The organism is Mesorhizobium sp. M1342, assembly GCF_040317955.1.
Taxonomy (GTDB): Bacteria; Pseudomonadota; Alphaproteobacteria; order Rhizobiales; family Rhizobiaceae; genus Mesorhizobium.
In genome coordinates this window covers 54,268-109,432 of the sequence record NZ_JAMYLI010000011.1, presented here as the reverse complement: position 1 = coordinate 109,432, position 55,165 = coordinate 54,268, and the positions used below count along the sequence as shown (strand labels likewise).

Here is a 55,165-nt window from a genome sequence, read left to right as displayed (position 1 = left end):
GTGGAGGTGACGCTTCGGTACCGCGATTTCCATCGGCTCGCAAATGACCGAACTCGATGAATGCAGCGCCGGCGCCATGTAGGCGAGCTTGTGGAAATTGTTGAGGTCGGCCAGCGTGCCGTAGCGCCTGTTGTTGTCGAGATCGCGAACATAAGGCGCGCCATACATCGGCACGAAGATGGTATTGTTGCCGCCCACCCGCACCGTACGCTGCGGATTCCTCGCATTGAGCGTGAACTCCGACGGGACCTTCGATACCAGCTCCATCAGCAGGGCCCGGTCGATCCGCACACGAGTTTCCGAGACATCCGCGCCCGCCGCCTTCCACAGCGCGATAGCCTCGTCGTCGCGGAATTCGCATCCCACCTCTTCGAGGATCAGGAGCGACTCCTCGTGGATCAGCTCGACCGCCTCATCGGGGACCATCTGGTAGACGGGGATCTGGCGGACCAGGGTCGGGAACGACGTTACGGGGGCTCCGCGCAGCGCCTTGCGCCCCAGGCGGCCGCCACTGCGGCGGTTGGCATGTTCGGTCACTTCAGGGGCCGGTGCGTTCATGGCAACTCCATTCCACTCATGAAGGAGCCTAGCGCGACAAAATGGTGATGTGACGCTGGAAAATCCTGATCTCTTGTATAAGCTCAGCTTATGCGAAGCCTGCGCCACCTCCTGCCCTCGGCCGGCAGCCTGATCGTCTTCGAGGCGGCCGGGCGGCTTTCGAGCTTCACCGCCGCCGGCCGCGAGCTCGGCATGACGCAGGCCGCCGTCTCCTATGCCGTGCGCGGGCTGGAAGAGCAGCTTGGCGCCAAGCTGTTCCAGCGCCGCCACCGCCAGGTTCTCCTGACCGAGGCCGGCGAGCGCTTCCATGCCGATGTCTCGCTTGGGCTTTCGCATATCCGCAAATCGGCGGAGGATCTACGCCTGCAGGCGACCGGCGGTCATGTCACGCTGGCCGCCTCGACCGCGTTCGGTTCGTTCTGGATGATGCCGCGCCTGCAGCAGTTCCGCGACGAACTGCCGGGCATCGACCTGCGTATCCAGACCGCCGACCGCGACCTCGACATCATCGCCGAAGGCATTCCGCTCGGCGTGCGCGGCGGCGCGCCGCGGGACTGGCCGGACTATCACTCGTTGCCGCTGGCGGACGAGGAGATATTTCCCGTCGCCGGCACCAGCTATGCGGCAAAGTTCGGCCTGCCCAAATCCGCTGCCGAACTGGCCACGCACCGCCTCATCCATCTGGAGGAGCCGTATCGCGAGGCGGCCAGCTGGGACGAATGGTTCCAGTCGGCGGGCGCCAATCTCAGCGATACCGCGCGCGGCCTGCGCATCAACGATTACGGCCTGGTGATTCAGGGCGTCATGGAAGGCCAAGGCATCGCGCTCGGCTGGCGGCACCTCGCCGAGCGGTTGCTGGCGTCGGGCTTGCTGGTGCCGGTGACGGATCATGTGCTGAAGACCGGCAAGGCGTTCTATGTCGTCTGGCCGAAGAACCGGGAACTCAGCGACAACGCCCGCAAGGTGCGAGACTGGCTGGCGGCTCAGGCGTGAGGGGCAGTGCCTCCCTGTCCCTTGGAAGTCGGCGGGACAGCACCCCCCTCTGTCCTGCCGGACATCTCCCCCGCAAGTGGGGAGATTGGCAGTTCCAGCCTCGCCACCCTTCCTGCAGCGCTGCAGATTGGCGAAAGCCGTGGCGACATCCGATCTCCCTCCTTGCGGGGGAGATGGCCGGCAGGCCAGAGGGGGGTGCTGTCCTGCCAGCATCATCGCTATTCCGCCGACATCGAATGCTTTCTCATCGGCGTCGAATCCGCCTATAGTGGCGCCATGCCCATCCGCCAGCTTTCCGAAACGATGATCAACCAGATCGCCGCCGGCGAAGTCATCGAGCGTCCGGCGAGCGTGGTCAAGGAACTGGTCGAGAATGCGCTCGATGCCGGTGCTTCGCGCGTCGAGATCGTCACAGCCGGCGGTGGGCTGAACCTGATCCGCGTCACCGATGACGGCTCCGGCATTCCCGAACGGGAGCTGGCGCTGGCGATCGCACGACACTGCACCTCCAAGCTCACCGAGGATATCAACGACATCCGCTCGCTGGGCTTCCGCGGCGAAGCGCTGCCGTCGATCGGCTCGGTGTCGCGACTTTCGATCCGCTCGCGCACGGCAGCAAGTGACAGCGCCGCCGAGATCGGCATCGAGGGTGGCCGCGTCCTGCCTGTCAGGCCGGCGGCGGCCAATCGCGGCACCACGGTCGAGGTGCGCGACCTGTTCTTCGCAACGCCGGCCCGATTAAAGTTCATGAAGGGCGAGCGCGCCGAAAGCTCGGCCACCAGCGATGTGGTCAAGCGCATCGCCATCGCCTTCCCCGCCGTGCGCTTCACGCTGGCCGGCTCGGACCGCTCGACGCTGGAATTGCCGGCGGCGGATGACAGCGCGGAAGGCAGCCTGCGCCGTGTCGCCCAGGTGATGGGCGCCGACTTTCCGGACAATTCTATTGCCCTCGACGCGATGCGCGAAGGCGTGCATCTGACCGGCCACGTGTCGATCCCGTCCTTCACCCGCGCCAACGCGCTGCAGCAATATGCCTATGTGAACGGCCGCCCGGTGCGCGACAAACTGATCGCCGGCGCCATACGCGGTGCCTACGCCGACGTCCTGCCGCGCGACCGCCATGCGGTGACGGTGCTGTTCCTGACGCTCGACCCGGCCATCGTCGACGTCAATGTTCATCCAGCCAAGGCCGATGTGCGCTTCCGCGATCCCGGCCTTGTGCGCGGACTGATCGTCGGGGCAATCCGACAGGCACTGGCCGATGCCGGCGTCCGCGCCGCCACCACGGGGGCCGCCGGCATGATGGCGGCGTTCCGGCCAGGGGCCGCATCCTACGGCCACGGTGGAGCGGCAAACGGCCACCGCAGCTACGACGCGGCCTACCGCGCCTCGGGTCCGTCCGGCTTCGATCCCGCCCGGTCGTCGCAGCGGCCGCTCGATATGGGTTTCGAGGGTGCGGGCTTCCAGCAGCGCGGCTTGCATGAAAACGAGCAAGCGGCTTTCGATGCCGGTCCGCAGCATAGCGCCGATGCACGCGCAGGGCAGGATGAAGCGGCCGAGACGCTGCTCGGCGCGGTGCTGGGCGCGGCGCGCGCCCAGGTGCATGAGAACTACATCGTCGCCCAGACCAGGGATTCGCTCATCATCGTCGACCAGCATGCGGCGCATGAACGGCTGGTCTACGAGGCGCTGAAGAATGCGCTGCACTCGCGCCCGGTGCCCTCGCAGATGCTGCTTCTGCCCGAGATCATCGACCTGCCGGAGGAGGATGCCGAGCGGCTTGCGCTGCATTCGGAAACGCTGGCCCGCTTCGGTCTCGGCATCGAGCGCTTCGGCCCCGGCGCCGTCGCGGTGCGCGAGACGCCGTCGATGCTGGGCGAGACCAATGTCGGGCAATTGGTGCGCGACCTCGCCGACGAGATCGCCGACAACGACACGGTCGACACGCTGAAGGAGCGGCTGGACAAAATAGCCGCGACCATGGCCTGCCACGGCTCTGTGCGCTCCGGCCGCCTGCTCAAGGCCGAGGAGATGAATGCCCTGCTGCGGCAGATGGAGGCGACGCCCGGCTCGGGCACCTGCAATCACGGTCGCCCGACCTACATCGAACTTAAGCTGGCGGATATCGAACGGCTTTTCGGGCGGCGATAGCTGCGGACGGATTGCGGGCCATCGCTTCACCACTTGAGACCGGCAAGCCAAGGAGATCGGCCGACAATGCGGTCACCCGCGATTTTCGCCTGGCGGCCCGAGCAGCGCGATCGCAGCCGCCGCCAGCAGGAGGATCGCACCGGCGATTTCAGCCCAGCCGACCGCCTCGCCGAAGAGCCAGGCTCCGGCCGCTAAAGCGACGATCGGCGAAACGAAGGCGTAGAGCCCGGCACGGACGGTGCCCCAATCACGCATCAGCACGAGATAGAGCGTATAGGCGACGATCGTGCCAAACAGCGACAGGAACAGCAGACTGCCGATGGCGGCCGGCGTGTGCAGCGCCTCGAGCGTCTCACCCGAGATCGGCTCCAGCACGAGCGACAGCGCAAGCAGTGCAACACCGCCGATCGCAGCCTGGACCATTGTCAGCGCCAGTGGTTTGACCGCGCCCACCAGCGGGCGCGAAACCACGCTGCCGAAGCAATAACAGGCGGTCGCAACGACGATCGCAGCGAGCCCGATGCCGCTCGAACCGCTTCCCGCGCCAAGCCGCGTCCAGAACAGCCCAACCAGCCCGATGCTGCCGATAGCGAGCGCGGAAGCGTGGCGCCAGGTCGGTCGCTCCTCGCCGGTGAATGCGGCAATCGCGAACAGCAGGATCGGGATCAGCGCCAGGTTGACCAGCCCCGACAATCCCGAGGGCACGTGCTGCATTCCCCAGAAAAGCAGACCGTAGGTGCCGGTATTGACCAGCAATGCCGAGACCACCGTCCGCCCCGTTCGCCCGTGGGCGAATGCCGCGCCGGCTCCACGCACCGCTGTTGCCAGAAGCGCGGCGGTCAGCAAATAGCGCGCCGCCGCCAGCAGTAGCGGAGGCACGTCATTGAGACCGAGCTTGATCGCCGCCCAGGTCAGCCCCCAGATCAGCGACATCACCGCGAAGAAGGCGAGATTGCGAACCACCAGATTCGCCGCTCAGCGCAGTCCCTGACGATCGACAAGTATCCGGTGGATGTCGATCCGCTCCGGCAGCTCGATCAGGAACTCGGCATCGCGGTCCAGATGATGGACTTTGGTCGGTTCGCCTCTGGTAAAGGCCGTCATCGCTTGCATGTCGGCCCAATACGAGATGGTTGTGAACCACGTCTCGGCATCGCGGTCTTCGCGCAGCAATTGGACGCCAAGCGCCGTCTTCTCGAGGGGCGGAATACCCTCGGCACGCAGGTATGGCTCATAGGCGTCGGCGACGTCGCGGCGGGTGCGACCGCGCCAGATGCGCGCGATGGTCGGTTTGGTCGGCATGAGGTTCTCCTTCAGACAGGGGACAACAACTGAGCGCAGCAAGCGACGCCGGGTGAGATCAGCCGTGAACACGAGCCAGGAAATCGCGGACCAGCGGCAGCGCGTCGTCGAAATGTGTCTCGAGCAGCCAGTGACCCGCCCCCTCGATCAGATGCAGTTCCGCATCGGGCAGATCGCGATTATAGGCCTGCGCCGACGCCGCGGGCATATAGCCGTCCTCTGGCCCCCAAACGATCAGCGTGGGCGGGTGGTGTTCACGCAAATAAGCCTGGTAACGCGGAAACCAATTGAGATTGGCTTCCAGCTTCTCCATCAGACCGACGGCGATCTGCCGACGAACCGGCGTGTTCATCAATGGCCAGTGAAGGCTCCAGAGATCGGGCGGCACGCGGATTGCAACGTCGTCAGCCACTTCCCCGATGAACTCGCCCCGGAACCCGTCCTCGCTCACGGCGGCCTCGAGCGGACGGTGCTTGTCGGGCGACTTGTCGGTCCACCAAGCCTTGATCGTGGCGTATTTGGGTCCAAGCACGTCTTCGTAGATGTCGCCGTTCTGGATGATCAGGGCGCTGATCCGCTCCGGGTGCGAGATCGCATGCCGGAGTCCTATCTGCGAGCCATAATCATGCAGCCACAAGGCGTAGCGTTCGAGACCGAATTCACCGGCAAGTTTGGAAAGCACGTCGGAATAGGCGTCGAAATCATAGCCAAAGGCGGCCGGATCTGGTGTGCCACTGTATCCGAAGCCCGGCCAGTCGAATGCAATCGTTCGCCAGCGGTCGGCGAGCGCCGGCATCAGTCGGCGGAATTGGAACGAAGAGCAGGGATAGCCGTGCGGCAAGAGCAAGACAGGTGCTTCTGGCGGCCCTGCCTCGCGATAGAAAATGGATAGATCATCCAGTTGGATGCGTCGGTGCGTCGTTGCACCCGGCATTCGGACCTCCGTCGAATAAACACCGGCTAAACGCCTTTGACCGAGGGATCGTTCCGAATGAGGGAAGCGGACGGACGGCAATATTCATCTCTTCAAATTCACCACGATGACACCGCCCAGGGCCAGCGCGCCCCCGATTATGCCGAGCAGCGTGGGGACTTCGCCCAGCCAGAAGAAGCCGATCAGCGCGGACATCGGCGAGACCAGATAGAGGAAGTTGGAGGCACGTGCGGCGGGCAGACGCGACAGCGCGGTCGCCCAGGCGGCATAGGCGATGAGGCTGGGCACGATGCCGAGAAAGATGACGGCGCCGAGGCCTGCCGTGTCGGCAACCGCCGCCTGCGAAAAGGCCGACGGCAGGAAGGGCGCCAGGCATAGTGCGCCGAGCACCATGTTCGAAGCCGAAATGGTCAACGGATGATGGCGGGCAAACAGCGGCTTCTGGACGATGGTGTTGACGGCCGAGCACAAGGCCGAGCCAAGCACCAGAAGAGCACCGGTGTTAAATGACAGGCCATGCCCGTCGGCCATGGCGATGACGCCTATGCCGGCGAAGGAAATCACCGTGCCGGCCCAGGCCATGCCCGAAAAGCGCTCGCCCAGCAGGACCATCGCCATGATGGCGGTGAAGATCGGGCTGACATTGATGATGAAGCCGGCGGCACCGGCCGAGACGGTCAGTTCGCCGAAATTGAGCATGACGGTGTAGAGCGCGACGAAGATGGCGCCGCCGAAGACCAAGCGCCACACTTCGTCGAGCCTGGGCAGCGCCGGGCGCTTGACGGCCAGGAAGATCGCCGCCGGCACCGCGGCGATGGCAAAGCGCAATGCACCCAATTCCAGCGGCCCGAAGGCGGCGAGACCGGCTCGGATGGCGGGAAAGGCAGAAGCCCAGCCGACCACCGTCAGCGCGACAGCAATGGCTGCCGTGGTGTCCATCCGCTGTGTCGAATTCAACGTGCCCGTCATCGCGCTCATCTCACTGCCCTCGCATTCTTCGGTCCTGAGAGGCAGAAAACGCCATTTCAGGCCGGTTGACAAACGACCAAATCGAGGATCACCTGTGACTATGGATCACAGCTCGGACACAATGGTGCCGCTCGAGACGCTCCGCGCCTTCGATGCGGCGGCGCGGACAGGCAGCTTTTCGGCGGCCGCCGAAAAGCTCAACATCACCCATGGCGCCGTCAGCCGGCAGATCGCCAAGCTCGAGGACTGGCTGGGATTGAAAGTCTTCGACCGTGGTGCGCGCGGCGTCTCGCTGACGATCGAGGGGAACCGGCTGCATCTGCGCACGGCGGAAGCCTTTGCGCTGATATCGACCCATTCCGACCGCTGGGTCGAGCCGCGTGGCACCGCCGTGGTGCGACTGACCTCGATCCCCTCGGTCAGCGGACTGTGGCTGATGCCGCGCATGGCGGCTCTGGAGAACAATCCCTCGAAGCTGCGCATCGTGCTCGATGTCGACATCCGCCAGGCCGACCTTGCCGATGAGGGCATCGATCTCTCCATCCGCTGTGGACGCGGCGGCATTCCGGGCCGCGTCTCGGTGCAGCTTTTCGAGGAACATGTCTTCCCCGTCGCGTCACCCGGGCTTGCCCGCGAGATCGGCCGCGGCGACCCGGCCCGGCTGCTCAAATATCCGCTGATCAACGATTCCGACGCGTCTGCCTGGCGCGCCTGGTTTGCCGCGCAAGGCATGGATTATCGCCCGCGCCCGCAGGACCGCCGCTTCGAGGACTACAATCTGGTGCTCGACGCCGCCGCCTATGGGCTGGGCATCGCGCTGGCACGCCCACCCCTGACCGGGCATCAATTGCAATCGGGCCGCATCACTCCCGTCGATGAGCGCACCGCGCTCAATCCGGTGTCCTACTGGCTTGACCGGCCGATCGGGCGGCCGCGTGCCGCAGCCGCCGACCTCGCCCGCCGCATCGCGGCAGAGGCCGGGCTGGCTCCGGACAAGATCGAGGCGTTCATCGAAGCCGAGCGATAGGCCTCTCGGACATATATCGAGAACCGGCCGATTCGAAGCTCAGCGAAGCAACAACAGAACGAACCCGAGGATCACGGCTCCCAGAAAACCGGCCATTATCGAAACAAAGCCAATTTTCACCAGCAACTGCTCAGGGTTCGGCACCGCACCATGGGATTGATTGGCCGGCCTGTGCCTGCCCGCCAATGTACCCAGGGCGGCAGCGTTGCGCGGGACTGGAGCCTGCGGCGGGATAAGCGACAGCAATGACAGCCCCGCAACCTTGGCAGGGGCATTGTCATTGGCCGTTGTCGAAGGCGGCAAGAAGGCTCGCAGCGTTTCGGCTTCGGGTTCTGCCTTTCTCGCCGCGATCGTTGCCAACGCCGCCTCTTCGCCCGTCTCAAGTTGGGCAAGATAGGCATCGACGATGCCAGCCGATGCGATCTGCTGCGATTTGACGGCCATCGGCGCGGCCGGCAAAGTCAACAGCGCTGGCGCTGTCTGTTGTGCGAGCAGAGACGGCGCCGGCGGCTGGACCAGCGCCTTGACCAGTGCCGTCATGACTGGATCAGCCTGCCCCGAGGGCACTACCTGCGGCGTCATCACTTCCCTGAGCAAGGCGGGAAGACGAGTGGAGGAAATGTCCATTGCGGCCTGCCAACACCATTTTTCCGCCTCACAATAAGCGTTCAGCATTGTCTCAGGCTTGTCGCATGCTTGACCTCGCCGGGAATTTATGGCGATGAAATCCTCATGAACCCTGGCGTCCCCGCATGATGAACCGTTTCGAAGGCCCCGGCGGCAAGGAAGCCCGCATCCGCTATCTGGATGGCGACTTCCAGGTTACCAGTCCCGGCGCGTTCGTGCGTTGCGCGGTGACAGGCGAAAGCATTCCGCTCGACGAGTTGAAATACTGGAGCGTCGCCAGGCAGGAGCCCTACATCAGCGCCACCGCCTCGCTGCGCCGCGAAATCGAGATGCATCCGGAGCTGCGTAAGCGCGGTTAGAGCAGTTCCCCGTTTCACGGAACGGCGAACCGCTCCAGCTCTTTGTTTGACGCAATTCCCAAGGGAAAGCGCTATGCGCTTTTTCCCAGGAAAACCGTTTCACACTTTTCCTGGAATTGCTTTAGCCCTTCAGCTTGCGCTGGCGCCAGGCATCGAGCGTCTCGTCGATGATGCGCTCGGGAACGTGGTCGAGTTCGAAGACCGTGTCGATCTCGAGCACCTCGAGCCGGTCGAGGAAGTCCTGTGAGGCGCCGTGGCGCAGCCGGGCGGCGTCCTTGGCGGTGGTGATGAGCACCAGCCCTTCGGCGTGCGCGGTCGCCGCCAACTCGGCAAGTTCGTCCTCGGCATAGAAATGATGGTCCGGAAACGGCCGCGTCAACGCCAGTTCGCCGCCGGCTTCGCGCACCGTGTCGAAGAATTTCTCGGGATGGCCTATACCGGCGAAGGCGAGGAACCGCTTGCCGGCAAGCCCTGCCTTGCTGCTTGGCTCTGTATGGGCCTCGAAGATTGGCCGGCCGGCGCGTGCCGCCTGGCGGACCACGCTGTCGGCGGCGATGCCCTCGCCCATTTTCAACAGCCCGCTGGTGAAGACCAGCTGGTCGACGATTTTGGCCCTGAGCGGACCGCCCGGAATGACGCGGCCATTGCCGATCCCATAGCGCGCATCGACGACGACCAGCGCATAGTCGATGTGGATGCGGGCGCTCTGGAAGCCATCATCCATGATCAGGAAATCGCAGCCATTCCGTTCCAGCAGCAGCCGGGCGCCGGCGGCACGATTCGGCGTCACCGCCACCGGCGCGTGTTCGGCCAACAGGAGCGGCTCGTCGCCGACATGCCTGGCGCTGTCGTGATGGATATCGACGACATGCGGCTCGGCGAAGGAGCCGCCATGGCCGCGCGACAGAAAACCGGGTTTCAGATGCATGCGCTTGGCCTTTTCGGCGAGCGCGATGGCCACCGGTGTCTTGCCGGTGCCGCCAACCGTGAAATTGCCGATGCACAGAACGGGTGCTTCGATCTTCTCGCGCTTGGCCCGCCGCATGCCGCGACCGGCGGCGGCGGCATAGATGGCCGATAGCGGCGACAGCGCCAAGACCCGCCAGTCCGGCTCTTCCCACCAGAATGGTGGTGCTTCGGAGGCCACGCTAGCGCCCGTTCGCGCCCTTCAGGCGCGACTTGACGACCAGCGGCTGGATGTAGGGCTCAAGCGATTTCAGCGTGCGCGCCAGCGCGCCGCGCATCTCGTCGACGGTCGCTACACCCGCCGCCATCATCTCGTGGCGCGCCACTTCGTTGGTCAGGAGGAAATTGACGGCGCCGGCCAGCATGTCGCGATCGCGCACCAGCTTGGCGCCGCCGCTGTCGAGGAGACGCTGGTAGGCCTCGCGAAAATTCTGAACATTGCGCCCGGCGAGAACCGCCGTGTCGAGCATGGCCGGCTCCAGCGGGTTCTGGCCACCCTCGGAGGTCAGCGAGCGGCCGACGAAGGCGATTTCGGTCAGCCGGAGATAGAGCCCCATCTCGCCGATCGTGTCGCCGAGCAATATATCCGTGTCGGCGGCGATCCTGTCGCCCTTGCTGCGCCGCGCGACCTTCAGGCCCATGCCGGAAATCTGCGCCGCAAGCGCCTCGCCGCGATCGGGATGACGCGGAACGACGATCGTCAGGAGACCATGGTGGCGCTTGTGCAGCGTCGCGTGGACTTCAGCCGCGACCACTTCCTCGCCGTCATGGGTCGAGATCGCCGCCCAGGTCGGGCGCGTGCCTACCTGCCGCCGCAGCGTCGCCAGCGCCCGTTCGTCGACGGGCGGCGGCGAGGTATCGACCTTGAGATTGCCCGACACGGTGACCGGCCGCGCGCCTAGCGCCAGAAACCGCTCGCCATCGACATCCGACTGCGCCACGACGTGAGCCAGGTTCTCGAACAACGCCTCGGCGATGTTGGCCCGTTTCTTCCACGACTTGAACGAGCGGTCGGACAGCCTGCCATTGACCAGCACCTGCGGCACGCGGCGCGCGCCAAGCTCGAGGATGGTCATCGGCCAGATCTCGGATTCGGCGATGATCGCCAGGTCCGGCTGCCAGTGATCGAGGAACCGGCTGACCGCCGGCTTGAGATCGAGCGGTACGTATTGGTGGATGATCCGATCACCGAGACGCTCGTCGGCGACCTGCGCCGAGGTGACCGTGCCGGTCGTCAGCACGATGTTGACGCCGTAGTCGAGAATGCTTTCGACCAGCGGCACGACGGCTATGGTCTCGCCGACGCTCGCCGCGTGGATCCAGATCACCGGCCCGTCGGGGCGCGCGCGGCCGGCGACGCCATAGCGCTCGCGGCGGCGGTAGCGGTCTTCCTTGCCGCGCGAGGTGCGCCAGGCAACATAGGGCCCGACCAGCGGATAGGCTGCCGCACCCGCGAACCGGTAAGCCGACAGCATGGCCCGTGCCCAGCGGCCGCTCATCGCGGAGCATCCACGAGACGGTAGGCCTCGGCGGTCGCGGCATTGAGCGCGGTCGTCACTTCCTGGCGCTTGCGCTCCATTTCGGCGTCATCGGCGCCGGCCGCCACGAAGATCGGCTGGCCAATGACGATCGACGAACGGCCAAACGGCAGGTTGATGGTGGTCTTGTCCCAGCTCTTCTCCAGCACCTTGCGGCGGCTGGTGGTGATGGCGACGGGCACAAGCGGCCGGCCCGAGAGGCGGGCCAGGAGAACGATGCCAAGCCCTGCGTCTCTCGGCGTGCCGTGCGGAATATCTGCGATCATGGCGACGTTCTTGCCGACGGCGAGCGACTTTTTCAGGGCGATAAGCGCTTTTGCCCCACCTTTGTCGAGGTGCCTGGCATTTTCCCGCCCGCCGGAGCCGCGCACCGCCTCGATGCCGAATTTTTCCAGCATCAAGGCGTTGAGCTCGGCATCGGCGCTGCGCGAAACCATGGCGACCAGCGGCTTGCGCTTGGGATAATAGGCCGGCGTCAGCAGATGCTGGCCGTGCCACAAGGCGATGATGCCAGGCTCGAACTCGGTATAGGCCCCGCCCGAAAACCGCGCCGATCCCTCGACGACGCGATTGGTGAGGCGCACGAAGCGGACGAACTGGGCGAGAAGGCTGGCGATGGCGTTCTTGACGAATCGCGACTGCGCCAGCGGTTGGCGAATCTTGCGCCAGAAGGCCTTGGTCGTGCGGCTGCGTCCCCTGCCCGTGGGCGCGGCATCGCTTGCTGGCCCTTTCGCCAGGTCATGCTCCATCGAAGTCAACCGGCAGCCTTGTTGTCGGGGTCCAGCAGCCGGTGCAGATGAACGACGAAATAACGCATGTGGGCGTTGTCCACGCTGGCTTGCGCCTTGGCTTTCCATGCCGTGTGCGCGGATTGATAGTCGGGATAGATGCCGACGATGTCGAGCCCGTCGAGATCGCGGAAATCGGTGCCGCCAAGCTTCTTCAGTTCGCCACCGAACACCAGATGCAAAAGCTGTTTCTTTCCGTCTTCCGCGGCCATGTCGGTCCTTCACATATCGTGAGTTTGTGACAGGTCTAGACCAAAGCCGCCGACTTTGGAACCTTTAGGGCGAGATGAATTCATCTCGCCCGGGAAAACGCTTTCACGCGTCCAGACCGGCGATGACGCCGGCGAGCACGGCCAGCAATTCACCGCTGCCGGCAGCAAGTGCGCCGTGACGAGTCACCTCGCCGGCATAGAGCGGAGCGTGGCCATGCTGGTCGAGCAGCTGGCCGCCGGCCTCGCGCAGGATGAGGTCGGCCGCCGCAATATCCCAGTCATGCGCATTCGGCTTGACGAAAGTCGCATCCAGCGAGCCATTGGCGATCATGGCCAGCCGATAGGCGAGCGAAGGGCTGTAGGGCGCCCGCTTCAGGCGCGCCTGCCATTCGGCCGGCATCAGGTCGGTCAACTGCTTCAACCCGGAGATCTCGGCCGTGTCCGGCAGCTTGCGAACCGCAATGCGCTTGCCGTTGCGGAAGGCGCCCTGGCCGGGCAGCGCCCAATAGGTCTCCTCCATCGCCGGGCATTCCAGCACGCCGGCCAGCGTACGGCCACGCTCGACGACGGCGACGCTGACGCACCAGGTGCGCTGGCCTTCCAGAAAACCGCGTGTGCCGTCGATCGGGTCGACGACGAAGGTGCGGCGTGCCGAAAGCCGGACCGGATCGTCAACTGTTTCTTCCGACAGCCAACCATAATCCGGCCGCGCCGCCAGCAATGTTTCGCGCAGATAGGCGTCGGCGGCATGGTCGGCCTCGCTGACCGGCGATGTGCCGCCCTTCATCCAGACTTGTGGGCTGTTGCCGAAGTAGCGCATGGCGATGACCCCCGCCTCGCGGGCGGCATCGCGCAGCAGCGGCAAGTCCCCAGAGGCGCCGGAGATGGCCCCGGCTATGGTCAGGTCATGCTCCGGCAAGGGTCATGCCTTCGATCAGGAGCGTCGGCGCGGCGGTGCCGAAATTGCGGTCGAGGTCATCGGCCGGCACCATGTTGAGGAACATCGTCTTCAGGTTCGAGGCGATGGTGACCTCGGCGACCGGATAGGCAAGCTCGCCATTCTCGATCCAAAAACCGGAAGCGCCACGGCTGTATTCGCCAGTGATCATGTCGACGCCCTGGCCGAACACTTCGGTGACGTAGAAGCCGGTCTTGAGCGATTTGATCAGCTCTTCCGGCGACCGCTCGCCCGGTTCGATGGCGAGATTGGTGGAGGATGGTGTCACGGAAGAGCCGCCGCGCGCGCCGCGGCCGTTGGTGACGAGGCCCAGTTCCCTTGCAGCCGAGGTCGACAGGAACCAGTGGTTGAGCACGCCCTTCTCGACCATCAACAGCTTTTCGCCCTCGACGCCTTCACCGTCGAACGGCCGCGAGGCCTGGCCACGCAGCCGGAGCGGCTCGTCGGTGACGGTGATGGCGGAGGCGGCCACCTGCTTGCCCATCATGTCGCGCAGGAAGGACGTCTTGCGCGCCACCGAGGCGCCGTTGATGGCGCCGGCCAGATGGCCGGCTATGCCGCGCGCGACGCGCGGGTCGAATACCACGTCGACCGGCCCGGTCGCCGCCTTGCGCGCGCCGATGCGGCGCACGGCGCGTTCGCCGGCCTTGCGGCCGATGTCCTCGGGCGCATCGAGATCGGCAAAATGCTGGCGCGAGGAGAATTCATAGTCGCGCTCCATGCCGGTGCCCTCGCCGGCGATGACGCTGGCCGAGCGCGAGAACCGCGAGCCGACATAGTGGCCGAGGAAGCCGTGCGAGGTGGCCAGCACCAGACCACCCAGCCCCGCACCGGCGCTGGCGCCGGCCGAATTGGTCACGCCCTTGACGGCAAGCGCTGCCGCTTCCGCCGCCAATGCGGCTTCCTTCAACTGGTCTGCCGACACTTCGGTGGCGTCGAACAGATCGAGATCGCGCGTCTGTTTGGCCAGCAATGCCGGGTCGGCTAGCCCCTGATAAGGATCCTGCGGCGACACTTTCGCCATCGCCACAGCGCGCTCGGCCAGTGTTTTCGGGTCGGACGCCGCGGTCGCCGAGACACTCGCCACGCGGCCGCCGACGAAAACGCGCAGCGCGACATCCTCGCTCTCGGAGGCTTCGGTAGCCTCGACCTTGCCGAGACGCACCGACACCCCAGTCGAGCGGCCGCGCACGGCCACCGCGTCGGCGGCATCGGCGCCGGCCTTTTTGGCAGCCTCGACCAGGGCCGCGACGCGGTCGGTCAATTTTGCTGCGTCTGATATATCGGTCATGCCTGAAATCCTGCTGATGCGGCCGGTGTGCGGCCGTTGCCCACCCATCTATTGTTCCGGTCCGGCTTGTGCAATGGCATAGGCTTCAATCAAAATGCAGGGTGGACGGTTCAAATCGCCAACCCTGTGACGCAAAATCGGTTCGCAGCCTGCACGGAGCATTTCGATGACGCCATTCCATCTCGCCTTTCCGGTCCGTGATCTCGATGAAACCCGCGTTTTCTATGGCGAGGTGCTGGGCTGCGCCATCGGCCGCTCGTCAGCGACCTGGGTCGATTTCGACCTTTACGGCCACCAGATGTCTGCGCATCTGCGGCCGCAGGCCGCACAAGCTCCCAGTGACGGCAAGGTCGACGGCATTGTCGTGCCGATCCCGCATTTCGGCGCTGTGCTTCTGATGGACGACTGGCAGCGCCTGGCGACGCGGCTGGAGGCGCGCGACGACATCGACTGGCTGGAACGGCCGATGGTCCGCTTCAAGGGCGAGCCCGGCGAACAGGCAACGCTGTTCATCCGGGACCCCTCGGGCAATGCCTTGGAATTCAAGGGCTTTCGCTCTTTGGAGCAGGTTTTCGCGCATTAGCTCAGGATCGAGGGCATCGGTCGATCAACGGCCGAAACGGCCCGCCGCGAAGGGTGCGAGCCGAGCCGGATCTTCGCGTCCAGCGATCAAGTCGGCGACCAGCCGCGCCGTGATCGGGGCGAGCGTCAGGCCGAGATGGCCATGACCGAAAGCATGGATCACCCGGGAACTGGCGTGTGAAGGGCCGATGACCGGCCTGGAATCCGGCAGGGACGGCCGGAAGCCGAGCCATTGCGAGGCAGGCGAGCCGAGCCCGGGAAAAATTTGCCTGGCGCCACGGTCAAGCAGCGCCAGCCGGCGCGGATTTGGCGGCGCGACCAGGCCGCCGAGTTCGACGGTGCCGGCGACCCGCAAGCGGCCAGCCATCGGCGTCAGGTAGAAACCAAGATCGACGGGACACACAGGCCGGTTGAGCAGCGGCGCGTCGGTCTGGAATTCCAGATGATAGCCGCGCTCGGTCTCGAGCGGAATCCTGTCGCCGGCCTGCGCGGCCAGTGCGCGCGACCGTGCACCGGCGGCGATCACCACCGTGCCAGCCTTGATGCGAACGCCGGGGCCGCTGAGCTGGACACCGCCAGCCTCGACCTGCAGCCCGGTGATCTCAGCCTGCTTTACCGATGCACCACGGGCGCTCACCGCGCCCAGCAACCGCCGCATCACCATTGCCGGATCGGTGACATTGATCGAGTCGGGAAAATACACGCCATGCGCTACTGTCGCAGGCAGGCCCGGCTCAAGTGCCGCCACCTCTTCCGGGGTCAGCACCTCTTGGTGGATGCCAAACCCAGCGCGCATTGCCCGGCCGCCGGCGCCAGCGGCAAAATCGCTCTCGCGGCGATAGAGGTAAAGACAGCCATTGCGGCGCAGCAGGTCCTCCAGCCCGGCCTCCCCAGCCGTTTCCTCCCAGGCCGGGAGGGCGTCGGCCAGCAGTCCGGCGAGCGCCAGCGCATTGGCCCGGGTGGCCGCCGGCAGCGACTGCCGCATGAACCGAACGAGCCATGGCGCCAGCTGCAGCAGCGCCGGCCAGCGCAGCGAAAACGGGCTGTCGGGATCAAGCAGCAGCTTTGGCAACGCCCGCAGCACCGCAGGAGTGCCGACCGGCATGCAGGCATATTCGGCGATCGTCCCGGCATTGCCGAACGACGCGCCGGAGCCCGGCTCGTTCGGATCGATGAGCAGAACTTCGCGGCCGTCCGCGACAAGGCGAAGTGCCGTCGCCAGCCCGACAACTCCGGCGCCGACAATGGCGATTTCGACCGTTTCAGAAGCAGCCACTGTGGATCTTCCCGATTGACCTTGAAATCCCGTACCGATCATGTGGTCTCTTGGTTCGGGGTCACGGTCCAGTCTTGATCCCTGGAATCGAATAGGCCAGATCTTTCCGCGCCTCAGGCGACCGGCGTCCAGATCACGTCCTCGATCTTTTGCGCGCCGGTTGCCAGCATCGCCAGCCGGTCGAAGCCGAGCGCGATTCCGCTGGCCGGCGGCATGATGGCAAGGGCGGCAAGAAAATCCTCGTCCAGCGGATAGCGCTCGCCATAGATGCGCTCTTTCTCATCCATCTCGAGGATGAAACGCCGGCGCTGCTCGTCGGCGTCCGTCAGTTCGCCAAACCCGTTGGCGAGTTCGACGCCGCAGCAATAGAGTTCGAAGCGCTCGGCGACGCGCGGGTCGCTCGGGCTCGGCCGCGCCAATGCCGCCTCGGCCAGTGGATATTCGCACAGGATGGTCGCCCGCCCCTGCCCGAGCAACGGCTCGATCTTTTCCACCATCACACGGCTGAACAAATCTGCCCAACTATCGTCGGGCGCAGTGCGCAGGCCGGCCTGGGTCAACGCCGCATACAGCGCGTCGCGATCGGTGCTGCCGTCGGCGGCGACCGTTGCCAGCAGATCGATGCCGGCGTAGCGAGTGAAGGCCTCCGCCACCGTCAGCCGTTCCGGCTCGGCAAACGGATCGCAGTCGCGGCCCCGAAACGAGAAAAGAGTAGCCCCTGCCCTTGTCGCGGCCAGCGCCAGGAAGGCCGCGCAATCCTGCATCAGGCTCTCATAGGCCTCGCCCACCCGGTACCATTCGAGCATGGTGAATTCGGGATGGTGCAAAGGCCCGCGCTCACGGTTGCGGTAGACCGGACCGAAGCTGAAAATCCTGACTTCACCGGCGGCGAGCAGCTTCTTGCAGGCGAATTCCGGAGAGGTGTGGAGATAGAGCGGCGCCCTTGCACCGTCCGGCCCGACCGCTTCCGTGGCGAAGGCCGTCAGATGCGCCTCGTTGCCGGGCGAGACCTGCAGCGCTGCCGTCTGCACCTCGACGAAATCATGGGCGGCGAACCAGTCGCGCAGGCTGGCGGCGATGCCGTTGCGCAGCATCAGCCGCGGGCGGCGGTCGGCGTGGACATGCGGCGTCCACCAGGGCGAAGCTTCGGTCATGCGGCTCGGAACATGGTGGAAGGGGGCTGGCGGCGGCGGCCAAGATGCGGTAGGCCCCCATCCAGCGCCGCACAAGCCGGCAAACGCCAGTCAACTCTTCTTGCAGGATATAAAACCGTGGTGAAAGTCATCGCCAGTTCGCTCCGCAAAGGCAACGTCGTCGAAAAGGACGGCAAGCTTTATGTGATCCTCTTTGCCGAAAACATCCACCCAGGCAAGGGCACGCCGGTGACGCAGCTCGATATGCGCCGCATCGGCGACGGGGTAAAGGTTTCGGAGCGCTACCGCACCACCGAACAGGTTGAGCGCGCCTATGTGGAAGAGCGCGAGCACACCTTCCTCTACCGTGACGGCGAAGGCTTTCATTTCATGAACCCGGAAAGCTACGACCAGGTCGCGGTGTCGGAAGCCGTGGTCGGCGACATGGCGCCTTACCTGCTGGAAGGCATGGCCGTGCAGGTGTCGCAGTTCAACGGCATCGCCATCTCCCTGGTGCTGCCGCAGCGCGCCACCTTCGAAGTGGTGGAAACCGAGCCGACCACCAAGGGCCAGACGGCCTCGTCCTCCTACAAGCCGGCCGTGCTGTCCAACGGCGTGCGCACCCTGGTGCCACCCCACATCGCGCCAGGCACCCGCGTGGTCGTGATGACGGCGGACGGGGCTTATGTGGAGCGCGCGAAGGACTGAGGGGGCTGGCTTTTAGCTTCAGGGTGAAGGCGGTTATTCCTCAGCGAGCGACCCTTAGAGACGAGGCATCGAAGGCCCGCAATCAGACCGACGGCTTTCGGCGCCCGTGCGCCGGAAGCTGACGTTGAGGTCATAGGCGGCGACGTGATGGCGGTTCCGCTATCAGATCATGTTTGACATACCGAGCGCAGTAAGCAGGTTGTTTTGAATAGGAGCGACGGCCTGATTCAGTCCCTCCACCCCGAAGTCCATGCCCTCTGGCATGACGACGGTGCGCAATGGGCGCCGTTCCGTAGCCTCGACTAGCCGTGCGATGGCGTCAGCCACCAACTGAGGGCGGGGTGGATTCGCAGGATCAAGTCCCTGATCGGAGTTGTTTTTGATTTGGCCTGGGACCAACGCAACTGCGCCATATGTCGCCAAGACCTGCTCGTCCGAGGGCGCTGGGCTAGATGGAAGCAGATTGCTCGGAAATGGCCCGGGTTCCACGATCACCGAGTCTACGCCGAAGCTGGACAGTTCATATCGATATGCCTCGGCAAGCGCTTCAAGCGCGAACTTGCTCGCGGAATAGACACCAAAGAACGGAAAGATGACACGCCCCATCAACGAGGTGACATGGATCAGCACGCCGCTGCCCGCAGCACGCATATGGGGTAGGACGGCGCGGTCGGCCCTTACGGCCCCAAAAAAGTTCACCGCAAATTGCTGCTCGATGTCTGCCACCGTGTAGGCTTCGGTCACGCCGACGAACATCGTGCCCGCGTTGTTGATGAGCGCATCAATCCTGCCGTGTTGCTCGACGACCCGATCGATCGCAGCGTTGACCGACGCTTCGTCCGTCACATCCATCTCAATGACCTGGAGCTCATGCCCTTCGGCTTTTGCAGCGTTGATTAGCTCACTGCCCGTCTGGCTGTTTTTGCCTTCGATGTCGCGCATGGTCGCGACCACTACGTGCCCGCGCCTGGCGAGCTCCAAGGCGGTGAGCTTTCCAAAACCGCTGCTCGCGCCGGTACCAACTACAACCTTGCTGCACATTTTCTCGATCCTCTCGCTTGCCCACCTAACGGGGCAAGCAGGAATATACAGACCTGTATGTCCGTTGCAAAGAGAAAATAGACAGACTATTCTGTTTCTACACCGAACGCGCACCCGGCAGGCGAGAATGAAAACTTTGGATGTGAGTGAGTACCTCGACCTGGAATCGCGGTCGTTGCACGCCTTGGCTCCGCGAGAGCGAATTCTGAAAACAGCGTCTGAACTATTTTACCGAAACAGCATCCATACGGTGGGAATAGATCGCATCATCGCCGAGAGCGGCGTCGCAAAGATGACGTTCTATAAGCACTTCCCCTCGAAGGCCAATCTTGCCGCTACCTATCTGCGCCACAAAAGCGCGCTGTGGTTCGACATGCTGGCGACTGCGACAGAACAAGCCGGACCGGTGCCGCTGGATCGCGTGCTGGCTATTTTCGACACACTGAACGCGTCCTTTCAGGAGCCTACTTTCCGCGGCTGTCCTTTCGTTCGAGGGCTGGCCGAGTTCGGACCGGACGCGGAAACGCCAGAGGTGCAGGCAACGCTCGCAGCATATTTCCATAACTTACATGAGTTTGTCGTGTCGCTCATCCAGCCCTTGAAGTTGAAAAATCAAGAGAGCGTGGTCGTCCAGATCCTAGCGCTCATCCAGGGCTCGCTCGTGAACGCACAAGCCATGAGGGGGGGCGTTGAACCTCTTGCAACGCGCGACGCGGCCAAGATGCTGCTCAAGGCTGCGGTTGAGCCGGCTGATCGAAACTTCGACGTCTGCAGCGCCTGATGGTCAGCTCAGACGAAAAACGCGGCCGCAGGCCGAGCGCCAGAATTTGGCGGCGAATGGAGCAAATTCGGCCTCCGCTCGATGAAGAAAAAGTAAGCGCAACATCAATGAGGACGATCGATGCATATTCCAGCTAGCAAATCGAAAGAATAACGGCGAAATTGTCGTTGACGACAAGACGCCCTGGGCCACGGTTTCGTGAGGCATCAACCCTTCCAGAAATTTTCAGGGCATGTGGAGAGCGAGGGTCCATGGCGATGGCCCTAGTGAAAGAGGCGCCCCAGTAAGTTGGCGAAGGCTGCGTGCCGCCCGCTTATCGCGGGCGGCCGCAATCTAAATCAGGCAGAGAGAGATCGATTGGTTGCGACTGCGCCAGCTCGGGTGAACTCTGCATCCGGCTTGGAGAACGATGCCATGATGGCGTCGCGGTTCGAAGGAGCGCGTTTCCTGTCAGCGGCGGTGAGCGCAGTCTTGAGTTCGTGGGCGGTCAACTCAGTGCAATAGGCGGGAGTGCCCGGCTGCAGTCGCCAGGACTCCTCAAGAGTACCCGCATCCACCGCATCGAAGCCAGTGACGCTGATGAGATCGGATACAAGTGCTTTGGCCGCGGCGTCGTCACCCGAAATCGGGATGGCAATGCGACCTGGAGCACCGGCCTCCAAACCGGCCTCTGCCAATGTCTGCGTTAGCAGTGCGTTCCAAGCCTTAACAAGGGGGCGCCCCACCTGCTCGCTGGCCCAAACGGTCTCCGGCTTGCCGCTATCAACCTCGAAGATTTTGCTGTCACGGGTTGGATAGTAGTTGGAGGTGTCCACCACGATTGCGCCAGCAGGGGCGCCGGCAAGAATCGTTGCCAGGTCTGGGTTCTTGGCAAAGGGCACTGACAGGATGACCACATCGGCATCCAGTACTGCCGCCTCTCTCCCAACGGCCTGGATGCCGGTGCCGGCAACTGTGTCCGCAAGACTTTCGGGGCCACGCGAGTTCGCCAGTTTCACCTGGTGGCCAGCGGCGTCCAGCTTCTTTGCAACCAGCGAGCCGATGTTGCCGGCCCCAATGATTCCGATTTTCATTTTACATCCTTTGGTTTTCAAATTTTAGCAGGGTGAGCGAAGTCATGAAGAGTGTCTCGCAGCGCTATGATCTCGTCCTCGGACATTTGACAGGCACTCTTGATCTTGCCGGAGATGCTCCAGACCTCGTCTTTGATGCTGTGAGCGGCAGGTGTGAGATCGACAAGGACCCGGCGTTCGTCCTCGGGATCTCGCATTCGCGTCACCATCCCGCAGGTATCGAGCCGCTTGAGCAATGGGGTGATCGTGCCGGTGTCCATGCCCAAAGCGTTTCCAAGATCACCTACGGACCGGGGCGCGGACGCATAGAGCTCCAGCATCACAAGGTACTGTGGAAAGGTCAGGCCCAGTGGATCGAGGAACGGCTTGTGCATGCGTGCCATCCGGCCCGCCGCCCCGTACAGGGCGAACGAGATTTGCATTCGAACCAAACGTGACGCGCTTTTTTGAGGTGCCATACCATAGCCCAAAGAGACAAGCCGACTTCACTGGCGAACTAGTATCTAGTGCACTAGATAATGTTACTGTGGAGGAATGCAACCCTCCAGCTGCACTTGGAGTCAAACCGCATGCCGCGCCTCCAGCACCTTCTCCATCTGCCGCTTCAGCTCGCCATTGATGTCAGACGTCTCGTTCATCAAGGCGTCGATCTTCAGGAATCAAGCACGCGATATTTCGACACTGCCGGGCGAACCAGGATGTCAGGGCGGCATTGTTTCAGCTTGTTGGCGATGATCGACTGCACATCAATTGCGTGGCGCCGTCAGGCCAGTGAGGTCAATGCGTGTCTATGGCGTTGACCGAAAACGACAAGGCGCCGTGCTATTTTTCATGAAACGTGTCGCAAAAGGCCTGCGCATTCCGTCCTTTGACCAAAGAAGGAGCGCGCCATGCGAAAACTTATCGTCACCGAATTCATCAGCGTCGATGGCATTGCCGAGGTCGAGAAGCTGCCCAGGGTGATCTGGAACGACGAGATGAACAGGTTCAAGGAGGAGGAGCTTGCCGACAGCGGCGCCATGCTTTTGGGGCGCACGACCTATGAGATCTTTGCCGGGTCCTGGCCCACGGAAATCGGAGATTTTGCCGACCGGTTCAACGCGCTGCCGAAATATGTCGCCTCGACCAGCCTGAAGGCGCTCGACTGGAAGCCGGCGCAATTGCTGAAGGGCTCCCTGCCGGAAGCGGTCAGGACGCTGAAGCAAGACAGCGGCGGCAACATCTATGTGCATGGCAGCCTGAGCGTCGCGCAGGAATTGCTGCGCCACGGCCTGGTCGACCGCGTCAGGCTGCTCAGCTATCCCGGCGCCGTCGGCCAGGGCAAGCCGCTGTTCCCAGCCGGCGAGCCGGTGTCGCTCGAATTGATTTCGGCAAAACCATTTAGCAACGGCGTGGTGGCGCTAGAGTATGCAACGGTGATGGCTAAGTCGTAAGACGGTTGGGCTCTCTCCTCTCAGGTGAAGGAAAGATGCACCTCACCCGACCTGTTTCCCCCGCCTCCCTTTAACGGCGGCGCTATTCCTCGCCTCCAGCACCTTCTCCACCTGCCGCTTCAGCTCGTCCTTGATATCCACCGTCTCGTTCATCAAGGCGTCGATCTTCAGGAAATCGAGCACGCGGTATCTCGACACCGCCGGGCGGACCAGGATGTCGGGGCGGCATTGTTTTAGCTTGTTGGCGATGATCGACTGCATCATCAGCTGCGTGGCGCCGAACATCAGGTCGACGGAGGTCGGGTGCTTGCGGTCGACTTCCTCCGGCGCGCCGACCACGTCGACGCCGATGATGATGTCGGCATCGTTCTCGATCAGGTCGAACGGCACGGGGTTGTAGATGCCGCCGTCGATCAGCAGCCTGCCGTCGCGCATCACCGGGCGGAACACGGCGGGAATGGCAGCTGACGCCGCCAGCGCCGAGTGCAGGTCGCCGTCTTCGAAGACAGCGAGCTTGTGGCCGAAATAGTCGGTCGCCGTCACCTTGAGCGGGATTTTCAGCTCGGCGAAGGTTTCGGGAATGGCCTCGGGCAGAAAGGCTTTCAGGATGCGCTCGACGTTGAACTGGCTGACGCGGACCTGCATGGCTTCGGCGATGGTGCCCGGCCGCGCCCGCCACATGCGGCTCGCCACTTGGGCGCGGCGGCCGAGGATCGAGCGGGCATAGTCGTGGATGTCCTTGCCGGTCATGCCCGATGCCATGCCGGCGCCCATGATGGCGCCGATCGACGAGCCGGCAATCGCCACCGGCTTGATGCCCAACTCGTCCAGCGCCTCGATGACATGGATATGCGCCAGCCCGCGCGCGCCGCCGCCGCCGAAGGCGATGCCGAAGGTCGGGCTCATCCCTTGCCGGCTCCGGCCAGTTTCGGGCCGATGACCATGATGGTCGGCTCGGCGGTCAGCAGCTTCTTCGCCGCCGCCTCGACCTGGTCGAGCGTCACCGCGTTGATGTAGCCGGCGCGGCGTTGCATGTAGTCGATGCCGAGATCGTCGAGCTGCAGTTCGACCAGCGTCGAGGCGATGGCGCTGGAGGAGTCCAGATTGTTGATGGCGTAGGCGCCGATCATGTATTTCTTGGTCGCCGCCAGTTCCGCCTCGGTCGGGCCTTGTTCGGCCAGTCGCTTGACCACATCGCGGATGATGCCCAGCGTCTCGGCCGCACGGTCGGAGCGGGTGCCGGTGCTGACAATCAGCGCGTTGGCGTGGTCCTGGTTGATGAGCGAGGAGTTGACGCTGTAGGCCAGCCCGCGCTTCTCGCGCACTTCCTGGAACAGGCGCGAGGTGAAGGTGCCGCCGCCGAGGATCTCGTTCATCAGAACGGCGGGGAAGAAATCCGCCGCTTTGCGCTTCACGCCGGGAAAAGCGAGCTGAAGCGAGGTCTGTGGCAGGTCGTAATCGACCTCGATATGCTGCGCCAGCTTCGGGTCGATATCGGCCACCGGCCTCAGCGCCTGGTTTTGCGGCAGGTCGCCGAACACCATGTCGAGCTTCTTCTTCAGCGTCTCCGCGTCGATGGCGCCGACCACGGCGACACGCAGGCCGCCGCGGGCGAACACCGCTTTGTGCAGGGCTTTGAGATCATCGGGCGTGATGGTGGCGATGCTTTCCTTGGTGCCCTGATCGGAGCGGGAATAGGGATGATCGCCATAGAGGGCACGCGCCCATTTGTTCTGCGCCACCGTGTCGGGATCATTCTCGCCGGCAATGATGCCGGAAAGGATCTGGGCGCGGATGCGGTCGATCGGCAGCTGGTCGAAGCGCGGCTCGTTGACCGCCAGCCGCAACAGGTCGAAGGCCTGGTCGCGCTGCTCGGCCAGCATGCGCATCGAGCCGTAGATGCCGTCGCGGCTCTCGTCGAAGCTCATCTCGGCGCCGGCATCGTCGAGCTTGATCTGGAAGTCTTCGCTGTCGAGCGGTCCGGCGCCTTCGTCGAACAGGCCGGTCATCAGATTGGCCAGTCCCTCCTTGCCGACCGGATCCTGCGTCGAGCCGCCGCCGAAAACAAAGCGGATGGCAACGACCGGCACGGAATAGTCCTCGACCAGCCAGGCGGTGATGCCCTTCGGCGAGGTGACGGACTGGATGTCCATGGCCCGCGCGGTGAGTGCCGGCAGGATGAGGAAGAGGATGGAGAGGAAAAGGGTGGTGAGGGGTGCGCGTACCGCGTTCGTGCTCGTCATCAAATCAATTCCCCGCCTGTTGCTGCGGCAAGAGATAGCCGGTGGTCGACCGTGCGAGCACGAGATAGCGCGCGGCGACGGCCTTGACCTCGTCTGTCGTGACCTTGCGGATGCGGTCCGTCCACTGCTGGACGTCCTGCACATTGCCGCCGGTGGCCAGCGTCGAGCCGTAGATGTTGGCCATGGAATCCTGCTTGTCGCGGGCAAAGATCATCGACCTGACATAGCGGTCCTTGGCCTTTTCCAGCTCCGATGGCGTGACGCCATCCTTGACGATGCGCACCACTTCGGCATCGACCGCCGCTTCGACGTCGGAAATCCTGGCATCGCCGCGCGGCGCGCCATAGACAGTGAAGTTGGTGTCGTCGAGCATGGTGCCCTGGAAAAAGGCGCCGGCGCTGGATGCGATACCTTGCTGGACGACGAGCGCCTGGTAGAGCCGGCTGCGATTGCCGCCGCCAAGGATCTCCGCCAAGAGGTCGAGCGCTTCCGCCTCGCCCGGCTTGCCGGTGTGATAGGACGGCACCACCCATTGCGTGGAAAAGCTCGGCACGCTGACGCGGGCATCGGCGAGCGTCACCGTGCGCTTGGTGTTCTGCTCCGGCTCGACCGGACGGATGCGCGGCGGCAGATCGGGGCCGCGCGCCACCTTGCCATAGGTCTTTTCGGCCAGCGCCCGCACCGTGTCCGGTTCGACATCGCCGGCAACGATCAGCACCGCGTTGTTGGGCCGGTAATATTGGTCGTAGAAGGCGACAGCGTCGGCGCGGTTCAGCTGCTGCATCTCCTGCATCCAGCCGATGACCGGGATGCGATAGGGCTGGTTCTGCCAAAGCGTCGCATCGACCTCCTCGTCCAGCACGGCCTCGGGGCTGTTGTCGATGCGCGAGCGGCGCTCCTCGAGGATGACATCGCGCTCGGTCTTGATCACATCGTCGGTGAGAATGAGATTGCGCATGCGATCGGCCTCGAAGCTCATCATCAGCTCGAGCGCCGACGGCGCCACCGTTTCGTGGAAGGCGGTGTAGTCGTAAGAGGTGAAGGCGTTGTTGGAGCCGCCGATATCGGAGATGGCGCGGTCGAACTCGCCGGCCGCATGGTTGGTCGTCGCCTTGAACATCAGATGTTCGAAGAAATGCGCAATGCCGGATTTGCCTGGCGGCTCGTCGGCGCTGCCGATCTTGTACCAGACCATGTGGGTGACGATCGGCGCACGGTGGTCGGGAATGACGACCACCTCCATGCCGTTGTCGAGCAGGAAATCCGTGACCTTGAACTCGGCCGGAACCGTGTTGGGCAAGACGGGGCTCTCGGCCAGCACCGGACCGGTTATCGCAAAAGCCAAAGAGGTCGCCAACAGCGTTCCGCGCAGCCATTCAGCCTGAAATGTCATCGATGGCTCCGGTTTCTTGGCGGACGATAGGCAAGGTGCTGGCGACAAGCAAAGTGAATTGTTGGTCATGTTGCCGGCAAAGGCGGCGGCAAAGAGGCCGGCTCATGGATGCACGGCCAAGGATACGAGGCGTATCAGACCGCCTCGACAAAGCGGATAACGGTCTCGCCATAGTTGCGCTCGTCCAGCACCGAAAACCCGGGGCCCGGCTCGAACGGCGCCACTGCCGCCTCTTCGACCACGCACAGCGCGCCGGGGCGAAGCCAGCCGCCGGCTTTCGCCGACTGCAAGGCGCGCTCGCCAAGACCCTTGCCATAGGGCGGGTCGGCAAAGACGAGGCCGAACGGCGCCAGCGTGCCCGCTTCGCCAAGGCCGGTGGCGTCGCGGCGGAAGATCTTGGTGCGGCCGGTCAGGCCGAACGCTTCGACATTGTCGCGGATCAGGCCACGGCCTTCGGCTGATTCCTCGATGAAGACGCCATAGGAGGCACCGCGCGACAGCGCCTCAAGCCCCAGCGCACCGGTGCCGGCGAACAGGTCGAGCACGCGCGCGCCGTCCAACTGCTCGGCAAAGCGATGCGCCAGCACGTTGAAGACCGCCTCGCGGGTGCGATCGGTCGTCGGACGAATGGCGCTCGAACGGGGCGTCGCCAGCGGACGCCCGCGAAACTCACCACCGACGATTCTCATCTCGCTTTGGCGCCTCGGGGACCATTGCGCGGACGCTCACCGCCGCCGGCCCCGCCCGGACGTTCGCCCCGCGGCTTGCCGAACGGCTTTGCACCGGCCGGTTTGCCATAGGTCGGCTTGAACGATGCCTTGCGCGCCTTGGCTTCAGCTGCCTTGGCGGCATCGGCGTCGGCCCTGCCCTTGCCGATCGGCCGCGCGCCCGGTGCCATCCAGACATTGGCCTTGCGCTGGCCGGGCGGCTCGATCGGCCGCTGCTCGCGCTCGGACTTTTTCCCGCCGCCCGGCTTGCCGCCAAAAGCACCACGCGGTTTGTCGCCGAAGCCGCCGCGCGGTTTGTCGCCAAAACTGCCGCGTGGCTTGTCGCCGAAGCTGCGTTCGGGACGCGGGCCGCGTTCGCCAAAACTCTTCTCCGCGCTTCTGTCAGGGCTTGTCGACAGCTTGCCCAGAGCCTCGTCGCGGCTGCCTTCGCGGCGTTTGCGGTTCTTGATCAAACCGCCCTCGCCGATCGGGCGGCGCTCACCGTCGCGGGTGAATTTCGGCCGCTCCGGCTCCGGCTCGCGAACTTCGGTGCGCCGCACCGGCTTGTTGGAAAACGGCTTGGTGACATCGGCGTCGAAATTGGCGCCGGATTCCTCAACCAGGCGCTCGCCGAGTTGGTCACGCAGCACGCGCCCCTTGATCTCCAGCACATGGCCCTCGGCGAGGTCATCGAGCTGGAACGGCCCGTAGGAGATGCGGATCAGCCGCGTAACGTCGAGGCCGAGCGAACCCAGGATGTTCCTGACTTCGCGGTTCTTGCCCTCGCGCAGGCCGATCGTCAGCCAAGCATTGGTGCCTTGCTCACGGTCGAGCGTCGCTTCGATGGCACCGTAGAACACGCCGTCGACGGCAATGCCTTCACGCAGGCCCGCAAGCGCGCTTTCCTCGACCTTGCCGTGGACGCGCACCCGGTAGCGACGCAGCCAGCCGGTGGCCGGCAGTTCGAGCACGCGCGAGAGGCCGCCATCATTGGTGAGCAGCAGCAGGCCTTCGGTGTTGATGTCGAGCCGGCCGATGGTCATCAGCCGCGGCAATTCAGCCGGCAGCACGTCGAAGACGGTCTTGCGGCCCTCGGGATCGCGGTTGGTGGTGACGACGCCGGCCGGCTTGTGGAACAGGAACAGCCGGGTGCGCTCGATCGGCGGGATTTCCATGCCGTCGAGATGGATGATGTCATCAGGCATGACGTTGAAGGCCGGTGAAGTCAGGGCGCGGCCATTGACCTTGACGCGGCCGGCGGCGATCAGCTCCTCGGCATCGCGGCGCGAGGCCAGGCCGGCGCGCGCCAGCCGCTTGGCGATGCGCTCGCCTGCCTCTTCCGCGCCCTCGGCGGGACGCGGGCGTGGCTTGAAGCTGCCACCCGATGCGCCTTGCGGCCGATCGCCAAAGTCGCGCTTGGGGCGGTCGCTGAAATCGCGCTTGGGGCGGTCGGCGAAGTCACGCTTCGGGCGATCGCCGGCGTCGCGCGGCGCGCGGTCACTGAAATCACGCTTGGGACGGTCGAAACGCTTTTCGCCGCCCGCTGCCGCCGCAGCCGGGCGATCGCCACGGGGGGCATAAGGCTTGCGCGGCCCCTCGCGCTTTTCATAGGGCTTGCGCTCGCCTTCGGCGGCCACCGGGCGATCTCCACGGGGCGCATAAGGCTTGCGCGGCCCCTCGCGCTTTTCATAGGGCTTGCGCTCGCCTTCGGCGGCCATCGGGCGGTCGCCGCGCGGTGCGTAGGGCTTGCGCGGCCCTTCGCGCTTCTCAAAAGGCTTCCCTTCGGGTCGCGGGCCTTTGCTGAAAGGCTTGTCGCCGCCCTTGAAATCGCGCTTCGGCCGCTCGCCATCGGCGGCCATCGGCCGATCGCCACGCGGTGCGTAAGGCTTCTTGGCGCCAAAGGACGGCTTGCCGCCCTTGCCGGCGGCGCCATCACGGCTGCGCGGTCCCGCGGCTTTCGGCCCACTCTTGGCCGGACCCTTCCTGGGTCGGAATTTCTTGTCGTTGTCGTCCATGTGGCCTTTATCCGTTTGCGCTGCTACAGCGTGGCGCATCCTTTCGGGCGCGCAACGAACGCTGTAGCACTTTTGATGTGGCGCATGATCATTTTCGAAAACCGAGTCCCGATTTTCGAGGTCCTGCGCTCCATAACAGGATCACCGTCAGGTGGCGAGGAGATAATCAGAGTGGAAATCGCGTGAAGCGGCCCGATTTCATGGCGCTGGCGCTGAAGGAGGCCGAGGCTGCCGCCTTGCGAGGCGAAGTGCCGGTCGGCGCCGTCATCGCCAATGGCGCTGGTGTTGTCGCCAGCGCCGGCAACCGCACACGCGAACTTGCCGACCCGACCGCGCATGCCGAGATGCTGGTCATCCGCGAAGCTTGCCGCAAACTGTCGGCCGAGCGGCTGACCGGCCATGATCTCTATGTGACGCTGGAACCTTGCGCCATGTGCGCCGGCGCAATTTCCTTCGCCCGGCTGCGCCGGCTTTATTTCGGTGCCGCCGACGACAAGGGCGGCGCGGTGGTCAATGGCGTGCGCTTCTTCGCATCGCCAACCTGCCACCACAGGCCCGACATCTATCCAGGCATGGGCGAGACCGAGGCGGCCTTGTTGCTCAAAGGATTTTTCCGGGAACGGCGCGGCTGAGCCGGGCGCCCTTCGGCAAGAAATAAGAAAGAAGCGGTTTTTACAGGGACGGCATCCAGTCGAACCAGCCGCTGCCCTTCTTGCCTTCCGCCTCTTTCTTGAGACGGCGTTCCTTCTTGTACTCGTCCTCGCCAAGCTCGTTCTGCGGCGCCGTGCCGGCCGCGACACGATACTGCACTGGAGGCTCGCTCAGATATTTGCGGGTGTTCGGATCGCCCTGCTTGCTGTCGGCAAGGCGGCGCTGGATCTCGGCGGCGCGACCCTTGTCGGAATCGGCCGGTGTCCATGCCGGCGGGTGGCTCGAGCCTGATTCCGCCATTGCCCTCTTCACCGAGGCCGGATCGGTCTGCACGTCGTCGACGATCTCCGACTGGTAAGCCGGGTCGTTCTGATGGGCGGTGGCGTCGGCGCGCAGGCGGGCGCGGCGCTGCTCGGGCGATTCGGGCCATTCGGCGCTCGCCGTCTCGATGCTGTCCTGCGGGGCCGGCAGCGCTTCCTTCTGGCCTGGCGCCGGCTTCACAAGCGTCGGACGCGGCTTGTAGTCGATCTGTTCCTTGCGCTTCGGCGCGAATGAAAAGGCACCTGAAATATCGCCGGCCAGCTGTTCGCCGGCGGTCTTGTCGGTGCCGTAGGTCGGAGAGCCCATGCAGCCGGACAAAGCGAGGCCCGACGCGACAAGCGGCGCCAGCAGCGCCAAGCGCGCGTTATATCTCTCGGTCATGCCAAAAAGTCCCACTCTAGACAGCCTCTCGATTGCCGCCGGCCTTGTGGCCGGTCCCCATCGTCCAAGCACTTGCGACGGAAATCCGGCGACAATTTGTCTTCCGGAGTTTCGCGTGTTTACCTCAACCACTCGTTAAGGGCAACGCGCGGGCGGTTTTCGCCCGCCCGGCGTGGCATTTGTGCACCGATCCAGCCGACTAACCGTTAAAGTCGGCCAAGCGTCTTCAATTCATGCAGCACCGCCGCATCCCTAGCCGAAACATCCGGGAATTCCGGATCCTGGCCGACATCGGCGGTGTAGCGCCAGGAGCGTGCACATTTTAACAGGCCACGATCCTCGGCCTTCTCGACCACCACGGCGACACCCTTGACGTCGTCGATCGCGAAGGCACCAGCCGGTGCCTCGCCATGAGCGATGACCAGATCGCTGGTGATCGCCATCTCGGCCATGTCGACATCTGAAATCGCCGCTTCGAGCGCTGCGTCGTTGATTGTGACGACCGGCACCGCTTCCAGCGACGATCCGATCACCTTCTGGGCGCGCGCGATCTCCAGCGCGCCGGTGACGACGCGCCGCACTTGCCGCACCTGGCGCCACTTTTCCGCCAGCGCCTCGTTCTTCCAGTCCGCCGGGATTTGCGGGAACTGGTCGAGATGCACCGAGACGGCGTCGGGATGACGGTCAAGCCAGGCCTCCTCCGTGGTGAAAGGCAGCATCGGCGCCAGCCATTTCACCAGGCAATCGAAGAGATGGCGCACCACCTGCACCGAAGCCTTGCGCTTCAGGCTCGACGGCGCGTCGCAGTAGAGCGCATCCTTGCGGATGTCGAAATAGAACGCCGACAGCTCGACCACCATGAAATCGAGCAGCATGCGGGTGATGCGCTTGAATTCAAAGGCGTCGTAGCCCGAACGCACGACCTCATCGAGCTCGGCCAGCCGGTGCAGCATCAGCCGCTCCAGCTCCGGCATTTTCTCCATCGGCACCTCTTCGCCATCGTCATGGGCAAGCGTACCCAGCATCCAGCGGATGGTGTTGCGCAGCTTGCGGTAGGCGTCGATGTTGGTCTGCAGCACGTTCTTGCCGAGCCGCTGGTCCTCCCAGTAGTCGGTCGTCACCACCCACAGACGCAGTATGTCGGCGCCCGACTGCTTGATGACGTCCTGCGGCACGACGGTGTTGCCGAGCGACTTCGACATCTTGCGGCCATCCTCGTCCATGGTGAAGCCATGGGTGACGACGGTGTCGTAAGGCGCCCTGCCCCTGGTGCCGCAGCTCTCCAGCAGCGACGAATGGAACCAGCCGCGATGCTGGTCGGAGCCTTCGAGATAGACGTCGGCTGGCCATTTCAGGTCAGGACGATCCTCCAGCGTGAAGGCATGCGTCGAGCCCGAATCGAACCAGACGTCGAGGATGTCCATCACCTGCTTCCACTTCGAAGCGTCGTGATTGCCAAGGAAACGCTCCTTGGCATCAGCCGCGAACCAGGCGTCGGCGCCTTCCTGCTCGAAGGCGTCCATGATGCGCTGGTTGACCGCCTCGTCCTTCAGCACATTGCCGTCGGCATCGGCGAACACGGCGATCGGCACGCCCCAGGCGCGCTGGCGCGACAGCACCCAGTCCGGGCGCTCCTCGATCATGGCGCGGATGCGGTTCTGGCCTGCGGCGGGCACGAAGCGGGTGTCGTCGATGGCCTTGAGCGCCCGGCTGCGCAACGTCGAGCCATCGCCGAGGTCCTTGTCCATGTAGACGAACCATTGCGGCGTGTTGCGGAAGATGATCGGTTTCTTGGACCGCCAGGAGTGAGGGTAGCTGTGCTTCAGCCGGCCACGCGCGAACAGCGCGTTGCGTTTGATCAACTCGTCGATGACGGCCTGGTTGGCGTTGCCCTTCTTGCCATTGTCATCGATGACGCGTGCCGGTCCACCCTCGCGGTCGGGGCCGAACCCCGGCGCGTCCTTGGTGAAGAAGCCGCCATCGTCGACGGTGAACGGGATGGCGGGATCGATGCCGCGTGCGCGCAGATCCACCGCCGCGTCCATCCAGGCGTCAAAGTCCTCGCGGCCGTGACCGGGCGCGGTGTGGACGAAGCCGGTGCCGGCATCGTCGGTGACATGGTCGCCGACGAGCATGGGCACATCGAAATGATACCCTCCGTTTAACGCAAAAAACGGATGATCTAACGTTACGTTGGCAAGTTCCTCGCTTGTCACGGTGCGAAGTCGCTTAAAATTCACCTTGGCTTTGGCTGCGCTTTCATCGGCAAGCGCGTCGGCAAAGACCAGCTTCTCACCGGGCTGAGGGCCAAAGTCATTTTCGGCTGCCACGATCTCGTAAAGTCCGTAGGCAATGCGTGGCGAATAGGCTACCGCCCGGTTACCCGGGATCGTCCAAGGCGTTGTCGTCCAGATGACAACTGAAGCATGGGACAAACTGTGCGGCGGCTTTACGACAATTTTCCTGCCAGTTCGCTCACCACCTTCGTCCTCGACGTGTAAAATCGTATCCCCATCAGCAGACTGGATCGGAAACTTCACCCAGATCGTGTCGCTCTCATAGTCGTGGTACTCGATCTCGGCCTCGGCCAGCGCCGTACGCTCGACCACGCTCCACATCACCGGCTTGGAGCCGCGGTAGAGCTGGCCCGACATGGCGAATTTCAAAAGCTCGCCGGCGATCCGCGACTCGGCATGGAAAGCCATCGTCGTATAGGGATTCTCGAAGTCGCCGATGACGCCGAGGCGCTGGAACTCGGCCCCCTGCACCGTGATCCAACCTGCGGCGAACTCACGGCATTCCTTGCGGAATTCGTTGACCGGCACCTCGTCCTTGTTCTTGCCCTTGGCGCGGTACTGCTCCTCGATCTTCCATTCGATCGGCAGGCCGTGACAGTCCCAGCCGGGCACATAGTTCGAGTCGTAACCGCGCATCTGGAACGAGCGGGTGATGACGTCCTTGAGGATCTTGTTCAGCGCATGGCCGATATGGATGTTGCCGTTGGCGTAGGGCGGGCCGTCATGCAGCACGTATTTCGTGCGGCCGGCAGCGCTCTCGCGCAGCTTGCGGTAGAGGTCCATGTCCTGCCAGCGCTTGACCAGCAGCGGCTCCTTCTCCGGCAAGCCGGCACGCATCGGGAAATCCGTCCGCGGCAGGTAAAGCGTCTTGGAATAGTCGATCGTTTCAGTTGTATCGGTCATTGGTCTGCCATGTGCATTGCCCGGCGGCAAAAGAGCTCGGGCGTTGAACTATACTTTTGCGCATGTCGTTTTCCCAAAACCGGGGCCACTTTTGGGCGACATGCCTGATGATCTGGAAAAAGCGCGAGAGGCCGCGCGCAGAATTCCCGGCGGTTCCGGCGACCCTCAGGCCGCCCGGAACACCGGGCCGGTAATTCGTATCGTCAGCACGCGAAGGCGCGAAAAGCTCGTCATTGGTGGGCTTTTAGCGGAGATAGACGCAGGAATAAAGCGTCTCTCGTTCGATTCACCTACATCGTGAAATCGAAGCGGTAGGTGGTCGACACGCCAATCATAAACTGGTTGCGGTCGCCACGCTCCTTGACCAGGCTGGAATCGGCCGCCGGTCCCATCAGGCGCGAATATTCGCCAAACAGGCTGGCAGTCATCGGCTCGGTCACCTTCCAGGTGATAGCGCCGCCGAGGCCGGTCGATTTCAACCCGCCACCGGGATGGTATTCGCTCAAGCCCGAGGCCACCGCTTCCTGCGCGTTGACGCCATAATAGGCGTCGAAATAGTTGCCTGAGGCGAAGGAAACACGCGGTCCTCCCGAAATCCTGACGGTCGGCGTCACGTCGTAAAAGGCGTCGGCGGCGATGTCGGCGACAAAGCCGTTGTGGGCGCGAATGCCGTGGCGCAGCTCGGCGCGGGCGCGCAGCCAGTCCGTCGGATAGAATTCGAAGAAGCCGCCGACTTCGCCGCCCCAGCGCACCGGATCGAGGCCCTTCAGCTCATCGGCGTTGTCATCGTCGCGGGAAAACAGGAACTTGCCGGTCAGGCCGGCGCGGACACCGCCATCATCGACCAGCGCCAGCGAGATGTTGTCGTTGCGCGAGACAAAGCGGGCGGCAGGTCCGGCCTTGCCCAGCGAAATGATCGGCGAGGCGCTGAGCAGGTACTTCTTGCCGCCCTCGAAATTCGGCGCCACCATGCCAGTGGCGCCAACGGTCAGATACCAGTCGCCGGACAGCCAGCTGCCCTCGCCCGCATTGGCAACGCCCGCGCCACCCAGCATCGCAGCGGCCAACACCAGAGAGATTCTTCCGACCGGACTCATGGCCACTCCACTAACACAACACACACGGTTACCGACGACAGCTTTGACGGCCGTTTGGTAAAATTTGATTTAAACCCGAGACATACGCTCGCGCTTTGCCGCGATCCGGCTGCCGGTCATCGACTGGACGTTGGCCCGCGCCCGGATTACCTTCCATTCGCAGTATTCCGCAGCCCTCGATGGAGACCGCGACAATGACCCTGCATGGCGACGCCTTGAAAATCGCGATCGAACAGACACGGACAAAATGGGGATGGTTTGTCGCGCTCGGTGTGCTGCTGCTCATCTTCGGCGGCATTGCCTTTGCCAATCTGTTCGTCGCCACGGTGGCTTCCGTCTACGTCGTGGGATGGCTGATGCTGATGGCGGGCATCATCGAGATCGTGCATGCGTTCGGCGTCAAGACCTGGAGCCGCTTCTTCTACTGGCTGCTCAGCGGACTGCTGTACGCCGTTGCCGGCTTCTTCGCTTTCGGCAATCCGTTGCTTGCCTCGGCGGTGCTGACGTTCCTGCTGGCGATCGCGCTGGTCGCGTCAGGGGTGCTCAGGGCCTGGGTCGGCTACAGCCATCGGCCGGAACGCGGCTGGGGCTGGATCGTCGCCGCCGGTGTCATCAGCGCCCTTGCAGGTCTGATCATCGCCATGGGCTGGCCGGTCAACAGCCTGTGGGTGCTCGGTCTGTTCCTTGCGATCGATCTGATCTTCCAGGGCTGGACCTTCATCGCCGTCGGCCTCGCGCTGAAAAAATAGCCGGGATCACGCCTGGACTCAAAAAGCCATGGCCGCGTCGAGATCGGAGAGCGGCTTGACGCCGGCAAGCAGCGCGCGTGCCTCGGCTTCATCGCGCTTCATCTGCGCGACCAGCGCATCGAGCCCTTCGAACTTCACCTCCGGGCGCAGGAAACCGAAGAAGGAAACCTGACAGACCTCGCCATAGAGGTCTTCGGAGAAGTCGAAGACGAAGGTTTCAAGCAGCGGCGCGCCATTGTCGTCGACCGTCGGGCGACGGCCGAAGCTGGCGACGCCGTCGTGAAGCGTGCCGTCGGCGCGGCGGAAGCGGACGGCATAGATGCCCTCCTTGAGTGCGGCTTCAGCCGACAGCCTCATATTCGCGGTTGGAAAGCCAAGGGTGCGGCCAAGCTGCTGTCCGCCGACCACCTCGCTTTCGACGGTGAAGCGGTAGCCGAGCAGACCGGCGGCTTCAGCCACCTCGCCCTCGCCCAGCAATCCGCGGATGCGGCTGGACGACACCACCTCGGCGCCCTCGTCCCGGAAGGCGTCGACGAGCGTGACGCCGAAGCCATGACGTTCGCCGGCCGCCATCAGGTAGGCCGGGCCGCCTTGACGATCCTTGCCGAAGTGGAAATCGAACCCGGTCACGGCGTGGGTAATGCCAAGGTTCGTTTCCAGCACATCCGTCACGAACGCTTCCGCCGACAGCGAGGCGAAGTCGCGCGTGAACGGCTGTTCGACCAGCGCGGCAAAGCCCAGCAGCGACAGGAGCCTCGCCTTCATCGGCGGCGGCGTCAGCACGAACAACGGGATATCAGGCCTGAAGATCTTGCGCGGATGCGGTTCGAATGTCAGCACCAGGGCCGGCACTCCACGCCGTCCGGCCTCGGCAGAGGCCCGCTCGAGCACCGCCTGATGGCCGCGATGGACGCCATCGAAATTGCCGATCGCCACCACGCCGCCGCGCAGGTCGGCGGGAAGCGGCGCGGTTGCCAGGATGCGTTGGAAGGCTGCCATCGTCACCTACCGAAGTCTGGGAATGACGGCCACCGGACCATAGCCATGCTTTTCCAGGAACGCCGCCAGTCTTGCCGGGTCCGGGTACAGGGCATCGCCATAGTCGCGGGCATGGATGCCGCCGGAGACATAAAGAACATCGAAGCCATTGTCGGCGGCGCCCTTCACATCGGTCATCATGCCGTCGCCGATGGCCAGCACCTGGCCGCGCTCGACCGGCTGGCCAAGAATCTCGGCGACCTCTTTCATCGCGAGATTGTAGATCGGCGCGTAAGGTTTTCCAGCGATCAATGTGCGGCCGCCGAGCTGGGCGTAGTCACGCGCCAGCGCGCCGGCACACCATATGATGCGTTCGCCGCGCTCGACCACGATGTCGGGATTTGCGCAGATGAAAGGCAGGTTCCGGGCGCGCAGCCGCCGCAGGAGCTCCGTGTAATCCTCGGGGTTTTCGACCTCGTCGTCGAACAGGCCGGTGCAGACGATGCCGGACGCCTCGAACTCCTCGACAAGCTCGACGTCGAGACCTTCATAGAGGGTGAAGTCCCGGTCGGCGCCGATATGGAAAATCTTGCGCGGCCCTTCGGCGATCAGATCCCGCGTCACGTCGCCTGAGGTAACCACCCGGTCGTAGGCTGACGGTGGAACACCGATCGCGTTCATCTGCGCCACGACATCCGCACTTCTGCGCGGCGAATTGGTGATGAGGACGACGGGGATTTTCGCCTCTCGAGCCCTTGCCAATGCCGAGGCCGCCGCCGGGAAATGCGTTTCACCATTGTGCACCACGCCCCAGACGTCGCACAGGATTGCCGAATAGGCCTTCGACACGTCTTCGAGCGAGCTGATGATTTCAGGCGAATCCGCCATGCCGTTTCCTTCAGTCATGATCGTTGCGATCGCCGCGACCGACGGTTCGCCGCAGCCGGTTCGGATTAGCCGAACCGCCCCGGCCTGTCATCAGCTTTCGCCAGGCACGATTGGTTAGCGGTTGGTGAAGCGCTGCCCCGGCAATCGAGCGATTTCCCAAACACGGCCTTCAGCGTTTTGTGGAAAGCTGGCATTGATCGAGAATCCGCCGGCGGGGGCCGCTGCAAGACATGCATGGACTTTGGCGTCAGTTCTGCCGCGACCAACGCGGCAACTATGCTCTTATGACCGTCGTCGCGATGGTTCCGCTCATGGGCGCCCTGGCGATGGCCGTCGACTTCACCGAGATGAGCCGCGAAAAACAGGCGGTTTCGAATGCGCTCGATGCCGCAAACTTCGCCACGGCGCGCCGGCTGACGGAAGGTGCTACCGACGACCAGTTGAGAGCCTATGCGCTCGATTTCTTCAATGCCAACCTCAACAAGATCAACCCTGCCAACACGACGCTCAGCGTCACCTTGCCAAGCAACACCGCCGGCGGGGGCTTGCTCAAGATGAGCGCGCGGCTTGACTACAAGCCCTATTTCTATCCGGTCTTCGGTCAGCTCGTCGGCAAATCCGAAACCGACGCCAACCAGAAGATCAGCTTCAACGTCTCCTCGGAAGTGCGGCTGAAGAACACTCTTGAAGTCGCCCTGGTGCTCGACAATTCCGGGTCGATGACCAAGACCGGAACGGGCTCGGGGCAAACGCGGATCGACCTTCTCAAGACCGCGGCCAAACAGCTGGTCGACACGCTGGCCCAGCAGGCGGCGATGATCAAGCAGGTCGACAGGCCGGTGCAGTTCGGCCTCGTGCCGTTTGCCGCCTCGGTCAATGTCGGACCCGGCAACGGTAACGCGTCCTGGATGGACACCGAAGGACTGTCGCCGGTATCGAACGAGAATTTCGACTGGTCGACGCTGAACGCGGTCGACAAATACGCCCAGCAGACCAACGGTATCTGGTACAAGCGCGGCACCGGATGGGGTACCGGCGAAGGCCAGATGCTGACCCGGTTTTCGCTCTACCGAGACATGAAGGTCGTCACCAACCATGAGCGTGTCACCAACAGCAAGCGCGTGGTTTGCGACGAATACAACTCGAACAACACCTGCAAACGCGACCACGACGAATACGACTACATCGATTCCTATGGCCCGTTCGCCAGTTGGCAGGGTTGCGTCGAGGCCAGGCCCTATCCCTACAATGTCAACGACGCGGCGCCTTCCGGCGGCTCTGCGAACACCGGCATAGGGATTGGCGATCCGGCGACGATGTTCGTGCCGATGTTCGCCCCTGACGAACCCGGCAACCATTGGAAGATCACTCAGGATCCGGATGAGGCCGCGCCGACGGCCTATGGCGCTATCAACAGCTGGTGGAATGACGACCCGACAAGCAGCACCGGCCAATCCCGGTTGCGCAACATGGCCAAATATTTCCAGCCGCGGCCGATCAATGCGCCGGCGCTGGCCGCCGGCAACGGGCCGAACTACAGCTGCTCCACCAACCCGATCACGCCGCTGACCGATGTCAGCGTTGCCACTGGGCTCACGGCGATCAAGGCCGCGATCGACCTGATGAAGCCCGATGGCGGCACCAATGTTCCCGAAGGCATCGCCTGGGGATGGCGCGTGGTTTCGAGCGGCGAGCCCTTCACGCAAGGACGCCCGGAAACCGAGAGGGGCAACGACAAGGTCGTGATCGTGCTGACCGACGGCGCCAACACCTACTACACGCCTTCCTCGCTCGGCTATTCCGACCCCGCCGATTCGAAGTCGACCTATGCGTCCTTCGGCTATCTCAAACCCGGCTACAACGGCACGTCGGTGGGCCGCCTGTTCATGGGCACATCGAGCACCATTGGCCAATTCGATTATTCTAACGGCAATTATACCAACGCGCTCAACGAGCAGATGGCGACGCTTTGCAACAACGCCAAGGCAGCCAACATCATGGTGATGACTGTGGCGCTCGATCTGTCGACGACTAAAATCGCCGACCAGCAGGCGATCGAGGCGCTGAAATCCTGCTCGTCGAACTCGCGCTTCCGCAAGGATCCAACGGACGCGAGCAAGCCGGCAAAACTGTTCTGGAACGCCACCGGCGCCAGCTTGTCGAACGATTTCAAGGAAATCGGCAACGAACTGTCGAACCTGCGCGTCGTCGGCTGATCCGTAGGCACCGGCGGCTAGCTGGAACAACGGCTGGCGCCGCCATGCACTTGCGCGCGCCTGCCGGGACAGGCACATGTTGGCCGCCTGCCGGATCGTGCATCCATTCGCGGCGCGCTGGGGAAGAACAGATGCCCGAAACGGCCAATCATCTCGCCTTCGCGCTGGTCTGCCTCGGCATGGTGCTGACGCCTGGCCCCAACATGATCTATCTGATCTCGCGTTCCCTGTCGCAGGGGCCGAAGGCGGGGCTCATCTCGCTTGGCGGCGTGGCACTCGGCTTTGTCTTCTATGTGCTGGCGGCGGCGTTCGGCATCACCGCGCTGCTGCTCGCCGTGCCCTACGCCTATGACGCGCTGCGCTTTGCCGGCGTGCTCTATCTCCTGTGGCTGGCCTGGCAGGCGGTGAAGCCGGGCGGACGCTCGCCGTTCGAAGTGCGCGAATTGCCGAGGGACAGGCCGCGCAAGCTTTTCGCCATGGGCCTGATGACGAATCTGCTCAATCCGAAGGTGGCCGTGCTCTATCTGTCGCTGTTGCCGCAGTTCATCAGCCCCGGCAAAGGCCACGTCCTGTCGCAGCTACTGGTGCTCGGCGCGACGCAGATTTCGATCAGTCTCAGCGTCAATGCCGTCATCGCGGTGACGGCCGGCTCGATCGCCACCTTTCTCGCCGGACGGCCTTTGTGGCTGGTCATCCAGCGCTGGATGATGGGCACCGTGCTGGCGGCACTTGCGCTGAAGATGGCGACAGAGGCGCAGCGCTGAATTCGCCTTGGACGATGATCGCGAGCTGAGCTAGAAACGTCAGGGCGCCAGCAGCTGCACGAATTTCTCCGCGGCTGGCGAACGATTGGCCCTTGCAAGACTGACAACGAGCAGCCGCCTCTGAACACAAGGAACAATGGGAATTCGACACACGCGAGCGTCTCCTTCCGGAGTGGAAAGCTCAGGCATCAGTGTCACACCGATCCCCTGCGACACCATTTCCACCAGGGCAGCCGTATCGCGAACCGTAAGGACAACCTTAGGCGAGATGTTCACGGATGCGAAGAGCTGACGGATGACCGGCTCGCAACCAGAGCCCGACATGATGAAATTCTCGTCGGCCAGGTCGCACAATTTGACGCGCGCCGTCGCTGCTAGCGGGTGGTCGCAAGCAGCAAGAAAGACGAAATCATCCTCCAGGACTACATCCCCGACAGTTTCGGCTGATTGTTCGGAGGTCAGGCCGACGTCGACGACTGCTGTTTCAACCCATTCCAGAACCTCATGATCGGTTCCTTCCAGCAAAACCAGTTCGACGCCGGGGAAAAGCCGCTGGAAGCGGGCAAGTATTTGCGGCAGCAAACGCTCTACCGCGCTTGCCACGCTTCCAATGCGCAACCGCCCGGTCTGAGCGCCTGAAGCTGCGGCGCTCCTTTGCTGGATTCGCTCGATGGCCAGAACGGCCTCTCGCGCATCCTGAAGCACTGCTTGTCCAATTTCCGTCGGAAACACCCCGTTCTTGCCGCGAACCAGAAGCTTCACTCCAAGAACGCCTTCAAGGCTTCTCATCGCCTGGCTTGCGCCCGACTGCGTCATGCCGATCCGCGTAGCGGCCGTCGAAAAGCTCGCGTCTTCGACAATCATGGTCAGGACCCGCAGCTGAGCGAGAGTGATATTAGTGATAGTCATGATAGATATCATCCGAATGCATTTTACTTATGCATCTCCGATAACGCATCTGGAAGCTCACTTCAATTCATAGGAGCTCTCATGACACAACGACTCGCATTGGCGCTGATCGGTGAATACACGCCATCTTTCGAACCACACGCCAAGATGGACGAAGCGCTGGATCATGCCGGGTCCACGCTCGGTATCCAGTACGAACACCAGTGGATTTCGACCGAAGAACTGATCACCGGGGTCAGCGACAAGCTGGCACCTTTTGATGCGATCTGGATCGCTCCAGGCAGCCCGTACAGGAGCATGAATGGCGCTCTGAATGCCATCCGGCATGCCAGGGAAAACGAAATTCCTGCTTTGGGAACCTGCGGCGGTTGCCAGCATATGGTCGTCGAATATGCCCGCAACGTGCTGGGTTTCCAGGACGCCGAGCATGCGGAATACGATCCCTATGCTTCCACCCTGTTCGTCACACAGCTGACCTGTTCACTCGTTGGGCAAACCATGGACGTATTTCTGACGCGAGGGAGCCGGGCAGCGCGGATTTATGGACAAACGAACACGAAAGAGCGCTACTATTGCAACTTCGGCATCAATCCAGCCTACCAGAAAGAACTGGACGCCGGCGGCTTTCACATTGTCGGCAGGGATTCGAATGGCGAGGCTCGCGTCCTCCTGCTGCCATCCCACCCATTCTACCTTGCCACGCTCTTCGTGCCGCAGCTGACGTCGACAAAGCAGCACCCGCATCCAATCATTGTCGCCTTCCTGGAAAGCGCCCGGTCAAGACCGCGCGCCGCGTTTTGGGGCGGTGATGTTTCCCAGCTCAATCGCTGAACGGCCTATCGTCGTTGAGTGATTGCAAGAAGTTAGCGACAGCGCACCCTACATCGGCCGCCTTGTCTGCTGCGCCCGCTCGGGCTCGACCACCTTGCGGTAGAGATGCCAGGTGGCATGGCCGAGCACCGGCATGACGACGGCTAGCCCGGCAAACAGCGGGATGGAACCGATCACCAGAAGCACGGCGACCAGCAAGCCCCACAGCGCCATCTGCAGCGGGTTGGCCATTACCGCCCGGGCCGAGGTCTCGATCGCCGAAACGGCGCCGACGTCACGGTCGAGCAGCAGCGGGAAGGCAACCACGGTGGTGGCCAGCACGATTACGGCAAAGACAAAGCCCGCGGCATTGCCGGCAAGGATCAGCGTCCAGCCCTTGCTGGTGGTCAGCACGTCGCGGATGAAGCCACCGATCGAGGCCGGCGGCTGGTCGCCGAACAGGCCGGTGTAGATCGATTGCGCGGTGTAGAGCCATAACAGGAACAGCGCCACCAGCATGATCCCGATGACGGCGATCGACGGAACCGCGGACGAGCGCCGCACATCAAACGCGTGCCGCCAGGAGGTGTTCATGCCGAGTTCGCGCCGGCGGCTGATCTCGTAAAGGCCGAGCGCCGCAAAGGGCCCGACCAGCGCGAAACCCGACATCAGGGGATAGATGAGCTGGATGGCGTTGGCCCCGGACGTCCACTGCGTCAGGATCAGGCCGACGATGGGATAGATCAAGCACAGGAACACATAGTGCGAAGGTTTTGCCCAGAAATCCTCGACGCCGAGGCGCAGCGCATCCCAAAGGTCCGACGTGGTGATGCGGCGCACCGTTGGCTGCACATGCATTCCACGTGCGTCCGCCATGACATGAAAGCCGGCCATAACCTTCCTCCCGTGTGTCGGGGCGGTCACCGCCAGGATGGCCGCCAGAGCTGCCACTTCAAGAACGAGAGGCACGATAGCAGAGTTGGCGGCGATTGTCGCCGCGTCAATTGCCTGGGGAGCAACTCCTCGTAGTGTTCAACTCTCCGTATGGCCTCTCATATGGCGTACCTTGGCGGTCCTTCATTTTGACCAATCATTGTGCTGCATTTTAGCATTTACGCATTTTAGCATTTACTTAAATTGCTCGTAGGGATCTTTGGCGTATCACCTGAGCTTTACGAAGTTCGGCGAGGAACTATGTTCGCATTGAAAGGCTTTTGGTCTTCGGAGCGTGGCAACTTTGCCATAACGACCGCCATCGGGATGCTGCCGATAATGATTGGTTTGGCCGGCGCCGTTGATCTGATCGGCACGAGCCATGACGCCTCGCAACTACAGAACTCGCTTGACGCGGCGGGGCTCGCCATCGGCACGAAGTTCTCTCCCGATATGGCGGCCGGCGATGTCCAGCAGCTTGGGCTGCAATTCTTCGCCGCCAATATGAGCGTGGCCGACCAGCAGGAATATCTGGGCAGCGTCTCCGCTTTCGCGGCAACGGCAAGCGGCAGCCCAAGCGCCTACTTTATCTCGCTGTCGTCCAGCATAAGCCGCCCAAGCTTCATCAGCGCCTCGGCCCCCTGGCAGGCCTACCGCTCGGCCTCGGTCAAGATAAAACCTGGCGCGCAGGCCTGCGTGCTGGCGCTCGATCCGCATGCGTCCGCCGCCGTGAACCTGCAGGGCTCGACCAACGTCTCGATGGACAATTGTGTGATCGCGGCGAACTCGGACGCCCCCGATTCCGTGAACAGGGGCGGCTCCGCCCTGGTTTCAGCGGGCTGTGTCTCAACTGTCGGCGGCACCAGCGGGCTGTTGCCACCCAGCGCCAGTCTCGCCTGCGGAACGCCGCACGAACATCGGTACGCATCCTTTGATCCGCTGGCCGACGTCGTTCCTCCCCCTTACACATTGTGTTTGCCGGTCCCGAACGGCAAAACCTACACGCTGTCGCCAGGCACTTATTGCGACAAGACATTGTCGGGAAACATCACGCTTAATCCGGGCGTCTACATCATGCGCGGCACCACCATAAAGCCAGGGGGAAACGGCAGCCTGACTGGCCAGGGCGTGACCATATTTCTCATGGAAAGCGCTCAGATCTACATAAATGCCAATGAGAAGGTGAACCTTTCCCCGCCCACCAGCGGCCCTTATGCCGGTATCACCATTTTTCAGGATCACGGCAACACGTCTGCTCTGACATTGAATGGCGGCGCAAATTCCGTGATCAGCGGTTTTATCTACGCGCCGGACGCGCCCATTTCCTACGCCGGCAACTCTGATATGAGCGCCCAGGGCAACTGTCTCAGGCTTGTCGGCAATACGATACAGATGACCGGAAACTCGTCCGTCAAGTCGGACTGCGCGGCGGCGCTTGGAAATCGCACAATGTATGCCGATCGGATGATCACTCTGGTGAAATGAGAAACGACAGGCGGCCCAAGCGGTCGCGTTGAGAAAAATGGCGGTCGCGTTTAACAATGCCGGAGTGCGGCGACCGCACTCCGGCAGATCAGTGCCTCTCACAAAGGCACATCCTGGTTGAAAATGGGGTATCGCTACGATTGCGCCGGTGCAGCGAAGCGATCGATCACCTCAGTCAGGGGGACGTGGCCAAGGCAGGCGCCAGAACCGGCGGGTTGTTCGCCATCCTCGACAGCCAGGGCATAACGCACGGCCGGATCGGCTTCGATGCGAAGGCGCAATCCGGCCAGCTTGGGATAGGCAGCGCCGTCGATCGCCTGGTGAAATTCCGCCCAGCGTGCCACGCCGATCAGCGTGGTATCGGCAAGAGTCAGCCCGTCGCCGACCAGGAAATCCGTACCGGCGATCATCGCCTCGAGCCGATCATGACGTTCCGCAACGGCCTTGCGGCCGAACTCCCGCAAGGTCGCCTTCAGCGCGGGTTCATCCGCCGCCATTTCCAATGCCACCCAGAGCGGGCTGAAGGCGGCGGTGAAACCGGTGTTCACGAAGGCCATCAACTGGTGCATGCGGTCGGCTTGCGGCGTGCGCGGTTCGAAGCTGATGCGACGCTGTGTGTCGCGGGCTTCGAGCCATGCGGCGATGGCCATTGTCTCGGTGAGCACCCGGCCTTCGTCGGTGATCAGCACCGGCGTTTCCTGACGGTCGTTGATGCTGGCATAGGCATCGTTTTTCATCTCGGTGAGCATGTCGACGCGGCACAGGCGATAGGGTTGCCCGACGCGTTCGAAGGCAGCGACGAGCCCCATCGAGCTTCCCGCCGGGAAGCCATAAAGCAGGATAGGTTCCATTTGTTTTCTTCCGTGATTGAGGAGATCACGCCGCGCAGCGAAACTTGACCCTAAACGCTGGTCGTCCCATGTAAATTACGCACAATTCTGTAACCAGGATCCGCCCATGAAAGACGTCGTCTCACGCTGCCCGATCGAAGAGACCATGCGCGTGCTCAGCGGCCGCTGGCCCACGCTGCTGCTCTATTATCTGAAGGACGGGACCAAGCGGTTCAGTGACCTGAGACGCGACAACCCCACCGTGTCGCACCGCATTCTGGCTCTGGAACTGCGCAAGCTCGAGGACGCCGGTATCGTGAGGCGAACGGCCCGCTCGGGCTATCCGCTGCGGGTCGACTATGACCTCACGGCGCCTGGCCGCAAGCTTGTACCGCTCATCGACGCGCTGGGCTCGTGGTGGGTGCATACGGAAGACGACCGGATGCGCGGTTCCTCGGACGCAGATCTCGATACTGCCGCCTAACATCTTCGATTTTCGCCGCCCTGCCCGGCAAAAGCCATGATCGACGTTATCTCAGGGGCATGACCATAGCGAAAATCGAAACCTACCCGATGCCGAATCTGAACAGGCGCATGGTGTTGACCGGCCTCGCCGCCCTAGCGGGACTCGCCGCCTGCAGCACTGTTTCACTGCCAACCGGCGAAGGCGCCGGGGTCTCCTCCTCCGCCACCGGCACGCTGGCCAGTATCCGCGCCTCGGCCGGGCTGGCGCCGATGGTCCCCGACCGGCAGCTCGAACAGGCCGCCCTGCAGCAGGCCGGCTACATGGCGCAGCGCCGCCGCATGAGCCACACCACCGGCTGGGGCAAGGATTTCGCCTCGCGCGTCAGGGACAATCGAATTTCCGGTGCCGCGGCGGAGAACATCGCCGAGGGCCGTTTCGATCTTGAGAAGCTGTTCGACATCTGGGTGCATTCGCCCGGCCATCGCCGCAACATGCTCGACCCGCGCTTCACCCGCTTCGGCCTTGCCTATGTGCGCGACGGCGGCGACAGCAAGCTCCGTTACTGGAGCCTGGTGCTCGGAAAATAGGATGGAAAGCTAGTCCATATGCGCTGCCGGCGCGCCGCCGGCAGGCGCCTGCTTCGGCTTGCGCAGCAGGAAAACAAACGGAATGGCAAGCAGCGTCATCACCATGAGCATTTTGAAGTCGTTGACGTAGGAGATCATCATCGCCTGGAGATTGACCATGCGATCGACCTGTGAGAGCGCCATAGGATCGCCGCTCGCGGCGGCTGGAGAGACCGCCCACAGATTCGGATTGAACGGGTTGATGAAGGCCGAAAGCTCGGTGTGGTTGACCTGCGTGTTGCGCACCATCAGAACCGTCACGACCGACACGCCGATGGATGAGCCAAGATTGCGCACCAGGCTGAACAAAGCCGTGGCATCGGTGCGGAAGCGCACGTCAAGCGTGGCGAAGGCGACGGTCGACAGCGGCACGAACACCATTCCCATCCCCAGGCCCTGGATGACGCCGGAGCTGAGGATCAGCCAATTGTCCATCTGTGGCGTGAAGCTGGACATGGTGTAGAGCGATTGCGCCGTGAGCAGAAAGCCGATGACGACAAGAATCCTGGCGTCGATCCTGCTCATGAGCCGCCCGACGACAAGCATCGAAATCATGGTGCCGACACCGCGCGGCCCCAACACGACACCGATGGTGACGGTCGGATAGCCGAAGATGGTCGACAGCATCGGCGGCAGCAGCGACATCGAGGCCAGGATCAGCACGCCCATGACGAAGATGAATGCCAGCCCGGTCACGAAATTGCGGTCGAGGAAGATCTTGGGATCGATGAAAGGACGTTCCGCCGTCAGCGTGTGGATGATGAACACCCAGAATCCGGTGATCGAAAGAGCAAGCTCGATCCAGATCTCGACCGAGGAAAACCAGTCGACCTCGCCGCCGCGGTCAAGCAGCAACTGCAGCGCACCGACACCGAGCGATAACATGGCGAAGCCGAAGAAATCGAAGCTGCGCACTCGCCGGGCAACCGCCGGCAGATAGGCGGCCATACCGAGGAAGGCGATGATGCCGACCGGCAGGTTGATGAAGAACACCCAGCGCCAGTTGAAATTTTCGGTCAGCCAGCCGCCGAGCGTCGGACCCAGGATTGGCCCCAGCATGATGCCAGCGCCCCAGATGGCCATTGCCTGGCCGTGGCGCTCCCTGGGGTTGATGTCGAGCAGGAAGGTTTGCGACAGTGGCACGATGGCGGCGCCGAACACGCCTTGCATCAGCCGGAAGAACACTATGCTCTCCAGGCTCCAGGCGATACCGCACAGCATCGAAAACACGGTGAAACCGACAACCGCCCCCAGGAACAGTTCCTTGCGGCCGAAGCGATCGGCCAGCCAGCCGGTGACCGGCGTCATGATGGCGGCGGCAACGATGTAGGAGGTCAGCACCCAGTTGATGTTGTCGGGTGAGGCGCCGAGATCGCCGGTCATGGTCGGCAGCGCGACGTTGGCGATCGTCGTGTCGAGCGCCTGCATGATCGTCGCCAGCATGAGCGCGACCGTGATCAGGCCGCGATGCGGCACTTCTTTGAAGGGTTCGGGCGTGCTCATGGCATGAAACTTCCAGCAGGTAACAAAAACGTGTACAAGGGGTTTCCGGGCGGCAACGCCTTCCGTTGAGAGACCCTCGTCGCGGTGGGACGCGATTGTCGATGTGGGGGTTACATCGACTGAAAGTCTCTGATGAGCGGATGCCTGCCGCCCGGAAACATGAGGACCGACGGGTCCGCGTCGGAGATTTCAGATTTCGGCCAGGCCGCTACGCGGCGCGCCCAAACGCTGATCCTCCAGCTCCTCCCATCAGACCAATCCTGCTATTCACCTCCGCCGCTGGTCCTGCGGCATTCTGACGTTACTGCGCGGCCTCGCCAGCCGTGGCGTGACCGAAGATCGAAGGCAGGCCACGCGCCACGCCGGTGTCGACGGTAACGGTGGCGCTCATGCCGGTGCGCAACGCCATCTTGGCGTCCGCATCGGTCAATTCGAGACGAACCGGGATGCGCTGCGTGACCTTGACCCAGTTGCCGGTGGCATTCTGGGCTGGCAGCAGCGAGAACTCGGCTCCCGTGCCGGCGCCGATCGCCTTGACCGTCGCCTCGAAGGTGCGCCCTGGATAGGTGTCGACCACGATCTCGGCCTTCTGGCCGGGCTTCATGTGGGTGAGCTGCGTTTCCTTGAAATTGGCATCGATCCAGGTGTCGCCGGTCTCGACCAGCGAAAACAGCGGCGTGCCGGAACCGACATACTGGCCGACCTTGAACGACGAGGCCTGGCTGACGATGCCGTCCGCCGGCGCCTTGACCGTGGTCTGCGCCAGGTCGTAGGCCGCCTTGTCGCGCGCGGCGAGCGCGGCCATCACGGTCGGGTGCTTGTCGGTCTCGATGTCGGGATTGCCGCCAAGGGCTGCCTTGGCGCTGATGATGCCTTGCTCGGCAACGGCCAGCTGCTGCTTGGCCTTGTCGAGATCGTTCTTGGCCTCGTCCAGCGACGATTTGGCGTTGATGCCCTTCTGGGCAAGATCGGCGGCGCGGTCGAACTGCGACTGGGCGAAGACGACCTGGCTGGCATCGGACTTCTGCTGAGCCATCGACTGGCCATAGGCCGCGCGCAGCTGCTCGACATTGAGACGCGCGCCCGCCACCGCCGCGTCGGCCTGCGCCAGCGCGATCCGGTATGGCTCGGGGTCGATGGCAAACAGCTCGTCATCCTGTTTGACCAGCTGGTTATCGAAGATGTCGACCTTGACGATGCGGCCTGCCGTGTCGGAAGCGATCGACACCTTGGCCTGCTGCAGGTTGGCGTTCTCGGTCTCCTGGTAGCGGCCGCCGGTGACCCAGACGTAGCCGCCCCCGACAGCGAGTGCCGCGGGCAGCGCGACCATCAGCAGGAAGCGGCCCAGCCGGCGCTTTTTCTTCACCGGCGCCGGGGCCGGCTGCACTGGGGGAGCAACCGCCACCGGGGCCGCGGCCGGCTGCGCCGGCGCTTCCATCTCCAGTTCGGTCGTGTTCTTGTCTATCTTGGCTACCGCGTTCATGCTGCTGCGCCTTCTGTATTCTTCACTTTTTCAATGGACGGCGTCTCGTCGTCGGTCAGGTTGCGGACCATCGCCTCGAGCCCTTCGACGAGGACGCGACGGGCTTCCGGCTTCACGCCGACCAGCGATTCCTCATAGACTTCCCCGGCAATGCTCTTGATCACGGCGTAGGCGTCGCTCGCCTTGGGCGTCAGGAAGATCATGCGGACGCGACGATCGGCGGCGTCGGCACGACGCTCGATCCAGCCTCCCTCCTCCATGCGGTCGACCAGGCGCGAAACGCTGATCGGCTCGATTTCGAGAAGTTCGGCCAGCCGTGCCTGCGCGACGCCGTCTTCCTTGGCAACGCGGACCAGAAGCCGCCATTGCGCCGAAGAAAGCCCCAAGCCACTGGCCCTCGCCTCGAAGCGCTTGCGCATCAGGCGCTGCACGTCGTGAATCAAGAAGCCCAATCTGTCGATGCCATCGGAAACCATGAGCGGGATATATAATAAGCGTGCTCACTATTCAAGATGCCGCGTTGCATAAGAAGCCGGCAGATATGCACGACAGTCATGCGATGCAGGCATGGTTACCGATTGGTGAGCGCCTGTCGCCATGCCAGCCGGCTTCGCCGCTCCGCCACGTCATGCTGGTCGGGTCTGACATATTGATGTACAGCCGTTGGTCAGGATCGGGGGATCACGAAAATGCCGACGCTCTACGCTCTCAAGCCGGCCTTCCAGGGACGGCTGCGGCCGCTGGTCAATCGGCTGGCGGCAATCGGGGTCACCGCAAACAGCATAACCATCCTGGCGGCCGTGATGTCGATAACCGCCGGCGCGGCCATCGCGATCCTGCACGAATGGCGCTGGCTGCTGTTGCTTATCCCCGTGGTGATGTTCGTGCGCATGGCGCTGAATGCCGTGGATGGCATGCTGGCACGGGAACATGGGCAGGCGTCGACGCTCGGCATGTATCTGAACGAGTTGTGCGACGTCGTTTCGGACCTCGCACTGATTCTTCCTTTTGCCGTCTTTCCGGAATTTGGCGCATGGGGCGTCGTCGCCTTCGCGATATCGGCCGTGCTGACCGAATTCGCCGGCGTGCTCGGCATCGCCGCCAAGATCGGACGCAACTATGCCGGGCCATTCGGCAAGAGCGACAGAGCGCTGGCGCTCGGTGTGGTCGCCGTGCTGTGCGCCGCCGGGCTCTGGCCGGCATCGATAGCACCGTTTGTGTTTCCGGCCATGGCAACGCTTTCGCTGCTGACCGCCATAAACCGGATACGCGCCGGCCTTATTGGCAGCGCCAGCTGAGCATCGAGGCTCGCCATGCCGCCAGAGGGAAAGACCATGATGCACGAACCGATCGCCGCCGCGGCCACGCAAAGCTTTGCGCGGCAAGCGCAGGAGCGGGTCTTCCGCAGCCATGACGGGGCGGAGATCTTCTACCGATTCTGGCCTGCGGCTTCGGCCGATGCCAAAGGCGCGGTGGTGCTGTTCCATCGCGGCCACGAGCATGGCGGCCGCATGGCCCATCTCGTCGACGAATTGCGGATGCCGGACCACGCCTTCTATGCCTGGGATGCCCGCGGCAATGGCCGTTCGTCCGGCGAGCGCGGCTATGCCCCTTCCTTCTCGGCCCTGGTGCGCGACATCGACTGCTTCATGCGCGAGATTGCCGCCAGGGATGGCTTCGCCACTGGGGATATCGCGCTGATCGCGCAATCCTTCGGCGCTGTGCTTGCCGCCGCCTGGGTGCATGACTATGCGCCGAAGTTGCGCGCCATGGTGCTGGCCTCACCGGCCTTCTCGGTGAAACTCTACGTGCCCTTCGCCAAGGAAGGCATCGCACTCTGGCAGAAGATCAAGGGCCGCTTTTTCGTCAATTCCTACGTCAAGGCGAAATTCCTGACCCATGATCCCGTGCGCATCGCCTCCTTCGAGAGCGATCCGCTGATCACGCGGCCGATCGCTTCCAACATCCTGGTCGAACTCTACCAGCATGCCGCACGCATCGTCGCTGACGCCCGCGCCATCCGCGTGCCGACCCAGCTTCTGCTTTCGGGCAGCGACTGGGTGGTGCGCCACGGCCCGCAGCACGAGTTCTTCGTCAATCTCGGCAGCCGCGCCAAGGAACGCCATGTGCTGCCGGGCTTCTTTCACGACACGCTGGGCGAACGCGACCGGGCGCAGGCCCTCGAGCTGATCCGGCCGTTCCTGGCCAGGCAGTTCGCGGCACCGGACGCGCCGGTCGACCTGAAGCAGGCGGATATTGCGGGCTACACCCGCGACGAGGCCGACAGGCTTGCCTCGCCGCTCGATCTGTTGTCGCCCAAAGGTCTCTATTGGGCATTCAGCCGTGCCTCCATCCGCATGGGCGCCTGGGTCTCGCAGGGCATGAAGACCGGCATCGCCACCGGCTTCGATTCCGGCTCGACGCTGGATTACGTCTACGAGAACGACGCGCGGGGTCTTACACCTCTTGGCCGCGTCGTCGACCGCATTTTCCTGGAAGCCATCGGCTGGCGCGGCATCCGCCAGCGCAAGCTGCATCTCGAAGAGCTCATCGGCTCTTGCCTGGCGACGCTCAAGGCCGCTGGTCGGCCGGCGCACATTCTCGACATCGCCGCCGGCCATGGCCGCTATGTTCTCGATGCCATCGCGAAGAGCCCCGACCAGCCAGCGAGCGTTCGCCTGCAGGATTATTCCGACCTCAACGTCCAGCTTGGCCGCAAGCTGATCGCTGAGCGGCAATTGCCGGCTGATGTCTCGTTCCAGCGTGCGGACGCTTTCGATGCCGACATGCTCGCCGGCGCCGATCCAGCGCCCGACCTCGCCATCGTTTCCGGCCTTTACGAGCTGTTCTCGGACAATGCGATGATCGCCCGCTCGCTCGGTGGGCTCGCCCGCGCCATGCAGCCGGGAAGCCTTTTGCTCTACACCAACCAGCCCTGGCACCCGCAGCTCGAGATGATCGCACGCAGCCTGACCTCGCATCGCGGCGGCGAGGCCTGGGTCATGCGGCGTCGCACGCAAGGCGAGATGGACCAGCTCGTCGAAGCCGCCGGTTTCGAAAAGCTCGACCAGCGCATCGACCAATGGGGCATCTTCACCGTCTCGGTCGCGCGGCGCCGCTGAACAGCATGGTCTCATCGCCTGCATCCACCGCGCGCGCCGAGCCTTATGGACGGGTGGTCGTCAGGGCAGCCCTGTGGCTGGCCTTGCTGGCACCGTTCTTCTATCTCAGCTACGGCTTCGCCAACTGGCTGGCGTCGCGGCGCGACGATGTCGGCAGCATCGTGTTCTCCTGGGAACACAGCATCCCGTTCGTCGCCTGGACCATCGTCCCCTACTGGTCGATCAACCTGTTCTACGGCCTGTCGCTGCTGCTCAACGACAACAGGCAAGGGGTCGACCGCCTGGCCGGGCGTTATCTCACCGCGCAAGTCGTCGCCGTTGCCTGCTTCATCCTGTTCCCGCTGACCGCGACATTCGTGCGGCCGGCGACGACCGGCCTGCCCGGCTTCCTGTTTGCCGTGCTCGGCGGTTTCGACAAGCCGTTCAACCAGGCGCCCTCGCTGCACATCGCCCTTCTGGTGATCATCTGGGATCATTGGCGCCGTCGGCTCGGCGGTTTTCTCCTGGCGCTCTGGCACGGCTGGTGCTTCCTGATCGGCGCCTCGGTGCTGACGACCTGGCAGCATCATTTCATCGACATCCCGACCGGCGCGCTGCTCGGATTCTTTGCGTTGTGGCTGTTTCCGCGCAGCGGCGCGTTGCCGTTTTCAGGCTTCCGGCTAACCAGCGATGTGCAAGCGCGGCGGCTGGCGCGGTTCTATGCGCTGGGCGCCGTGCTCGCGCTGGCGGGCGTCGCGCTCGGTGCATTCGTTTGCGCTGTCGCGCTGTTCCTGCTTTGGCCGGCGCTGGCGCTGGCCATCGTCGCCCTCGCCTATGCAGGGGCAGGCGAAAAAGTGTTCCAGAAATCCGCCGATGGCAGCATCACGCTCGCAAGCCGTGTCCTGCTCTTGCCTTACCGTCTCGGCGCCAGGGCAAACATATGGGCCTGGACGCGCAAACTTGCTCCCCAGGTGGCGATTGCCGATGGCGTCTTTCTCGGGCGCTTTCCCACTACACGCGAGGCCAACGGCTTCGGCACGGTCATCGACCTTGCCGCCGAACTTGAAAGACCGGCGGCACCCGATTGCCGCTGGATCAGCTTTCCGATGATCGACCTGTTGCCGCCGCCCGTGTCGGTACAGCAACAGGCAGCCGGCGCGCTGGAAAGCGCGCGCCGGGATGGCACCGTGCTGGTGTGCTGCGCGCTCGGCTTCCAGCGCAGCGCCGGCGTCGTGGCCGAATGGCTGGTGGTGACCGGCAGGGCCAAAACGTCGACGCTCGCCCGCGAGATGCTCGCGGCCCTCGGCCGGCCGGTTCATCTTGCAGAAGCCACGGATCCGGCGGCGTCATGACCGGCAATGCCTATCAGGACCGCACCCATCGCTTCGCTGGCATGCTGATGCGGCAGGCAGCGTGGCCGGCCGCAATCGTGGTGGCCGCGAACATCCTTGCGCCGCTGGCTGCCTCGACGCGCGGCGCTTTCGAAAACTTGCCCGCGGCCGTTGCTTTGTCGATCACCGCCGCGAGCGCGGTGGCGGTGCTGATGCTGTCGACACTGCTGGCGTTTGACGCGCTGCTGTTCCGGATCATGGCCAGCCATGATGACGAAGCTTCCGGCGGTGCCGCAGTGGACGACATGCTGGCGCGCATGCGCCTGAAAACGGCTCCGTCCGCGACACGCTCGCTCGATGACCGCATGGCCGGCACGCGTCGTCTGCTGTTCAAGCAGCGTGCCGCCCTGGCTCTGTTTGCCGCAGCACTTCTGGCGGCAGGGTTTTGGGCGCCGCGATGAACAGGCTTTCGCTCAAGACCTTCACCTTGCTGCAGACGGTAACCTCGGTCGGCCTGTCGGCGCTGGCCCGGATGGTGACGGGCGTGCGGCCGATCTGGAACGGCAGCCTGCCCTCCGACCGCCAGCGCATCTATTTCGCCAACCACACCAGCCATGGCGACTTCATCCTTTTGTCGGCCTGCCTCAGCGAAAGGGAGCGCGCGATCACCCATGCTGTTGCCGCAGGCGAATATTGGGGGAAGTCGCGGCTGCGCCGCTTCATCGCGCAGGACATGCTGTCGTCGGTGCTCATCAACCGGCAGTGGACGAGACCTGAGGAAAATCCGATCGAGATCATGCTGTCGGTTCTCGACCAGGGGCACTCGCTGATCCTGTTTCCCGAAGGCACACGCAACATGACCGAAGAGCCGCTGCTGGCATTCCGCTCCGGGCTCTACAATTTGTCGACGGCGCGGCCTGAGGTCGAGCTGATCCCGTGCTGGATCGAGAACATGTCGCGCGTGCTGCCCAAGGGCCAGTTCCTGCCGGTGCCGCTGCTGTGCCGCGTCGTCTTCGGCGCGCCGGTGGCGATCGGTCCGGGAGAAGAACGCCGCGCCTTCCTCGAACGCGCCCACGCCACGCTTCTGGCGCTCAACCCGCGTCCCGAGCGAGACGATTGATGCGCCACGAAATCTCCATCCTGATCATCGGCCTGCTGGCGGTTTTGACCACCGCCAGCATCGTCGCCACCATCCTTTCGGCGCGGGCGCCGAAGCCGCTCAGTTCGACGCTGGTCAATCTGACCCAGCGCATCAACGCCTGGTGGGTGATGGTGGCGCTGATGACGGTCGCCTTCTTCTTCGGCCGTTACGGGATGACCATCCTGTTCGCTCTGATCTCCTTCGCCGCGCTGCGCGAATTCGTGACGCTGACGCATACGCGCCG

55 protein-coding genes and 1 pseudogene (2 of these 56 running past the window's edge) are annotated in these 55,165 nt (G+C 63.6%); 22 read left to right on the top strand and 34 right to left on the bottom strand.

Annotated elements, in window-relative coordinates:
* Positions 1 to 558 carry the start of a trimethylamine methyltransferase family protein gene (locus tag NKH06_RS13570; protein WP_013532332.1) on the bottom strand. Its footprint begins 993 nt before the window's first position, so the window shows 558 of its 1,551 coding nt (coding positions 1-558); the start codon lies at positions 556 to 558; its stop codon lies beyond the left edge, outside the window.
* A gap of 90 nt (positions 559 to 648) precedes the next feature.
* On the opposite strand from NKH06_RS13570, the gene NKH06_RS13565 reads away from it, so the two are divergent.
* Together NKH06_RS13565 and mutL are read left to right on the top strand one after the other, a co-directional pair.
* On the top strand, positions 649 to 1,551 hold the full coding sequence (locus NKH06_RS13565; protein WP_127288978.1) for a LysR substrate-binding domain-containing protein: 903 nt from the start codon (positions 649 to 651) through the stop codon (positions 1,549 to 1,551).
* Between the two features lie 276 nt (positions 1,552 to 1,827).
* Complete coding sequence (mutL, locus tag NKH06_RS13560; protein WP_128305109.1) at positions 1,828 to 3,702, top strand: DNA mismatch repair endonuclease MutL; 1,875 nt, start codon at positions 1,828 to 1,830, stop codon at positions 3,700 to 3,702.
* Positions 3,703 to 3,774: 72 nt separating this feature from the next.
* Here the strand turns inward: mutL and NKH06_RS13555 are convergent, their stop codons facing one another.
* From NKH06_RS13555 to NKH06_RS13540, 4 genes are all read right to left on the bottom strand, one after another.
* Positions 3,775 to 4,665, bottom strand: a complete 891-nt coding sequence (locus NKH06_RS13555) for a DMT family transporter (RefSeq protein ID WP_023813567.1) — start codon at positions 4,663 to 4,665, stop codon at positions 3,775 to 3,777.
* A 12-nt stretch (positions 4,666 to 4,677) separates the two neighbouring features.
* The gene (locus tag NKH06_RS13550) at positions 4,678 to 5,004 is read right to left on the bottom strand and encodes an antibiotic biosynthesis monooxygenase family protein (protein WP_023813566.1); all 327 of its coding nucleotides are present in this window, start codon (positions 5,002 to 5,004) and stop codon (positions 4,678 to 4,680) included.
* A 58-nt stretch (positions 5,005 to 5,062) separates the two neighbouring features.
* On the bottom strand, positions 5,063 to 5,938 hold the full coding sequence (locus NKH06_RS13545) for an alpha/beta fold hydrolase (protein ID WP_352775904.1): 876 nt from the start codon (positions 5,936 to 5,938) through the stop codon (positions 5,063 to 5,065).
* An 84-nt stretch (positions 5,939 to 6,022) separates the two neighbouring features.
* Complete coding sequence (locus tag NKH06_RS13540) at positions 6,023 to 6,916, bottom strand: DMT family transporter (RefSeq protein WP_128305063.1); 894 nt, start codon at positions 6,914 to 6,916, stop codon at positions 6,023 to 6,025.
* Between the two features lie 91 nt (positions 6,917 to 7,007).
* Between NKH06_RS13540 and NKH06_RS13535 the strand changes: the two genes are divergently transcribed.
* The gene (locus NKH06_RS13535) at positions 7,008 to 7,934 is read left to right on the top strand and encodes a LysR family transcriptional regulator (protein WP_128305062.1); all 927 of its coding nucleotides are present in this window, start codon (positions 7,008 to 7,010) and stop codon (positions 7,932 to 7,934) included.
* Positions 7,935 to 7,973: 39 nt separating this feature from the next.
* On the opposite strand, the gene NKH06_RS13530 is transcribed toward NKH06_RS13535, so the two are convergent.
* Positions 7,974 to 8,561 (bottom strand): hypothetical protein, encoded by a 588-nt coding sequence (locus NKH06_RS13530; RefSeq protein WP_128305061.1) that lies wholly within the window; start codon positions 8,559 to 8,561, stop codon positions 7,974 to 7,976.
* Positions 8,562 to 8,686: 125 nt separating this feature from the next.
* On the opposite strand from NKH06_RS13530, the gene NKH06_RS13525 reads away from it, so the two are divergent.
* Entirely contained in the window at positions 8,687 to 8,920 is a 234-nt protein-coding gene (locus NKH06_RS13525) for a DUF2093 domain-containing protein (protein WP_031213688.1), read from the top strand.
* Between the two features lie 121 nt (positions 8,921 to 9,041).
* Here NKH06_RS13525 and lpxK read toward each other — a convergent pair whose 3' ends face one another.
* The 6 genes from lpxK to NKH06_RS13495 form a co-directional block, all read right to left on the bottom strand.
* Positions 9,042 to 10,067 (bottom strand): tetraacyldisaccharide 4'-kinase, encoded by a 1,026-nt coding sequence (lpxK, locus tag NKH06_RS13520; RefSeq protein ID WP_128305060.1) that lies wholly within the window; start codon positions 10,065 to 10,067, stop codon positions 9,042 to 9,044.
* A gap of 1 nt (position 10,068) precedes the next feature.
* Complete coding sequence (gene waaA / locus NKH06_RS13515) at positions 10,069 to 11,385, bottom strand: lipid IV(A) 3-deoxy-D-manno-octulosonic acid transferase (protein ID WP_128305059.1); 1,317 nt, start codon at positions 11,383 to 11,385, stop codon at positions 10,069 to 10,071.
* Positions 11,382 to 12,173, bottom strand: coding sequence for a lysophospholipid acyltransferase family protein (locus NKH06_RS13510; RefSeq protein ID WP_352868037.1), 792 nt, complete (start codon positions 12,171 to 12,173; stop codon positions 11,382 to 11,384). Before NKH06_RS13510 ends, waaA begins: the two co-directional genes overlap by 4 nt.
* A gap of 5 nt (positions 12,174 to 12,178) precedes the next feature.
* Positions 12,179 to 12,424, bottom strand: a complete 246-nt coding sequence (locus NKH06_RS13505; protein WP_056593794.1) for a DUF4170 domain-containing protein — start codon at positions 12,422 to 12,424, stop codon at positions 12,179 to 12,181.
* Between the two features lie 103 nt (positions 12,425 to 12,527).
* Positions 12,528 to 13,343, bottom strand: coding sequence for a 3'(2'),5'-bisphosphate nucleotidase CysQ (locus NKH06_RS13500; RefSeq protein WP_352868040.1), 816 nt, complete (start codon positions 13,341 to 13,343; stop codon positions 12,528 to 12,530).
* Positions 13,330 to 14,673 carry a TldD/PmbA family protein gene (locus NKH06_RS13495; RefSeq protein WP_352679973.1) on the bottom strand — a complete coding sequence of 448 codons (1,344 nt, stop codon included), beginning with the start codon at positions 14,671 to 14,673 and terminating at the stop codon, positions 13,330 to 13,332. Before NKH06_RS13495 ends, NKH06_RS13500 begins: the two co-directional genes overlap by 14 nt.
* A 166-nt stretch (positions 14,674 to 14,839) precedes the next feature.
* Between NKH06_RS13495 and NKH06_RS13490 the strand changes: the two genes are divergently transcribed.
* Complete coding sequence (locus NKH06_RS13490; protein ID WP_013532348.1) at positions 14,840 to 15,256, top strand: VOC family protein; 417 nt, start codon at positions 14,840 to 14,842, stop codon at positions 15,254 to 15,256.
* A gap of 24 nt (positions 15,257 to 15,280) precedes the next feature.
* Here the strand turns inward: NKH06_RS13490 and NKH06_RS13485 are convergent, their stop codons facing one another.
* Together NKH06_RS13485 and epmA are read right to left on the bottom strand one after the other, a co-directional pair.
* On the bottom strand, positions 15,281 to 16,531 hold the full coding sequence (locus NKH06_RS13485; RefSeq protein ID WP_352808443.1) for an NAD(P)/FAD-dependent oxidoreductase: 1,251 nt from the start codon (positions 16,529 to 16,531) through the stop codon (positions 15,281 to 15,283).
* 113 nt (positions 16,532 to 16,644) lie between these two features.
* Positions 16,645 to 17,685 carry an EF-P lysine aminoacylase EpmA gene (gene epmA / locus NKH06_RS13480; protein WP_352868043.1) on the bottom strand — a complete coding sequence of 347 codons (1,041 nt, stop codon included), beginning with the start codon at positions 17,683 to 17,685 and terminating at the stop codon, positions 16,645 to 16,647.
* 117 nt (positions 17,686 to 17,802) lie between these two features.
* Between epmA and efp the strand changes: the two genes are divergently transcribed.
* On the top strand, positions 17,803 to 18,372 hold the full coding sequence (gene efp, locus NKH06_RS13475; RefSeq protein WP_127289004.1) for an elongation factor P: 570 nt from the start codon (positions 17,803 to 17,805) through the stop codon (positions 18,370 to 18,372).
* A gap of 162 nt (positions 18,373 to 18,534) precedes the next feature.
* On the opposite strand, the gene NKH06_RS13470 is transcribed toward efp, so the two are convergent.
* Entirely contained in the window at positions 18,535 to 19,413 is an 879-nt protein-coding gene (locus NKH06_RS13470) for an SDR family oxidoreductase (RefSeq protein WP_352868046.1), read from the bottom strand.
* A 127-nt stretch (positions 19,414 to 19,540) separates the two neighbouring features.
* On the opposite strand from NKH06_RS13470, the gene NKH06_RS13465 reads away from it, so the two are divergent.
* Positions 19,541 to 20,194 (top strand): TetR/AcrR family transcriptional regulator, encoded by a 654-nt coding sequence (locus NKH06_RS13465; RefSeq protein ID WP_352553920.1) that lies wholly within the window; start codon positions 19,541 to 19,543, stop codon positions 20,192 to 20,194.
* 338 nt (positions 20,195 to 20,532) lie between these two features.
* Here NKH06_RS13465 and NKH06_RS13460 read toward each other — a convergent pair whose 3' ends face one another.
* From NKH06_RS13460 to NKH06_RS32025, 3 genes and pseudogenes are all read right to left on the bottom strand, one after another.
* A complete protein-coding gene (locus tag NKH06_RS13460) occupies positions 20,533 to 21,267 on the bottom strand; it encodes an NADPH-dependent F420 reductase (protein ID WP_352553918.1) in 735 nt (244 codons plus the stop codon).
* A 17-nt stretch (positions 21,268 to 21,284) separates the two neighbouring features.
* Positions 21,285 to 21,641, bottom strand: coding sequence for a MarR family winged helix-turn-helix transcriptional regulator (locus NKH06_RS13455; RefSeq protein WP_352553916.1), 357 nt, complete (start codon positions 21,639 to 21,641; stop codon positions 21,285 to 21,287).
* A 186-nt stretch (positions 21,642 to 21,827) separates the two neighbouring features.
* Positions 21,828 to 22,029: pseudogene (locus NKH06_RS32025) on the bottom strand (patatin-like phospholipase family protein); the annotation flags it as partial.
* Positions 22,030 to 22,157: 128 nt separating this feature from the next.
* Between NKH06_RS32025 and NKH06_RS13450 the strand changes: the two are divergent.
* Positions 22,158 to 22,700, top strand: a complete 543-nt coding sequence (locus tag NKH06_RS13450; protein WP_352868049.1) for a dihydrofolate reductase family protein — start codon at positions 22,158 to 22,160, stop codon at positions 22,698 to 22,700.
* Positions 22,701 to 22,742: 42 nt separating this feature from the next.
* Here the strand turns inward: NKH06_RS13450 and NKH06_RS13445 are convergent, their stop codons facing one another.
* The 5 genes from NKH06_RS13445 to NKH06_RS13425 form a co-directional block, all read right to left on the bottom strand.
* Entirely contained in the window at positions 22,743 to 23,606 is an 864-nt protein-coding gene (locus tag NKH06_RS13445; RefSeq protein WP_352868051.1) for a patatin-like phospholipase family protein, read from the bottom strand.
* Complete coding sequence (locus tag NKH06_RS13440) at positions 23,603 to 24,943, bottom strand: M16 family metallopeptidase (protein ID WP_352868053.1); 1,341 nt, start codon at positions 24,941 to 24,943, stop codon at positions 23,603 to 23,605. Before NKH06_RS13440 ends, NKH06_RS13445 begins: the two co-directional genes overlap by 4 nt.
* Before the next feature lie 4 nt (positions 24,944 to 24,947).
* On the bottom strand, positions 24,948 to 26,336 hold the full coding sequence (locus NKH06_RS13435) for a M16 family metallopeptidase (protein ID WP_352868055.1): 1,389 nt from the start codon (positions 26,334 to 26,336) through the stop codon (positions 24,948 to 24,950).
* Positions 26,337 to 26,470: 134 nt separating this feature from the next.
* Positions 26,471 to 27,025, bottom strand: a complete 555-nt coding sequence (gene rsmD, locus NKH06_RS13430; RefSeq protein WP_127257966.1) for a 16S rRNA (guanine(966)-N(2))-methyltransferase RsmD — start codon at positions 27,023 to 27,025, stop codon at positions 26,471 to 26,473.
* A complete protein-coding gene (locus tag NKH06_RS13425) occupies positions 27,022 to 29,058 on the bottom strand; it encodes a pseudouridine synthase (protein WP_352868058.1) in 2,037 nt (678 codons plus the stop codon). Before NKH06_RS13425 ends, rsmD begins: the two co-directional genes overlap by 4 nt.
* 182 nt (positions 29,059 to 29,240) lie before the next feature.
* On the opposite strand from NKH06_RS13425, the gene NKH06_RS13420 reads away from it, so the two are divergent.
* A complete protein-coding gene (locus NKH06_RS13420; RefSeq protein WP_023813544.1) occupies positions 29,241 to 29,690 on the top strand; it encodes a nucleoside deaminase in 450 nt (149 codons plus the stop codon).
* A 40-nt stretch (positions 29,691 to 29,730) separates the two neighbouring features.
* Here the strand turns inward: NKH06_RS13420 and NKH06_RS13415 are convergent, their stop codons facing one another.
* The 3 genes from NKH06_RS13415 to NKH06_RS13405 all read right to left on the bottom strand — a co-directional run bounded on the left by NKH06_RS13415 (position 29,731) and on the right by NKH06_RS13405 (position 34,708).
* On the bottom strand, positions 29,731 to 30,411 hold the full coding sequence (locus NKH06_RS13415) for a hypothetical protein (protein ID WP_023813543.1): 681 nt from the start codon (positions 30,409 to 30,411) through the stop codon (positions 29,731 to 29,733).
* Between the two features lie 206 nt (positions 30,412 to 30,617).
* Complete coding sequence (gene ileS, locus NKH06_RS13410; RefSeq protein WP_023813542.1) at positions 30,618 to 33,611, bottom strand: isoleucine--tRNA ligase; 2,994 nt, start codon at positions 33,609 to 33,611, stop codon at positions 30,618 to 30,620.
* A gap of 290 nt (positions 33,612 to 33,901) precedes the next feature.
* Positions 33,902 to 34,708 (bottom strand): MipA/OmpV family protein, encoded by an 807-nt coding sequence (locus NKH06_RS13405; protein WP_023813541.1) that lies wholly within the window; start codon positions 34,706 to 34,708, stop codon positions 33,902 to 33,904.
* Between the two features lie 194 nt (positions 34,709 to 34,902).
* Between NKH06_RS13405 and NKH06_RS13400 the strand changes: the two genes are divergently transcribed.
* A complete protein-coding gene (locus NKH06_RS13400; RefSeq protein ID WP_023813540.1) occupies positions 34,903 to 35,457 on the top strand; it encodes an HdeD family acid-resistance protein in 555 nt (184 codons plus the stop codon).
* A gap of 18 nt (positions 35,458 to 35,475) precedes the next feature.
* Here NKH06_RS13400 and NKH06_RS13395 read toward each other — a convergent pair whose 3' ends face one another.
* Both NKH06_RS13395 and NKH06_RS13390 read right to left on the bottom strand, forming a co-directional pair.
* Positions 35,476 to 36,456, bottom strand: coding sequence for a bifunctional riboflavin kinase/FAD synthetase (locus NKH06_RS13395; protein ID WP_023813539.1), 981 nt, complete (start codon positions 36,454 to 36,456; stop codon positions 35,476 to 35,478).
* Positions 36,457 to 36,462: 6 nt separating this feature from the next.
* On the bottom strand, positions 36,463 to 37,323 hold the full coding sequence (locus NKH06_RS13390; protein ID WP_023813538.1) for a TIGR01459 family HAD-type hydrolase: 861 nt from the start codon (positions 37,321 to 37,323) through the stop codon (positions 36,463 to 36,465).
* Between the two features lie 230 nt (positions 37,324 to 37,553).
* On the opposite strand from NKH06_RS13390, the gene NKH06_RS13385 reads away from it, so the two are divergent.
* Positions 37,554 to 39,539: a TadE/TadG family type IV pilus assembly protein gene (locus tag NKH06_RS13385; protein ID WP_023813537.1), complete on the top strand. Its 1,986-nt coding sequence runs from the start codon at positions 37,554 to 37,556 to the stop codon at positions 39,537 to 39,539.
* A gap of 131 nt (positions 39,540 to 39,670) precedes the next feature.
* Entirely contained in the window at positions 39,671 to 40,303 is a 633-nt protein-coding gene (locus NKH06_RS13380; protein ID WP_023813536.1) for a LysE family translocator, read from the top strand.
* Positions 40,304 to 40,342: 39 nt separating this feature from the next.
* Here NKH06_RS13380 and NKH06_RS13375 read toward each other — a convergent pair whose 3' ends face one another.
* Positions 40,343 to 41,212, bottom strand: a complete 870-nt coding sequence (locus NKH06_RS13375) for a LysR family transcriptional regulator (protein ID WP_164892996.1) — start codon at positions 41,210 to 41,212, stop codon at positions 40,343 to 40,345.
* Between the two features lie 81 nt (positions 41,213 to 41,293).
* Between NKH06_RS13375 and NKH06_RS13370 the strand changes: the two genes are divergently transcribed.
* Positions 41,294 to 42,043: a CTP synthase C-terminal region-related (seleno)protein gene (locus NKH06_RS13370; RefSeq protein ID WP_023813534.1), complete on the top strand. Its 750-nt coding sequence runs from the start codon at positions 41,294 to 41,296 to the stop codon at positions 42,041 to 42,043.
* 48 nt (positions 42,044 to 42,091) lie between these two features.
* Here the strand turns inward: NKH06_RS13370 and NKH06_RS13365 are convergent, their stop codons facing one another.
* Positions 42,092 to 42,916, bottom strand: coding sequence for a DUF2189 domain-containing protein (locus tag NKH06_RS13365; RefSeq protein ID WP_023813533.1), 825 nt, complete (start codon positions 42,914 to 42,916; stop codon positions 42,092 to 42,094).
* Positions 42,917 to 43,216: 300 nt separating this feature from the next.
* Here NKH06_RS13365 and NKH06_RS13360 point away from each other — a divergent pair, with 300 nt between their 5' ends.
* Entirely contained in the window at positions 43,217 to 44,440 is a 1,224-nt protein-coding gene (locus tag NKH06_RS13360; RefSeq protein ID WP_128304793.1) for a TadE/TadG family type IV pilus assembly protein, read from the top strand.
* Positions 44,441 to 44,574: 134 nt separating this feature from the next.
* On the opposite strand, the gene NKH06_RS13355 is transcribed toward NKH06_RS13360, so the two are convergent.
* Complete coding sequence (locus NKH06_RS13355) at positions 44,575 to 45,291, bottom strand: glutathione S-transferase family protein (protein ID WP_352442471.1); 717 nt, start codon at positions 45,289 to 45,291, stop codon at positions 44,575 to 44,577.
* A gap of 106 nt (positions 45,292 to 45,397) precedes the next feature.
* On the opposite strand from NKH06_RS13355, the gene NKH06_RS13350 reads away from it, so the two are divergent.
* Together NKH06_RS13350 and NKH06_RS13345 are read left to right on the top strand one after the other, a co-directional pair.
* A complete protein-coding gene (locus NKH06_RS13350; protein ID WP_352442472.1) occupies positions 45,398 to 45,754 on the top strand; it encodes a winged helix-turn-helix transcriptional regulator in 357 nt (118 codons plus the stop codon).
* Between the two features lie 59 nt (positions 45,755 to 45,813).
* Positions 45,814 to 46,323 carry a CAP domain-containing protein gene (locus NKH06_RS13345; protein WP_023813529.1) on the top strand — a complete coding sequence of 170 codons (510 nt, stop codon included), beginning with the start codon at positions 45,814 to 45,816 and terminating at the stop codon, positions 46,321 to 46,323.
* A 9-nt stretch (positions 46,324 to 46,332) separates the two neighbouring features.
* Here the strand turns inward: NKH06_RS13345 and NKH06_RS13340 are convergent, their stop codons facing one another.
* The 3 genes from NKH06_RS13340 to NKH06_RS13330 all read right to left on the bottom strand — a co-directional run bounded on the left by NKH06_RS13340 (position 46,333) and on the right by NKH06_RS13330 (position 49,824).
* Positions 46,333 to 47,865: a DHA2 family efflux MFS transporter permease subunit gene (locus tag NKH06_RS13340; protein ID WP_023813528.1), complete on the bottom strand. Its 1,533-nt coding sequence runs from the start codon at positions 47,863 to 47,865 to the stop codon at positions 46,333 to 46,335.
* A gap of 301 nt (positions 47,866 to 48,166) precedes the next feature.
* Positions 48,167 to 49,348 (bottom strand): HlyD family secretion protein, encoded by a 1,182-nt coding sequence (locus NKH06_RS13335; protein WP_352442475.1) that lies wholly within the window; start codon positions 49,346 to 49,348, stop codon positions 48,167 to 48,169.
* Complete coding sequence (locus NKH06_RS13330) at positions 49,345 to 49,824, bottom strand: MarR family winged helix-turn-helix transcriptional regulator (protein WP_023813527.1); 480 nt, start codon at positions 49,822 to 49,824, stop codon at positions 49,345 to 49,347. Before NKH06_RS13330 ends, NKH06_RS13335 begins: the two co-directional genes overlap by 4 nt.
* A 213-nt stretch (positions 49,825 to 50,037) precedes the next feature.
* On the opposite strand from NKH06_RS13330, the gene NKH06_RS13325 reads away from it, so the two are divergent.
* The 6 genes in view from NKH06_RS13325 to NKH06_RS13300 are tightly spaced (at most 39 nt apart) and all read left to right on the top strand, a layout consistent with a single transcriptional unit that may run on beyond the window.
* Positions 50,038 to 50,646, top strand: a complete 609-nt coding sequence (locus NKH06_RS13325) for a CDP-alcohol phosphatidyltransferase family protein (RefSeq protein ID WP_023813526.1) — start codon at positions 50,038 to 50,040, stop codon at positions 50,644 to 50,646.
* Between the two features lie 39 nt (positions 50,647 to 50,685).
* Positions 50,686 to 52,470, top strand: a complete 1,785-nt coding sequence (locus NKH06_RS13320) for a bifunctional alpha/beta hydrolase/class I SAM-dependent methyltransferase (protein WP_502914477.1) — start codon at positions 50,686 to 50,688, stop codon at positions 52,468 to 52,470.
* A 5-nt stretch (positions 52,471 to 52,475) separates the two neighbouring features.
* Entirely contained in the window at positions 52,476 to 53,801 is a 1,326-nt protein-coding gene (locus NKH06_RS13315) for a phosphatase PAP2/dual specificity phosphatase family protein (protein WP_352893282.1), read from the top strand.
* Positions 53,798 to 54,241, top strand: coding sequence for a hypothetical protein (locus tag NKH06_RS13310; RefSeq protein ID WP_352893280.1), 444 nt, complete (start codon positions 53,798 to 53,800; stop codon positions 54,239 to 54,241). Before NKH06_RS13315 ends, NKH06_RS13310 begins: the two co-directional genes overlap by 4 nt.
* The gene (locus NKH06_RS13305; RefSeq protein WP_128304799.1) at positions 54,238 to 54,900 is read left to right on the top strand and encodes a lysophospholipid acyltransferase family protein; all 663 of its coding nucleotides are present in this window, start codon (positions 54,238 to 54,240) and stop codon (positions 54,898 to 54,900) included. Before NKH06_RS13310 ends, NKH06_RS13305 begins: the two co-directional genes overlap by 4 nt.
* Positions 54,900 to 55,165 carry the beginning of a phosphatidate cytidylyltransferase gene (locus NKH06_RS13300; RefSeq protein ID WP_128304800.1) on the top strand. It continues 670 nt past the right edge of the window, so only the first 266 of its 936 coding nucleotides appear in the window; it begins with the start codon at positions 54,900 to 54,902; its stop codon lies beyond the right edge, outside the window. Before NKH06_RS13305 ends, NKH06_RS13300 begins: the two co-directional genes overlap by 1 nt.

Excerpts from the sequence above, each read along its gene's own strand:
- NKH06_RS13565 (WP_127288978.1), top strand. The coding sequence starts at position 649 with ATGCGAAGCCTGCGCCACCTCCTGCCCTCGGCCGGCAGCCTGATCGTC.
- mutL (WP_128305109.1), top strand. The coding sequence starts at position 1,828 with ATGCCCATCCGCCAGCTTTCCGAAACGATGATCAACCAGATCGCCGCC.
- NKH06_RS13550 (WP_023813566.1), bottom strand. The coding sequence starts at position 5,004 with ATGCCGACCAAACCGACCATCGCGCGCATCTGGCGCGGTCGCACCCGC.
- NKH06_RS13545 (WP_352775904.1), bottom strand. The coding sequence starts at position 5,938 with ATGCCGGGTGCAACGACGCACCGACGCATCCAACTGGATGATCTATCC.
- NKH06_RS13540 (WP_128305063.1), bottom strand. The coding sequence starts at position 6,916 with ATGAGCGCGATGACGGGCACGTTGAATTCGACACAGCGGATGGACACC.
- NKH06_RS13535 (WP_128305062.1), top strand. The coding sequence starts at position 7,008 with ATGGATCACAGCTCGGACACAATGGTGCCGCTCGAGACGCTCCGCGCC.
- NKH06_RS13530 (WP_128305061.1), bottom strand. The coding sequence starts at position 8,561 with ATGGACATTTCCTCCACTCGTCTTCCCGCCTTGCTCAGGGAAGTGATG.
- NKH06_RS13525 (WP_031213688.1), top strand. The coding sequence starts at position 8,687 with ATGATGAACCGTTTCGAAGGCCCCGGCGGCAAGGAAGCCCGCATCCGC.
- waaA (WP_128305059.1), bottom strand. The coding sequence starts at position 11,385 with ATGAGCGGCCGCTGGGCACGGGCCATGCTGTCGGCTTACCGGTTCGCG.
- NKH06_RS13510 (WP_352868037.1), bottom strand. The coding sequence starts at position 12,173 with ATGGAGCATGACCTGGCGAAAGGGCCAGCAAGCGATGCCGCGCCCACG.
- NKH06_RS13505 (WP_056593794.1), bottom strand. The coding sequence starts at position 12,424 with ATGGCCGCGGAAGACGGAAAGAAACAGCTTTTGCATCTGGTGTTCGGT.
- NKH06_RS13495 (WP_352679973.1), bottom strand. The coding sequence starts at position 14,673 with ATGACCGATATATCAGACGCAGCAAAATTGACCGACCGCGTCGCGGCC.
- NKH06_RS13490 (WP_013532348.1), top strand. The coding sequence starts at position 14,840 with ATGACGCCATTCCATCTCGCCTTTCCGGTCCGTGATCTCGATGAAACC.
- epmA (WP_352868043.1), bottom strand. The coding sequence starts at position 17,685 with ATGACCGAAGCTTCGCCCTGGTGGACGCCGCATGTCCACGCCGACCGC.
- NKH06_RS13470 (WP_352868046.1), bottom strand. The coding sequence starts at position 19,413 with ATGTGCAGCAAGGTTGTAGTTGGTACCGGCGCGAGCAGCGGTTTTGGA.
- NKH06_RS13465 (WP_352553920.1), top strand. The coding sequence starts at position 19,541 with ATGAAAACTTTGGATGTGAGTGAGTACCTCGACCTGGAATCGCGGTCG.
- NKH06_RS13460 (WP_352553918.1), bottom strand. The coding sequence starts at position 21,267 with ATGAAAATCGGAATCATTGGGGCCGGCAACATCGGCTCGCTGGTTGCA.
- NKH06_RS13455 (WP_352553916.1), bottom strand. The coding sequence starts at position 21,641 with ATGCACAAGCCGTTCCTCGATCCACTGGGCCTGACCTTTCCACAGTAC.
- NKH06_RS13450 (WP_352868049.1), top strand. The coding sequence starts at position 22,158 with ATGCGAAAACTTATCGTCACCGAATTCATCAGCGTCGATGGCATTGCC.
- NKH06_RS13445 (WP_352868051.1), bottom strand. The coding sequence starts at position 23,606 with ATGAGCCCGACCTTCGGCATCGCCTTCGGCGGCGGCGGCGCGCGCGGG.
- NKH06_RS13440 (WP_352868053.1), bottom strand. The coding sequence starts at position 24,943 with ATGACGAGCACGAACGCGGTACGCGCACCCCTCACCACCCTTTTCCTC.
- NKH06_RS13435 (WP_352868055.1), bottom strand. The coding sequence starts at position 26,336 with ATGACATTTCAGGCTGAATGGCTGCGCGGAACGCTGTTGGCGACCTCT.
- rsmD (WP_127257966.1), bottom strand. The coding sequence starts at position 27,025 with ATGAGAATCGTCGGTGGTGAGTTTCGCGGGCGTCCGCTGGCGACGCCC.
- NKH06_RS13425 (WP_352868058.1), bottom strand. The coding sequence starts at position 29,058 with ATGGACGACAACGACAAGAAATTCCGACCCAGGAAGGGTCCGGCCAAG.
- NKH06_RS13415 (WP_023813543.1), bottom strand. The coding sequence starts at position 30,411 with ATGACCGAGAGATATAACGCGCGCTTGGCGCTGCTGGCGCCGCTTGTC.
- ileS (WP_023813542.1), bottom strand. The coding sequence starts at position 33,611 with ATGACCGATACAACTGAAACGATCGACTATTCCAAGACGCTTTACCTG.
- NKH06_RS13405 (WP_023813541.1), bottom strand. The coding sequence starts at position 34,708 with ATGAGTCCGGTCGGAAGAATCTCTCTGGTGTTGGCCGCTGCGATGCTG.
- NKH06_RS13400 (WP_023813540.1), top strand. The coding sequence starts at position 34,903 with ATGACCCTGCATGGCGACGCCTTGAAAATCGCGATCGAACAGACACGG.
- NKH06_RS13395 (WP_023813539.1), bottom strand. The coding sequence starts at position 36,456 with ATGGCAGCCTTCCAACGCATCCTGGCAACCGCGCCGCTTCCCGCCGAC.
- NKH06_RS13390 (WP_023813538.1), bottom strand. The coding sequence starts at position 37,323 with ATGGCGGATTCGCCTGAAATCATCAGCTCGCTCGAAGACGTGTCGAAG.
- NKH06_RS13385 (WP_023813537.1), top strand. The coding sequence starts at position 37,554 with ATGCATGGACTTTGGCGTCAGTTCTGCCGCGACCAACGCGGCAACTAT.
- NKH06_RS13380 (WP_023813536.1), top strand. The coding sequence starts at position 39,671 with ATGCCCGAAACGGCCAATCATCTCGCCTTCGCGCTGGTCTGCCTCGGC.
- NKH06_RS13375 (WP_164892996.1), bottom strand. The coding sequence starts at position 41,212 with ATGACTATCACTAATATCACTCTCGCTCAGCTGCGGGTCCTGACCATG.
- NKH06_RS13370 (WP_023813534.1), top strand. The coding sequence starts at position 41,294 with ATGACACAACGACTCGCATTGGCGCTGATCGGTGAATACACGCCATCT.
- NKH06_RS13365 (WP_023813533.1), bottom strand. The coding sequence starts at position 42,916 with ATGGCCGGCTTTCATGTCATGGCGGACGCACGTGGAATGCATGTGCAG.
- NKH06_RS13360 (WP_128304793.1), top strand. The coding sequence starts at position 43,217 with ATGTTCGCATTGAAAGGCTTTTGGTCTTCGGAGCGTGGCAACTTTGCC.
- NKH06_RS13355 (WP_352442471.1), bottom strand. The coding sequence starts at position 45,291 with ATGGAACCTATCCTGCTTTATGGCTTCCCGGCGGGAAGCTCGATGGGG.
- NKH06_RS13350 (WP_352442472.1), top strand. The coding sequence starts at position 45,398 with ATGAAAGACGTCGTCTCACGCTGCCCGATCGAAGAGACCATGCGCGTG.
- NKH06_RS13345 (WP_023813529.1), top strand. The coding sequence starts at position 45,814 with ATGACCATAGCGAAAATCGAAACCTACCCGATGCCGAATCTGAACAGG.
- NKH06_RS13340 (WP_023813528.1), bottom strand. The coding sequence starts at position 47,865 with ATGAGCACGCCCGAACCCTTCAAAGAAGTGCCGCATCGCGGCCTGATC.
- NKH06_RS13335 (WP_352442475.1), bottom strand. The coding sequence starts at position 49,348 with ATGAACGCGGTAGCCAAGATAGACAAGAACACGACCGAACTGGAGATG.
- NKH06_RS13330 (WP_023813527.1), bottom strand. The coding sequence starts at position 49,824 with ATGGTTTCCGATGGCATCGACAGATTGGGCTTCTTGATTCACGACGTG.
- NKH06_RS13325 (WP_023813526.1), top strand. The coding sequence starts at position 50,038 with ATGCCGACGCTCTACGCTCTCAAGCCGGCCTTCCAGGGACGGCTGCGG.
- NKH06_RS13320 (WP_502914477.1), top strand. The coding sequence starts at position 50,686 with ATGCACGAACCGATCGCCGCCGCGGCCACGCAAAGCTTTGCGCGGCAA.
- NKH06_RS13315 (WP_352893282.1), top strand. The coding sequence starts at position 52,476 with ATGGTCTCATCGCCTGCATCCACCGCGCGCGCCGAGCCTTATGGACGG.
- NKH06_RS13310 (WP_352893280.1), top strand. The coding sequence starts at position 53,798 with ATGACCGGCAATGCCTATCAGGACCGCACCCATCGCTTCGCTGGCATG.
- NKH06_RS13305 (WP_128304799.1), top strand. The coding sequence starts at position 54,238 with ATGAACAGGCTTTCGCTCAAGACCTTCACCTTGCTGCAGACGGTAACC.